The organism is Microbulbifer maximicatervae (SeqCode) (genome assembly GCF_052467615.1).
In genome coordinates this window covers 2,005,263-2,061,213 of record NZ_CP174319.1, presented here as the reverse complement: position 1 = coordinate 2,061,213, position 55,951 = coordinate 2,005,263, and the positions used below count along the sequence as shown (strand labels likewise).

General features: G+C 47.8%; 59 protein-coding genes and 1 pseudogene (1 of these 60 running past the window's edge). 27 read left to right on the top strand and 33 right to left on the bottom strand.

Features of this window, described 5'->3' with window-relative positions:
- Positions 1–339: 339 nt before the first annotated feature.
- Entirely contained in the window at positions 340–708 is a 369-nt protein-coding gene (locus tag ACJJIM_RS09330; protein WP_108733199.1) for a putative quinol monooxygenase, read from the top strand.
- A gap of 120 nt (positions 709–828) precedes the next feature.
- On the opposite strand, the gene ACJJIM_RS09325 is transcribed toward ACJJIM_RS09330, so the two are convergent.
- Positions 829–1,503 (bottom strand): hypothetical protein, encoded by a 675-nt coding sequence (locus ACJJIM_RS09325; protein WP_444913086.1) that lies wholly within the window; start codon positions 1,501–1,503, stop codon positions 829–831.
- Positions 1,504–1,847: 344 nt separating this feature from the next.
- Here ACJJIM_RS09325 and ACJJIM_RS09320 point away from each other — a divergent pair, with 344 nt between their 5' ends.
- From ACJJIM_RS09320 to ACJJIM_RS09305, 4 genes are all read left to right on the top strand, one after another.
- Positions 1,848–2,258: a thioredoxin family protein gene (locus tag ACJJIM_RS09320; RefSeq protein ID WP_444913085.1), complete on the top strand. Its 411-nt coding sequence runs from the start codon at positions 1,848–1,850 to the stop codon at positions 2,256–2,258.
- Complete coding sequence (locus tag ACJJIM_RS09315) at positions 2,251–2,952, top strand: cytochrome c biogenesis CcdA family protein (RefSeq protein ID WP_444913084.1); 702 nt, start codon at positions 2,251–2,253, stop codon at positions 2,950–2,952. The genes ACJJIM_RS09320 and ACJJIM_RS09315 overlap by 8 nt, the downstream gene beginning before the upstream one ends.
- A gap of 129 nt (positions 2,953–3,081) precedes the next feature.
- The gene (locus ACJJIM_RS09310; RefSeq protein ID WP_444913083.1) at positions 3,082–4,026 is read left to right on the top strand and encodes an SMP-30/gluconolactonase/LRE family protein; all 945 of its coding nucleotides are present in this window, start codon (positions 3,082–3,084) and stop codon (positions 4,024–4,026) included.
- Between the two features lie 112 nt (positions 4,027–4,138).
- A complete protein-coding gene (locus tag ACJJIM_RS09305) occupies positions 4,139–4,708 on the top strand; it encodes a carboxymuconolactone decarboxylase family protein (RefSeq protein WP_444913082.1) in 570 nt (189 codons plus the stop codon).
- A 251-nt stretch (positions 4,709–4,959) separates the two neighbouring features.
- On the opposite strand, the gene ACJJIM_RS09300 is transcribed toward ACJJIM_RS09305, so the two are convergent.
- The 3 genes from ACJJIM_RS09300 to ACJJIM_RS09290 are packed head-to-tail and all read right to left on the bottom strand — an operon-like array spanning position 4,960 to position 7,159.
- Complete coding sequence (locus ACJJIM_RS09300) at positions 4,960–6,543, bottom strand: PepSY-associated TM helix domain-containing protein (protein ID WP_444913081.1); 1,584 nt, start codon at positions 6,541–6,543, stop codon at positions 4,960–4,962.
- A 21-nt stretch (positions 6,544–6,564) separates the two neighbouring features.
- Positions 6,565–6,837: a hypothetical protein gene (locus tag ACJJIM_RS09295; protein ID WP_108733205.1), complete on the bottom strand. Its 273-nt coding sequence runs from the start codon at positions 6,835–6,837 to the stop codon at positions 6,565–6,567.
- A gap of 4 nt (positions 6,838–6,841) precedes the next feature.
- Positions 6,842–7,159, bottom strand: coding sequence for a hypothetical protein (locus tag ACJJIM_RS09290; protein WP_413661967.1), 318 nt, complete (start codon positions 7,157–7,159; stop codon positions 6,842–6,844).
- A gap of 196 nt (positions 7,160–7,355) precedes the next feature.
- Between ACJJIM_RS09290 and ACJJIM_RS09285 the strand changes: the two genes are divergently transcribed.
- Positions 7,356–7,931 (top strand): hypothetical protein, encoded by a 576-nt coding sequence (locus ACJJIM_RS09285; RefSeq protein WP_444913080.1) that lies wholly within the window; start codon positions 7,356–7,358, stop codon positions 7,929–7,931.
- 369 nt (positions 7,932–8,300) lie between these two features.
- Here the strand turns inward: ACJJIM_RS09285 and ACJJIM_RS09280 are convergent, their stop codons facing one another.
- The 13 genes from ACJJIM_RS09280 to ACJJIM_RS09220 all read right to left on the bottom strand — a co-directional run bounded on the left by ACJJIM_RS09280 (position 8,301) and on the right by ACJJIM_RS09220 (position 19,576).
- Positions 8,301–8,927 carry a LysE family translocator gene (locus ACJJIM_RS09280; RefSeq protein WP_444913079.1) on the bottom strand — a complete coding sequence of 209 codons (627 nt, stop codon included), beginning with the start codon at positions 8,925–8,927 and terminating at the stop codon, positions 8,301–8,303.
- An 86-nt stretch (positions 8,928–9,013) separates the two neighbouring features.
- Positions 9,014–10,051: a hydrogenase expression/formation protein HypE gene (gene hypE / locus ACJJIM_RS09275; protein WP_444913078.1), complete on the bottom strand. Its 1,038-nt coding sequence runs from the start codon at positions 10,049–10,051 to the stop codon at positions 9,014–9,016.
- Entirely contained in the window at positions 10,017–11,144 is a 1,128-nt protein-coding gene (gene hypD, locus ACJJIM_RS09270) for a hydrogenase formation protein HypD (RefSeq protein ID WP_444913077.1), read from the bottom strand. The genes hypE and hypD overlap by 35 nt, the downstream gene beginning before the upstream one ends.
- Positions 11,145–11,155: 11 nt before the next feature.
- Positions 11,156–11,380, bottom strand: coding sequence for a HypC/HybG/HupF family hydrogenase formation chaperone (locus tag ACJJIM_RS09265; protein ID WP_282932832.1), 225 nt, complete (start codon positions 11,378–11,380; stop codon positions 11,156–11,158).
- Positions 11,380–13,695 (bottom strand): carbamoyltransferase HypF, encoded by a 2,316-nt coding sequence (hypF, locus tag ACJJIM_RS09260; RefSeq protein ID WP_444913076.1) that lies wholly within the window; start codon positions 13,693–13,695, stop codon positions 11,380–11,382. Before hypF ends, ACJJIM_RS09265 begins: the two co-directional genes overlap by 1 nt.
- A complete protein-coding gene (locus ACJJIM_RS09255; protein WP_282932830.1) occupies positions 13,685–13,957 on the bottom strand; it encodes a hydrogenase/urease maturation nickel metallochaperone HypA in 273 nt (90 codons plus the stop codon). Before ACJJIM_RS09255 ends, hypF begins: the two co-directional genes overlap by 11 nt.
- Positions 13,920–14,441, bottom strand: a complete 522-nt coding sequence (locus tag ACJJIM_RS09250; RefSeq protein WP_444913075.1) for a hydrogenase maturation protease — start codon at positions 14,439–14,441, stop codon at positions 13,920–13,922. The genes ACJJIM_RS09255 and ACJJIM_RS09250 overlap by 38 nt, the downstream gene beginning before the upstream one ends.
- Positions 14,377–15,741 (bottom strand): Ni/Fe hydrogenase subunit alpha, encoded by a 1,365-nt coding sequence (locus tag ACJJIM_RS09245; RefSeq protein ID WP_444913074.1) that lies wholly within the window; start codon positions 15,739–15,741, stop codon positions 14,377–14,379. Before ACJJIM_RS09245 ends, ACJJIM_RS09250 begins: the two co-directional genes overlap by 65 nt.
- Before the next feature lie 43 nt (positions 15,742–15,784).
- Positions 15,785–16,603 carry an oxidoreductase gene (locus ACJJIM_RS09240; protein ID WP_413665813.1) on the bottom strand — a complete coding sequence of 273 codons (819 nt, stop codon included), beginning with the start codon at positions 16,601–16,603 and terminating at the stop codon, positions 15,785–15,787.
- Positions 16,579–17,388, bottom strand: a complete 810-nt coding sequence (locus ACJJIM_RS09235; protein WP_413665812.1) for an FAD/NAD(P)-binding protein — start codon at positions 17,386–17,388, stop codon at positions 16,579–16,581. Before ACJJIM_RS09235 ends, ACJJIM_RS09240 begins: the two co-directional genes overlap by 25 nt.
- The gene (locus ACJJIM_RS09230; RefSeq protein WP_444913073.1) at positions 17,378–17,866 is read right to left on the bottom strand and encodes a cyclic nucleotide-binding domain-containing protein; all 489 of its coding nucleotides are present in this window, start codon (positions 17,864–17,866) and stop codon (positions 17,378–17,380) included. Before ACJJIM_RS09230 ends, ACJJIM_RS09235 begins: the two co-directional genes overlap by 11 nt.
- Positions 17,863–18,984, bottom strand: a complete 1,122-nt coding sequence (locus tag ACJJIM_RS09225) for a 4Fe-4S dicluster domain-containing protein (protein ID WP_444913072.1) — start codon at positions 18,982–18,984, stop codon at positions 17,863–17,865. The genes ACJJIM_RS09230 and ACJJIM_RS09225 overlap by 4 nt, the downstream gene beginning before the upstream one ends.
- Before the next feature lie 160 nt (positions 18,985–19,144).
- Positions 19,145–19,576 (bottom strand): hypothetical protein, encoded by a 432-nt coding sequence (locus ACJJIM_RS09220; RefSeq protein ID WP_444913071.1) that lies wholly within the window; start codon positions 19,574–19,576, stop codon positions 19,145–19,147.
- Between the two features lie 441 nt (positions 19,577–20,017).
- Between ACJJIM_RS09220 and ACJJIM_RS09215 the strand changes: the two genes are divergently transcribed.
- Positions 20,018–20,449 carry a hypothetical protein gene (locus tag ACJJIM_RS09215; protein ID WP_444913070.1) on the top strand — a complete coding sequence of 144 codons (432 nt, stop codon included), beginning with the start codon at positions 20,018–20,020 and terminating at the stop codon, positions 20,447–20,449.
- A gap of 36 nt (positions 20,450–20,485) precedes the next feature.
- On the opposite strand, the gene ACJJIM_RS09210 is transcribed toward ACJJIM_RS09215, so the two are convergent.
- On the bottom strand, positions 20,486–21,631 hold the full coding sequence (locus ACJJIM_RS09210) for a hypothetical protein (RefSeq protein ID WP_444913069.1): 1,146 nt from the start codon (positions 21,629–21,631) through the stop codon (positions 20,486–20,488).
- Between the two features lie 268 nt (positions 21,632–21,899).
- Here ACJJIM_RS09210 and ACJJIM_RS09205 point away from each other — a divergent pair, with 268 nt between their 5' ends.
- Both ACJJIM_RS09205 and ACJJIM_RS09200 read left to right on the top strand, forming a co-directional pair.
- Positions 21,900–23,561, top strand: a complete 1,662-nt coding sequence (locus tag ACJJIM_RS09205) for a VRR-NUC domain-containing protein (RefSeq protein ID WP_444913068.1) — start codon at positions 21,900–21,902, stop codon at positions 23,559–23,561.
- Positions 23,552–25,996, top strand: coding sequence for an ATP-dependent DNA helicase (locus ACJJIM_RS09200; RefSeq protein WP_444913067.1), 2,445 nt, complete (start codon positions 23,552–23,554; stop codon positions 25,994–25,996). Before ACJJIM_RS09205 ends, ACJJIM_RS09200 begins: the two co-directional genes overlap by 10 nt.
- Positions 25,997–26,003: 7 nt before the next feature.
- Here ACJJIM_RS09200 and ACJJIM_RS09195 read toward each other — a convergent pair whose 3' ends face one another.
- The 4 genes from ACJJIM_RS09195 to ACJJIM_RS09180 form a co-directional block, all read right to left on the bottom strand.
- Positions 26,004–26,375: a VanZ family protein gene (locus tag ACJJIM_RS09195; protein ID WP_413665805.1), complete on the bottom strand. Its 372-nt coding sequence runs from the start codon at positions 26,373–26,375 to the stop codon at positions 26,004–26,006.
- A gap of 32 nt (positions 26,376–26,407) precedes the next feature.
- Positions 26,408–27,196, bottom strand: a complete 789-nt coding sequence (locus tag ACJJIM_RS09190; protein WP_444893895.1) for a YwqG family protein — start codon at positions 27,194–27,196, stop codon at positions 26,408–26,410.
- A gap of 8 nt (positions 27,197–27,204) precedes the next feature.
- The gene (locus ACJJIM_RS09185; protein WP_444893894.1) at positions 27,205–27,804 is read right to left on the bottom strand and encodes an HD domain-containing protein; all 600 of its coding nucleotides are present in this window, start codon (positions 27,802–27,804) and stop codon (positions 27,205–27,207) included.
- Between the two features lie 562 nt (positions 27,805–28,366).
- Positions 28,367–29,059, bottom strand: coding sequence for an FMN-dependent NADH-azoreductase (locus tag ACJJIM_RS09180; protein ID WP_444893893.1), 693 nt, complete (start codon positions 29,057–29,059; stop codon positions 28,367–28,369).
- Positions 29,060–29,181: 122 nt separating this feature from the next.
- Between ACJJIM_RS09180 and ACJJIM_RS09175 the strand changes: the two genes are divergently transcribed.
- From ACJJIM_RS09175 to ACJJIM_RS09165, 3 genes and pseudogenes are all read left to right on the top strand, one after another.
- Positions 29,182–30,072 carry a LysR substrate-binding domain-containing protein gene (locus tag ACJJIM_RS09175; RefSeq protein WP_444913066.1) on the top strand — a complete coding sequence of 297 codons (891 nt, stop codon included), beginning with the start codon at positions 29,182–29,184 and terminating at the stop codon, positions 30,070–30,072.
- A 188-nt stretch (positions 30,073–30,260) separates the two neighbouring features.
- Positions 30,261–32,534: pseudogene (locus tag ACJJIM_RS09170) on the top strand (ribonucleoside triphosphate reductase).
- Entirely contained in the window at positions 32,527–33,153 is a 627-nt protein-coding gene (locus ACJJIM_RS09165) for an anaerobic ribonucleoside-triphosphate reductase activating protein (RefSeq protein WP_444913065.1), read from the top strand. The pseudogene ACJJIM_RS09170 and the gene ACJJIM_RS09165 overlap by 8 nt, the downstream one beginning before the upstream one ends.
- Positions 33,154–33,163: 10 nt before the next feature.
- Here ACJJIM_RS09165 and ACJJIM_RS09160 read toward each other — a convergent pair whose 3' ends face one another.
- Complete coding sequence (locus ACJJIM_RS09160; protein ID WP_413665800.1) at positions 33,164–33,799, bottom strand: SDR family oxidoreductase; 636 nt, start codon at positions 33,797–33,799, stop codon at positions 33,164–33,166.
- 28 nt (positions 33,800–33,827) lie between these two features.
- Positions 33,828–35,198, bottom strand: a complete 1,371-nt coding sequence (locus ACJJIM_RS09155; RefSeq protein WP_444913064.1) for an NAD-dependent succinate-semialdehyde dehydrogenase — start codon at positions 35,196–35,198, stop codon at positions 33,828–33,830.
- 528 nt (positions 35,199–35,726) lie between these two features.
- On the opposite strand from ACJJIM_RS09155, the gene ACJJIM_RS09150 reads away from it, so the two are divergent.
- The 3 genes from ACJJIM_RS09150 (at position 35,727) to ACJJIM_RS09140 (ending at position 38,501) form a co-directional block, all read left to right on the top strand.
- Positions 35,727–37,040 (top strand): acetyl-CoA hydrolase/transferase family protein, encoded by a 1,314-nt coding sequence (locus ACJJIM_RS09150; protein ID WP_444913063.1) that lies wholly within the window; start codon positions 35,727–35,729, stop codon positions 37,038–37,040.
- On the top strand, positions 37,037–37,897 hold the full coding sequence (locus tag ACJJIM_RS09145) for an HpcH/HpaI aldolase/citrate lyase family protein (protein WP_444913062.1): 861 nt from the start codon (positions 37,037–37,039) through the stop codon (positions 37,895–37,897). Before ACJJIM_RS09150 ends, ACJJIM_RS09145 begins: the two co-directional genes overlap by 4 nt.
- An 82-nt stretch (positions 37,898–37,979) precedes the next feature.
- Positions 37,980–38,501, top strand: coding sequence for a MaoC/PaaZ C-terminal domain-containing protein (locus ACJJIM_RS09140; protein ID WP_444913061.1), 522 nt, complete (start codon positions 37,980–37,982; stop codon positions 38,499–38,501).
- Positions 38,502–38,640: 139 nt separating this feature from the next.
- Here the strand turns inward: ACJJIM_RS09140 and ACJJIM_RS09135 are convergent, their stop codons facing one another.
- The 3 genes from ACJJIM_RS09135 to ACJJIM_RS09125 all read right to left on the bottom strand — a co-directional run bounded on the left by ACJJIM_RS09135 (position 38,641) and on the right by ACJJIM_RS09125 (position 40,411).
- Positions 38,641–38,940: a putative quinol monooxygenase gene (locus ACJJIM_RS09135; protein WP_444897302.1), complete on the bottom strand. Its 300-nt coding sequence runs from the start codon at positions 38,938–38,940 to the stop codon at positions 38,641–38,643.
- A 283-nt stretch (positions 38,941–39,223) separates the two neighbouring features.
- A complete protein-coding gene (locus ACJJIM_RS09130) occupies positions 39,224–39,676 on the bottom strand; it encodes a DMT family transporter (RefSeq protein ID WP_413665794.1) in 453 nt (150 codons plus the stop codon).
- Positions 39,677–39,736: 60 nt separating this feature from the next.
- Entirely contained in the window at positions 39,737–40,411 is a 675-nt protein-coding gene (locus ACJJIM_RS09125; RefSeq protein WP_444897300.1) for a type 1 glutamine amidotransferase domain-containing protein, read from the bottom strand.
- Between the two features lie 122 nt (positions 40,412–40,533).
- Here ACJJIM_RS09125 and ACJJIM_RS09120 point away from each other — a divergent pair, with 122 nt between their 5' ends.
- From ACJJIM_RS09120 to ACJJIM_RS09090, 7 genes are all read left to right on the top strand, one after another.
- Positions 40,534–41,415, top strand: a complete 882-nt coding sequence (locus ACJJIM_RS09120; RefSeq protein ID WP_444897299.1) for a LysR family transcriptional regulator — start codon at positions 40,534–40,536, stop codon at positions 41,413–41,415.
- Between the two features lie 105 nt (positions 41,416–41,520).
- Entirely contained in the window at positions 41,521–42,324 is an 804-nt protein-coding gene (locus tag ACJJIM_RS09115; protein WP_444897298.1) for a CLCA_X family protein, read from the top strand.
- Entirely contained in the window at positions 42,308–42,730 is a 423-nt protein-coding gene (locus ACJJIM_RS09110) for a hypothetical protein (protein ID WP_444913060.1), read from the top strand. The genes ACJJIM_RS09115 and ACJJIM_RS09110 overlap by 17 nt, the downstream gene beginning before the upstream one ends.
- 90 nt (positions 42,731–42,820) lie before the next feature.
- Positions 42,821–43,519: a response regulator transcription factor gene (locus ACJJIM_RS09105; RefSeq protein ID WP_444913059.1), complete on the top strand. Its 699-nt coding sequence runs from the start codon at positions 42,821–42,823 to the stop codon at positions 43,517–43,519.
- Positions 43,516–44,874, top strand: coding sequence for a histidine kinase sensor domain-containing protein (locus ACJJIM_RS09100; RefSeq protein ID WP_444913058.1), 1,359 nt, complete (start codon positions 43,516–43,518; stop codon positions 44,872–44,874). The genes ACJJIM_RS09105 and ACJJIM_RS09100 overlap by 4 nt, the downstream gene beginning before the upstream one ends.
- A gap of 118 nt (positions 44,875–44,992) precedes the next feature.
- A complete protein-coding gene (locus ACJJIM_RS09095) occupies positions 44,993–47,008 on the top strand; it encodes a TonB-dependent receptor (protein WP_444913057.1) in 2,016 nt (671 codons plus the stop codon).
- A gap of 63 nt (positions 47,009–47,071) precedes the next feature.
- Entirely contained in the window at positions 47,072–47,629 is a 558-nt protein-coding gene (locus ACJJIM_RS09090) for a hypothetical protein (protein ID WP_413665787.1), read from the top strand.
- A 141-nt stretch (positions 47,630–47,770) separates the two neighbouring features.
- Here the strand turns inward: ACJJIM_RS09090 and ACJJIM_RS09085 are convergent, their stop codons facing one another.
- Positions 47,771–48,412, bottom strand: a complete 642-nt coding sequence (locus tag ACJJIM_RS09085) for a CatA-like O-acetyltransferase (protein WP_444913056.1) — start codon at positions 48,410–48,412, stop codon at positions 47,771–47,773.
- A gap of 382 nt (positions 48,413–48,794) precedes the next feature.
- On the opposite strand from ACJJIM_RS09085, the gene ACJJIM_RS09080 reads away from it, so the two are divergent.
- From ACJJIM_RS09080 to ACJJIM_RS09060, 5 genes are all read left to right on the top strand, one after another.
- Positions 48,795–49,154, top strand: a complete 360-nt coding sequence (locus tag ACJJIM_RS09080) for a carboxymuconolactone decarboxylase family protein (RefSeq protein ID WP_413665785.1) — start codon at positions 48,795–48,797, stop codon at positions 49,152–49,154.
- The gene (locus ACJJIM_RS09075; RefSeq protein WP_444908312.1) at positions 49,154–49,669 is read left to right on the top strand and encodes a VOC family protein; all 516 of its coding nucleotides are present in this window, start codon (positions 49,154–49,156) and stop codon (positions 49,667–49,669) included. The genes ACJJIM_RS09080 and ACJJIM_RS09075 overlap by 1 nt, the downstream gene beginning before the upstream one ends.
- Positions 49,666–50,109 carry a DMT family transporter gene (locus tag ACJJIM_RS09070; RefSeq protein WP_444908313.1) on the top strand — a complete coding sequence of 148 codons (444 nt, stop codon included), beginning with the start codon at positions 49,666–49,668 and terminating at the stop codon, positions 50,107–50,109. The genes ACJJIM_RS09075 and ACJJIM_RS09070 overlap by 4 nt, the downstream gene beginning before the upstream one ends.
- Entirely contained in the window at positions 50,106–50,591 is a 486-nt protein-coding gene (locus ACJJIM_RS09065; protein WP_444908314.1) for a DMT family transporter, read from the top strand. The genes ACJJIM_RS09070 and ACJJIM_RS09065 overlap by 4 nt, the downstream gene beginning before the upstream one ends.
- A gap of 78 nt (positions 50,592–50,669) precedes the next feature.
- Positions 50,670–51,593, top strand: coding sequence for a LysR family transcriptional regulator (locus ACJJIM_RS09060; protein ID WP_444913055.1), 924 nt, complete (start codon positions 50,670–50,672; stop codon positions 51,591–51,593).
- Between the two features lie 154 nt (positions 51,594–51,747).
- On the opposite strand, the gene ACJJIM_RS09055 is transcribed toward ACJJIM_RS09060, so the two are convergent.
- The 5 genes from ACJJIM_RS09055 to ACJJIM_RS09035 form a co-directional block, all read right to left on the bottom strand.
- Entirely contained in the window at positions 51,748–52,557 is an 810-nt protein-coding gene (locus tag ACJJIM_RS09055) for a MipA/OmpV family protein (protein WP_444913054.1), read from the bottom strand.
- An 86-nt stretch (positions 52,558–52,643) separates the two neighbouring features.
- Positions 52,644–53,897: a sensor histidine kinase gene (locus ACJJIM_RS09050; protein ID WP_444913053.1), complete on the bottom strand. Its 1,254-nt coding sequence runs from the start codon at positions 53,895–53,897 to the stop codon at positions 52,644–52,646.
- Entirely contained in the window at positions 53,884–54,597 is a 714-nt protein-coding gene (locus tag ACJJIM_RS09045; RefSeq protein WP_444913052.1) for a response regulator transcription factor, read from the bottom strand. The genes ACJJIM_RS09050 and ACJJIM_RS09045 overlap by 14 nt, the downstream gene beginning before the upstream one ends.
- A 452-nt stretch (positions 54,598–55,049) precedes the next feature.
- Positions 55,050–55,259: a cold-shock protein gene (locus tag ACJJIM_RS09040; protein WP_108733254.1), complete on the bottom strand. Its 210-nt coding sequence runs from the start codon at positions 55,257–55,259 to the stop codon at positions 55,050–55,052.
- A gap of 210 nt (positions 55,260–55,469) precedes the next feature.
- On the bottom strand, positions 55,470–55,951 hold the final stretch of the coding sequence (locus ACJJIM_RS09035) for an FAD-dependent oxidoreductase (protein WP_444913051.1). 583 nt of this gene lie beyond the right edge of the window; only the last 482 of its 1,065 coding nucleotides appear in the window; the start codon falls outside the window, past its right edge; the stop codon is at positions 55,470–55,472.

Sequence of the window (55,951 nt, the reverse complement as noted above, 5' to 3'; positions counted from 1 at the left end):
TATCTTTCTTAATCTGAATAAGTTGTAATTGACCCTACCCGCTCACTTGTTCACGGTCATAAATATACTATTAACTTTAGGTTATCCAGAATAAGCCATGGGCAATACACAGTTACCAGGTAAGCCCGATATATTGTAGTGCTACTTAGTTGACTGTCACGTTCTGACCAGAAGCCTGTAGTCTGCTTTAGCTTATTAAATTTTCTTCATACCTGTGATTGAATGTGCTTCCCCAAAAACCATCTACAATTCAACACACCACTTAAGCGCCGTGGGTAGTACTTTAAGCTATTCCGGTGTATATGGTTAAACGATACTTTCGGTAGTGAGGTAGCAAGCATGTTTAACAACGTAGGTTGGATTATCGAGGGAAAGATAAGAAAGGGACATGAAGCGGAGTTCAAAGCTGTTGTGAATGAGATGGTCGCAGCAACTAAGAAAGAAGGTGGAACCCTGAACTACCAGTATTACGTAACCGATGATGGAAACGTGCTTATCTATGAGCATTTCAAGGATTCCAAATCCGCTCATAAGCATATTGACTCGTGGGACAACTTTGCCGATCGTTGGATAGCGGCTGCTGAACCGACTCGCTTAGTCCACCTGGGAGATATGCCACAAGATCTTCGGGAGCGTCACTCAGGCCTGCAATCAACTCTATACCACCCTTACGCTGGATTTGAACGTTCAGGCGGAAAGGCTCACTAACCGTTTAGGGAAGAAAGTAAAGGTGTAAGACTTTCACCAGTTGAGATGATAACTACATGTTTCAAGACAACTGGTGAAGGTTGGGTACCCTTTCATTTATAAAAAGTTACTCCAGCAGCTTCATGGAATCCCATATTTCTCAGCCAATCGATCGATTTCTGCTTGTGATCTGGAATTATCTGGACACTTCGCACCAAACCATGGGTTTAGATCACTATCTGTATTTGTAGCAGGTAGCTCTTTAACATCAAAACAACGGTCTCCAACTTGAACAAAGGTTCCTGTCGAGGTCTGGTATCTATTTTCTGTAGGCTGATATCGACGGACTTTGTTGCGTTCCCTGGCTATTTTTCTCTCAAGAGCGGGATTGAATACAGTCGGTTGTCGCCCTGACCTTGGCGCAGTTGGGAAATCCCCGGAATGGGGCCTTGCCTCTAATGCTCCTTCCAATTTGGGTGGTGGCTCTTCTATTTTGACTGGTTTCACCTTATTCAAACTATCAGGTATTGGCGGGCTAGTAACGGTTACTGCATCTGTCGGAGCGGTATCCTGCTCTGATACTACGCTCGGTTCTTCAGCTGTTGGCGGAGACTTAGAAGGCAGAGGAGTAAATGGGGCCAGTAATTTGACTTCTAGCGACGTGTTGGTCCTAGGAGTTGGATCTGGAGCTATTGATACTGGAACAACTATCAGTGCTATATGGGTTCCAATAGCAATAAGTACTGAGACTGCAAAGCGCCAATTTTGGGTGGTTTTGATGTTGGAGAGTGAAGGTGTCGCCGTATTAAAATCCATCTACTTCGTAGACCATATCTCAATAGACCTGGCCAAAATCCTTTTCCGAAAAACTCTGTGATTAGTGCGATAACAGGTAGGACTCCCACAGATCTTATAAGTTCTTTGGGGGCTCCAACTTCACCTGGTTGTTACTTTATGACAGTGAGGCCATCACCCTTCTCCATCTCGATGCCTAGCCTTCTTCGCTCCTGAATACACAGAGAGTCGGCCCAGGGTTCCTAGTCGAACAAATCCTCGTAGCCTTACTGTAAGAATTTGCACTCCAGTACGACCAAGATGGGTATCTAAACAGATTGTCTTCAAATTAGGGCTTATACCCTGCCACTAAGGATATGGATTGTATGAAATTTATCCGCTTAGCTCTTCGCACCTTGATCGCCGCTACATTAGTTTTTTCTATGCCATTCGCTCTAGCATCAGAGCCATTTTCCGAAGAACGATTCAAGGAGTTACAAGCCGCCAAACGATCCATTTTGATCGATGTGAGAGCAGATTGGTGCCCAACCTGTAAAAAGCAGGGCGAGATTCTGGCGCAGTTTCAGAGGGACAATGCCCAGTGTGGCCTTACGATCCTGAATGTGGATTTCGACTCCCAGAAAAAGTGGGTTAAGCACTTCCGCGCTCCTCGGCAATCAACGCTACTACTGTTTAATGGGGAGCAACAGGTGTGGTTCAGTGTTGCCGAAACTCGTGCCGATGTAATTCAGCAGAATATCTTCGATTCAGTTAAGGCTTGCACTGACAATGCTTGAGCTTAGCGCCATCCCCCTGGCTTTGATCGCGGGTACTCTCAGTATTCTCTCTCCCTGCGTTTGGCCATTGGTGCCAATGGTTGTCGGGGCTTCTAATAGTGCCGGGCGCTGGGGGCCGTACGCGTTAGCTATTGGGCTGAGCTTGTCATTTGCATTGGCTGGTACTGTGCTGAGCTTTCTATTGGTCTCCTTAGGATTAGACCCAGAACTCTTCCGCTATATTGCCGCGATAATGTTAGTGGCGGTTGCACTTGTCTTGTTGATCAAACCACTTTCCGATTGGCTTACCTTACGCTTATCAAAAATCACCGCACGGGCGAGCATTACCGGTGATGCAGCTTGGGCTGGGCAGTTTGGTATTGGCTTCCTTACCGGAATCATCTGGCTGCCATGTGTTGGCCCTACCCTGGGTGCCGCTATAGCACTGGCTTCCATGGGCCAACAATTGGGGCAGTCATTTATGGTGATGTTTGCTTTCGGACTAGGTACCGGTACAGCGCTTTTAGTGGCTGGGGGGTTATCGAGGCAGATTTATACTCGACTGTCACCATCAGTTGGGGCTTTCGCGATTGGAGGCAAAACAGTACTAGGTCTTATACTATTACTACTCGGGGTACTGGTCTTGAGTGGGCTTGATAAAGTAATGGAAGCCTGGGCTTTGAATTGGATTCCCGAGTGGACTTTCAGTTTTTGATGGTCTTTTAGTGGTAAGCCAAGCCATATTGGTTTTTATGGGCCGGGTATTCTTATTCGGCCTTCTTAACTTGGAATCACAAAATTAGCCTTACGACTCAATAGGTACTCGCTCCCTTCATCGGCGTGAATGCGCACTTTTCATATTGGAGGATTTACGGTGGTAGAAATCGAGTGCCTATGGGAGTGCAATGATGGATTGGGCGAGACACCGATTTGGTCAGCGGAAGACAAGTCTATTTATTGGGCTGATCACGTTAACCCCGAACCTGACCCCGCTGATGCCCGGCCTCCATCCATAAGAAGTTTCAATATCGAAACAGGCGAACGCAAGACCTGGGAGATGCCTGAACAAATAGGCTCCTTTGGCTTCCGCCGTGGAGGCGGAATGATCGGAGGTGGATGCTCCGGTTTCTTTGCGATCGACTTGGAAAACAGGCGTGTCGATACAATCGTTAATCCTGAACCCGGTAGGCCCCACAGTCGTTTGAATGATGGCAAAGTGGACCGCTATGGGCGTTTCTGGTGCGGCAGTATGGATGTTCGTTTTAAAGACAAATCTTCCTATCTCTATTGTTTGGAACCCGATCTAACCTACCGAAAGGCCGATAAGGATTTTCGCTTTGTTGTAGCCAATGGCATTGCTTTTGACCCTGAAGATACGCGAATGTATTTCGGGGATACCTTTGGACATATGGTTTACGTATTCGATCTGGATATCAGTGACGGCCGGATTAGCAACCGGCGCCCTTTCTTTTCCATAGAGGACCGACAACCAGGAATAGTCGACGGTGCAACGGTAGATACGGAAGGGTTTTACTGGTTTGCGTTGAATCTTGGAGGCAAAATCTTGCGAGTAGATCCCAAAGGAAGGCTTGATAGAGAGATCGACCTGCCGATTCGCAGCCCTACCTGCATCGCTTTTGGCGGTAATAATTATGAGACACTGTTTGTCACATCTCAGCAGTCATTCCTCACTAAAGAGGAACTGGCTCGACATCCTCAACCGGGCTGTATCTTAGCCGTTCACGGGCTTGGAATTCAGGGGCTTCCTGAGCCAAAGTTCGGCAGTTAATCTGCTGTTGAATGCAACTCTTCAAACAGGCATCCCGAATCTTGCGTTCTGTCGGGCTAGAATCTTTGTGTGTGATAAATCTGAATCGCCAATTGGACAAGAGAGGTGTCAGTTGCGTATCCCTGCCATCCCACCTGAAGAACTCAGCGAGGAACAGAAACCCCTTTACGAAGATATGAGTAATGAGATGAAGGGGTATTTCACAGGTTTCATCAAGAAGCGCAAGGATGGCGCTTTACTGGGGCCCTGGGCACCAGCACTGCAATATCCCAGGTTTGGAAAGCCCTGGTGGGACAATATCAAGGCTATTGCAGACAAACCCACGCTTCCTAAGGCTGCTCGGGAAGTTGCGATTCTAATCACCGCAGCTCATTTTAAAGCGGGTTATGAGCTGTACTCCCATACGGTTATTGGTGAGAAAAGTGAGTTGGCAAGGAGCAAAATTGCCACTATCGCAGCGGGCCAGCGTCCGATAGACCTAACTTTTGAGGAAACTGCTGCTTATGATGTCGCCGCATCACTTGCAGCTGGAGGCCGCCTGCCAAAGGCTACTTGGGAGATGGCCGTGAGTGCTTTCGGTAACGAGGGCGCCGCCGAACTGGTCTTTCTCGTGGCTGGCTATCATCAGGTCTCTGCCATTTTAAATGGTTTTGATATTTCCATACCTGGTGACGGGAATTAGGGAACATCTCGGTTCGGGAGGGGCAAGAATGTTCTGGGTTTATCCAGCCCAACGACACACTCATCCCATATGTAAGTTGTGAAAAAAGTAGCGTCCTCTGAATGCTTGAAAGCAAATACCACTCTCTTCGAGAGTAATTGAATGGAAGGTAAAGTGTGTAGTTGGGATAGGTTGCAGCGCCCTATTCCAGTGCTGTACTGATTCTATAAAGTTTACGAGATGGCATTCGCCATCTCGCAGGAAATAGCCCGTTATTGGGCGGCAACAGCTTGGGGTATATCTGCAGGCTGCTTTAACTGGGATACCTGTCTATAGATATATCTGCTCGAATAGAGGCAAATGACACCCATTACCAGGGCGCCCAGGTCAGTGAAGACTACTGGCAAAGTGACGGACTTCCAGGGGACCAGCAGACCATTTCCAGTTACCAGCGCATTCAGCAGCGGGATGCCGCACAGCAGCAAGCCTGCACAAAGTGAGAGATCTGCTAATGCAGGTTTTATCTGGCGGCGCAACATCGCCCAGGCTATGGCCACTCCCCATACAGATAGATACACCATTTCAATCCAGTGAAAGCGCTGATCGCCACCACTACCGGGAGGTAACAGCTTATTGGCATAGAAAGTGGCCGCGGTGGCGACAACCAAACCGGCACAAACCCCTACCGTGAGCAAACTGAGGAACCAGCCGGAACCTCGGGTATTAATATCACCAGAGGGGAGCTTTTGCCTCTGTGCCTTGCGAACCTGCCAGATAACGGTGCCCGTTACCATCATCAAACACAATGCCAATCCCAACACAAAGTACAGGGCTTTTATCAGGAAGCCACCGTAGAGTGCGTAGTGAAGTGGAGTCAGTGAAAAATATACCCGCATAAACGGACCTGAATCCTTCACTGGGTTATTGATATTAACTACTTCGCCATCTTCACTGCGGTATTTGACATCTACAAAGCGCACCAGCGCCTCGTTTGTTTGGCCCGAGACTTGGACAACCTGATTGCGATCCCCGTAGGCCTCCACATAAATGGCTTTGGGTTTCGCATTAGGCACTTGGTCCTGGTAGCGTAGCAGTATTTGGTTATAGCTACTGGATTCCAAAGGTTCGCCAGTTATCTCAGGATGTTCCCCCACTACCGAGGCGACTGCAGCTTCCACATTACCTTCAAAAGCAGAAAATGCAGCAACCTGGATCATAATGCCATTCAGGCCAAGTATTGCGCCGGTAAAAGCAATCACTATATGGAACGGTAGCGGCCAGACCCCTAATACTTTGTGCAGGTCTGTCCATTTGAGCCGCCTGCTGCGATCCACACGGAATTTAAACATCTCTTTAAAAATTTTCTTGTGAATGATGATGCCACTTAATATGGAGAGCAGCATCACCAAGCCCATCAGTCCAACCAGGTAGCGTCCGAAAGGCCTGGGAAACAGTAGGTCAGTGTGCATATACGTCAATAGCTCAGCGAAATCAGAGCCGCTGGGCGGCAGCACTTCACCGGTATTGGGGTTTATATGGCGTACCTCGGTTTCCTCACTTTCAGCATCAGTCCAGAGCACTTCCAGCATAGGATGGTAGTAGTCTGGCATTGAGATCATAAAAAAGCTGTCCTCACCGATATTTGCCTCGGCGAGCACCGGAGCGACCAGTTGATCTACATCCACAGGCGCTTCAGCATCGAAGGCAATACGATGCTCGGGGCGTTCCCATTGGGTCAGCTCGTGGCCAAATAGTGCGACCACGCCGGAAAAGGAAATTACGAATAGCAGAATAGAAAATAACACCCCAATCCAGGAGTGAATTTCGTAAAAAAGGATATTGCTACGCTGTTGCATTTAAGTTGGCTAGACCGAAAATTATAAAAAAGAAAGAGCGCTTAGTCCGAGCATGACCAGCAACAGGGACAGTAGGTATGCCGCTGCGCGCCAAGTGGAGGCGGCGAGTAACCCCATACTCATATACCCGACCCATAAAAGTGTCGATAACATAGATCCCGCTGCCATCCGTTCTGTTGGCTCGGCGGACGGCCAGTAAATCGACAACATCACCGTGCTGGAAAACATCAAGATAATGCTCAGCACAATGGTCAGGGCGACCTGTTGCCAACTGATTTTTATTGAAGCAGCCATAGAGTTATCCGATAGTCAGAAGAGCCTGCTCTAATACCAACAAGCCCACTACTGACAGCGGAAAATGGCGAAGCAGCCAATTAGGTTTGATTGGGGCGAGCAGTGCTTGTAATAAAGCGCAGAACATCGCGACACAAAGCCAAATGGGTATCCCTACCTCCCAACCATATAGGAATCCATAAGGAATTGAACTCACCGGAAGCACCCACCAGGCAATTCTTTGTAAGCGCTTAAAACTACTGAGCTGTAGATCTTTATGTCTGGTTACAAAAATAAGTAGTACAGCCAAATAAGTAAGTAGGAAAGCCACCAGGTTAGACATTGAAGTTTTCCAGCCTTCTTTGCTTAGAGGTCGCGGATTTTTTGAACATTGCGCTTATTCTTTACAGAAATGGAGTTTCGTAGTTGCAAATATTGCCTTCAATACTGGGAAGCTTTGTATTTAGCGATCTACCGGGTTTAAATTTAAGTCACAAATAATAATCATTATCAGTTGTAGTCTATCTTAAGATACATGTTTGTTCAATTGGCTTGAAAATGCAGGCAGACTGGAAGGTAGCAAGGAAGAGGTGCTAAGTTCTTTTACCTTTCTTCCATATCTTATCGTTCTTATCATGTGGGTTATTGACTTCGAAGCCAGTGGCTTATCCAAGCAGAGTTACCCTATAGAAGTTGGCCTCTGCTCTGAAACAGTGGAATACCAGGAGCTAATAAAACCAATGCCACACTGGTCTTATTGGTCCGATGATGCTGAATCGATACATAACATTTCCCAATCAAAGCTGGAATCCGAGGGTATTGATCCAACTACAGTGGCTTATAGCCTAAACAGGATTCTTTCAGCGCAGATTGTCTATTGTGATGCCCTGCACTGGGACAGTTTTTGGTGCAATGCCCTTTTTTCTGATACTGGCATTCATCAGGAGTTTGAACTCAGGGATATTCAGGAGCTAATTGGTGGCTCTGAAAATCACCTAAGAGCATTCATTAAAGAGCGCGAAAAGCTGGAGGACTCTGACAAATTCACAGTTCATCGAGCGCTGGATGATGCAAAAATAATCAGGAAGGCACTAAAAGTAGCATTAGCAGGCTGATATGAGTGAGTAGCTTTGGAGTTAAGTAAAACGGTCGTCCTCCTTTGACTAACTAACAGAGAGCAGTAATTAGGGAGCCTCTGAGTAACTCCGTGATACCTCTGGCATGCAGAGCGGTTCACAATCAAGGCGCGGCTTCGCAGGAATGTCTAGACCTTTCAAGAAGTCGCAACGCGGAGTGTGAATCGCTCTGCAAGCCCCGAAGGGCGGGCCTTGAAGGCCACAGCTGCTGCGTTGCAGCTCTTGCAAAGGGCTACGGCCATTCGCGGCGAGCTGCGCCTAACATCTGCAGCCTTCAAGACCCGCAGAGGCATTACGGAGTTACTCAGAGGCTCCTTAGGTCTATTACTTCTGCACCTTGTGAAGGCACTAACTTTTTGCCGCAATAAAAACACCACTTCCTATAAGTAAAGCCCCAGAGCCGTATTTTAGAGCCGGGGTCTTTCCTGATTGACTGATTGTTGACCGTGCCTTGCAGGCAAGGTACGCATAACCGGCCATCACACTGCCTACGGCTAGCGTTGCAATTGCAAATATAATTGCAATGTCCAAAGAAGCAACACGAGTTAGATCGAGGAATGCTGGAAAGAAGCTTACGTAGAAAAGAATAGCTTTCGGGTTACCCAGCGTGGTGACTAAGCCCAGTAGAAAACTTGAAAAGCTGCTATGGGAGTGGCTTGTTGCTATTTGGTTTTGGTCGACTTGTCTTTTCTTTGCTGAGAGAAAGAGATTCACTCCCAGCCAGATAAGATAGGCAGCTCCAGCATATTTAATAACGATGAATAAGCTCCCCAAGGTTTCCGCTAGCGTTGCTAAGCCAAGCAGAGCTAACAAAACAAAGAAATAATCGCCTACAACAATTCCCACTACTGTAATTAACCCCTGGCGCAAGCCGAGTGTCACTGACCGGGAAACAACAGCTAATACTCCCGGCCCAGGTATCAGTGCTAGAACTAGCATTGAAATGAACAGAGCTAAGGATGTAGAGATTGTCATGAGGTACTCAGTGATTGTTAGAGCTTTTATGCAGTGATTCTATATGTTCAAAAACTGTACGTAAATTGTGCTTTTGAGGCTTCTGGCTAGCAAATCCTTGGCAACTGCTCCCCAGGTAAACGCTGCAATAACCGATCACATCCCAAGTTGTTTTTCAAAATAACCTGGGAGCTATTCCCTCCTCCAACAGTACCAATAACCGCAAAGCTGCTATATGCGGTTGCTTTTCGAAGAATGGAAAGTGCCAACTTAACACCTGCTTTGGGGACAAAAGCCACAAAACGCCCCTCATTCGCTACATAGAGTGGGTCTAGCCCCAGTAGCTCACAAGCGCCCTGCACGGCATCACACACAGGTATCTTGCTCTCCTCCAAGACAAAGGTCAGCCCGCAGTTTTCCGCTAGCTCCACCAATGCGGTGGCTAGCCCACCTCGTGTGAGATCTCGCAGACAATGAACTTCGATTCCGGCATTGATCATTTGTGCAACTACACCATTCAGTGGCGCACAATCGCTGAGGAGATCACTTTCAAACTCGAGTCCCTCTCGGATGGCCATCACTGCTATGCCATGGCGGCCGAGATCGCCGGACAGGATAATAGAGTCACCTTGGCAAATGCGGTTGGGATCAATGGGTTGTTCTCTTATCAGGGTACCGATGCCACTGGTATTGATATAGAGCCCATCCCCCTTCCCTTTCTCTACCACTTTGGTATCGCCGGTGACTAAGGTAATTCCTGAGTTCCGGGCAGCCTCAGCCATCGAGATCAGAACCCGTTGGAGAGTTTCCAGGGGCAACCCCTCTTCGAGAATCAAGCCGCAGCTTAGAAACTTGGGTTCCGCGCCTGCCATGGCCAAATCGTTGACGGTGCCATAAACGGCGAGCTCACCGATGTTTCCTCCGGGAAAGAAAAGCGGTGAGATTACAAAGGAGTCGGTGGTAAATACGAGCTGATCCGGTTTCCATGGAAGTGTTGCACTGTCATGGGCCTGGGATAGCCAGGGGTTAGAGAAGACAGGTTGAATATATTGATCGATCAAGTGTTGGGTCATCTCCCCACCGCTGCCATGGCCGAGGCGTACGACCTCATTAGCGGTTGGTGGAATTGGACACTGCAGATTCATTCGATTCCACCTGGTTCTGGTAGCGATAGTAGGCCGCGCAAGCGCCTTCAGTGGAAACCATTGGTGCCCCCAGCGGTTGTTGGGGTTGGCAGGTCTTAGCGAAGTGAGGGCAGTCCCCGGGCTTCTTTAGCCCCAGCATAATATTCCCACTGATACAGCCCCTGTTTTCAGAAATGCTCAATGCTGGCAGATTGAATGTTTGTTCGGCATTGAATCTTGAGTAATCGTCGCTCAATACCAGACCGCTAGCGGGAATTTCACCTATACCGCGCCACTGTTGTGTTGCTACTTTAAAAACCTCTTTAATCAAGCCCTGGGCAACGGTATTACCTGTTTTAGTAACCGCGCGCTGATATTGGTTTTCTACTTCACAGCGACCACTTTCTAATTGACGGACACACCGGAGTACGCCTTCAAGAATATCAAGGGGTTCAAAGCCTGTAATCACTATTGGAATCTGGTGCTTTTTCACCAAGCTGCGGTACTGACGATATCCGGTTATTGCACAGACGTGACCTGCAGCTAGGAAACCTTGAATCCGGCAGTCTTCACGGGCACATATAGATTGAATCGCCGGTGTAACCAAAAACTGGGATATCAATGCGTAAAAGTTGTCGATTTGCTTTTGCTTGGCGAGGGACAGCGCCAGGGCATTGGCGGTAGCAGTCGTTTCAAAACCCACCGCAAAGAATACGACCTGCTTGGTGGGGTTCTGCTCTGCCACATTGAGCGCTTGCAGCGGCGAGTAAACAATACGGACATCGCCTCCGGCAGCTTTGACCTCTAGTAAATCTCGATCTGAACCGGGGACTCGCAACATGTCGCCAAAGGAGCAGAAGATAACATTCGGTATCGCAGCAATCGCAATAGCTCTATCGATGATTTCCTGAGGTGTGACACAAACCGGGCAACCGGGTCCGTGTACTAATTGAATCTCCTCGGGCAGTAATTGCTGCAAGTTGTATTTTGCGATGGCATGGGTTTGCCCTCCACAGATCTCCATTAGAGTCCATGGGCGAGTAGTGACTTTCTGAATCTCTGCCGCAATTAGCTTGATGTTCTCGCCGTTGCGGTATTCCTTGAGGTATTTCATTACAGGCTGACTCAACCCAATGTTTTGAGGTACTCGAAAACCTTATTTGCTTCTTCTTCTCTCAACTTGCTGATCGCGACTCCAGCATGAACGATCACGTAGTCTCCTACTTCAGCCTCGGGTACCAGTGATAAATTTACAGCTTTACTGATACCGCCGAAGGAGATTTTTCCAGTGCGCTCCATGGCTGATTGTTGCTCTATTAATTCGATTCTTCCGGGAACTCCCAGGCACACTAGGAACTCTCCTCTCCCAATGATTGCCCAGCAGCATCCATACACTGTGCGTAGTGGATCTGGCCCAGCGATATTCCGCCATCATTTGGGGGGACCTCACTGTGGCTGTGAACGGAAAAGCCCTGGCTTTCCAGGAGCGCAGTGACGGTTTCGGTAAGCCGCTTATTCTGGAAAACACCGCCAGATAGAAAGATATTCTTTTCACCTTGTTGCGTTGCTACTGCCAGCGCCATCTGCGCGAGTGTGTTGTGAAATGCAGCGGCCCTTTGTGGCAGTGATCGGTTTTCATCGTAGATTAAAGCACTAATACAGGGTGTCCAGTCCAATTCCAGCAGGTCCCCTTTTTGAACAAGGCTAAAGGGGTAGCTATCTTTAGAGCTGACGCCACGGGCACACTGTTCTAGAGCCATGGCTGCCTGCCCTTCAAAGCTGGTATGCGTAGTCAGTCCCAGGAGTGCGGATACCGCATCGAAAAGGCGGCCGACAGAGCTACACGGTGGACTGTTAATCTCACCTTTTAGCATGGTGACCAGGTTTTGACGCTCGCCGCGGGTGAAGCAGCGCTTTAATTGTCGATTCTCCAGGGCGACAAACCCAGAGATTTCATACAGAAGTCCGGCCGCAGAGCGCCTGGGCTCCCGTACGGCCTTTTCACCGCCTGGCAGCGGGAATGTACGAAAGCTGGCGATGTGTTTGACAGGAGACTGTCCATTCCAGTGAAAGAATTCTCCACCGCGAACAATGCCACTGCGGTCGTAACCAGTTCCATCCCAGCAGATTCCCAGTGCAGGTCCCGAGTGAGCGTGTTCTGCCATGCAGGAGAATAGATGGGCAATATGGTGCTGAACGCCAATACGCACAGCTCTTTGCTTCATAGCCCAGCGGTGAGAGGTATAGCCTGGATGGAGGTCGTGGATTAATTTTTTCGGGCGGCACTGCTGTAGTTTGGTGAGATCGCCAATAGTTTGGTTGAAGTGCTTCAGGGTGTTGGCACTACCTAAGTCGCCAATATGTTGACTGGGATAAGCCCACCCGGCGTGAGACAGTGCAACTGTGTTTTTCAGGTCCGCCCCCAGGGCCAGGAAGCTCTCTCGTTCACTTTCGCCCTTTTGGCTTGGGCTAGGCAAGGTAATGGGAAGTGGCGCGTAGCCCCGGGCTCGACGCAACATCAGCGGACGGTTATTGACCACCCTGAGTACAGAGTCATCCAGTGGGCGCAAAATTCGGCGATTGTGAACCAGGAAGTAGTCAGCGATTTTACCCAAGCGCTCAAACGCCTCATCATTTTCTGTACAAATAGGCTCTTCTGCGAGATTACCGCTAGTAGCGACAAGAGGGGCTCGATACTTTTGCGCGAGCAAGTAATGTAAAGGTGATGCAGGCAGCATCACCCCCAAGTCGGCAAGATTTGGAGCGACCAGCGGATGTATCCTGGAGTGACTGTCATCCTTCGCTTCCAATAGAACAATCGGTCTTTCTCGGGTTGATAGTAGCTGCGCCTCTTGCTCCGAGACGCAGCAATCCTGGCAGACACTTTTCAGCTCGTCATATAGAAGCGCGAACGGCTTATGCGGACGTTGTTTGCGCTGGCGCAAGTTGGCGAGCGCCTTACCATTGGAGGCGTCGGCTAACAGTTGAAAGCCGCCTACCCCTTTAAGGGCAATAATTTTCCCCTGAGCAAGGGCATCAAGAGCTTTGGATAGTGCCCGACTCTTTTTCGCAATTGTAACGCCGGCAGTATTACAGAAAAGTAATTGAGGGCCGCACTGGGGGCAGGCATTGGGCTCCGCATGAAAGCGCCGATTGAGGGGGTCCCGGTACTCCCCCGAGCACTTTCCGCACAGGGGGAAGTGGTGCATGGAGGTGTTGACACGATCGTAGGGCAGTTTGTAAATGATGCTGTAGCGGGGCCCGCAGAGAGTACAGCTGATAAACGGGTAGTCGTAGCGGCGATTGTTAGGGTCTGACAATTCCCTGAGGCAATCATCACAGGGAGCCAGGTCTGGTAAAACGATGGTTGAACTACTGGCATCACGGACACTGGGTAAGATTCGGAAACCGTATTCTGCTTGAAGAGCCACCGGATAGGATTCAATGTGAGTGATGCGACTGTAGGGTGGCTTCTCTGAAGATAACTTATCGATAAACTTCTCGATTTCCCGGCTTTTGCCTTGGACTTCAATTCTCAAGCCGCCGCTGTAGTTGGCCACCCAGCCTTTTAATTGAAAGCTATCGGCCAGGCGATAGACAAAGGGCCGGAATCCTACTCCCTGCACCAATCCGGCGATTTCAATCCGGCGGCGTTCAGTGGCCATCAGTCTCCTCAAACTTTAAGCTCTCCAGGATTACATCCTGGGCTTCCTTGTGATTAATATCCTTAAGCTCATCAATTTCCAGCTTAATCCCCTCGAGAGAAGTCCCGAGTATCTCCCTGTCAAAATGCTCCCTCAGATGCGCTGCAGACATATGCGCCAGGGCACCCAAGCGTAAGCGAACGCCGATCGGCCTGCCGGGTTCATCAGAGGCCAGTTCCTGGATTTTATCGATCAGGTTTTTGATGAGATTCTGTTCGTGCATAGTGGTCTCCGCTGTATAGCGTTAGGTGCGCGATAATCATTTGCTCTGCTCGATGGGCTGCACTGGCCACTTTGGGCGATAACCCCTGTCCTTTTGCCAGACTTTCTGAGTTGATCGCAAAAACATCCAGATGTGCCGGCAGCGAATCAATATGCTTTCCCATGGCCAGCGCTTCGGTCAGCCCAAACCCATGGCTTGATGTATTGCACATCGATGGAGCAAGAGCACTCTCAAGTCCATCAATGGCGACGACCTCCCCGATAGGGTGCTGATCGCTTACCATGGCGTCTACAAGGCAAACCCATCGACCTTTCCATTGCGCGAGCAAATGTAAAATATCGCCACCGCTTTCGAGGAATTCCACCGCCCCTCCAAGTTTCTGGCGAAGTCGAGCGATGATATGTGGCCCTACTCCATCATCACCTCGCAGGGGGTTGCCCAGGCTTATCAGTAACCATGGATTGCTTACTTTGCGCTTGCCCATAATTCAAATGTAGCTGTAGGAAGTGAGTGGAGCAGGAAATGCAGGGGTCGTAATTCCTTATCGCCCGTTCACATAGCCCCCGTAATTTATCCTCAGGAAAGTGTATAAAGCTCGGCAACATCAAGCGGAGGTCATCTTCGATGGTCTTCTGGTTTTGTGAGGTGGGAGCGACAATTTTTGCCGTCGTAATCTTGCCTTTCTCATCAATATCATAGCGATGATACAGAAGCCCACGGGGTGCTTCGGTGGCTGCACAGCCGCTTGCGGTTCTCGGCTCTGTCTTTAAGTGAGGCTCGGCTGGGGGTTGGTATCTATCAATAATATGCAGGGCTTCTTCAAAGGCATGTAGTACCTCCAGGCTCCTAACGAGGATGCTTTGGAAGGGATTTAAACAGGGGGCGGTAAAGTTGATCTCCTCAGCTAATTGCAATGCTCGAGGCGACAGCTTGTCACGATTAAGGTTGTATCGTGCGATGGGGCCCACCAGATAGGCACCCCGCTCCCGTAAAGTACAGTGCAGCGCGGTGCTGTGAGCGACGTGCTCTTCTTCAAAGTGGTTCTCATAGTCTTGGGCGCTAATATTGAGTCCCGCACTGGAGGTGATCCTGCCCTCGTTCATTGGGTATTCTGACGGGTGCGTTAGAGCGACAAATTCGTAGTGATTATCCCTTCGCCATTCGTAGCTGGGGAAAGGCAAAGCTGCGGACCAGCGCACCAGTTGCTCGGTGAGATCCCGGGCCATTTCCAGCTGCGCTACCAAGGCTGTGAGTTCTCGAGTTTCCGGAACCTTGTAGAACCCCCCTACCCTCACATTAATCGGGTGTACTTCCCTGCCACCAATAAGGCGAACCAGGGCATTGCCCGCCTTTTTAATCTCCAGCGCGTTCTTAACAACCTCAGGGTGATCCTTAGCCATAGCGACTGCATTGGGATAGCCGAGGAAATCCGGTGCATGGAGCATACTGATATGCAGCATATGGCTCTCGATCCATTCACCGCAGTAGAGCAATCGACGAAGCATGCGCAAAGCGCCGCCGGGCTTTAGGTCCAGGGCATCCTCCATGGCATGCACAGCACTCATCTGGTAGGCCACCGGGCAGATCCCACATATGCGCGCGGTGATATCTGGGGCTTCCAAGTAATCGCGCCCTCTTAGAAGGGCTTCGAAGAACCTTGGGGGCTCAAAAATCTTGAGCTGTACATTTTGTACGCCGCTGTCGTCGTAGTCGATATAAAGGGCTCCTTCCCCTTCGACCCGAGCGAGATAATCCACCTTAATCGTTTTGCTGCGATCCGCCATAAAGCTCACCTGGAGGCAGATTAATCACCAATGTTTCGGGGGGTTACCGCTCCCCATCTTCTTGCCTATCCTCACTTTGTACTTTAAAAGAAGGTGCTAGTGGATTGAAATTCCTAAGGTTTTCAACAATTAAAGTATTTTCTACATTTAGTTTTTCATCCCACCAATGGCAAAGTGATTCGGTGTTGGGATTTTCCTTGGGACCGTAGCAAGCGTAGCAACCACGGTTGTAACTGGGGCAAATAGCGCCACATCCCGCGTGTGTAACAGGCCCCATACAGGGGGTGCCGTGGGCAACCCAGATACAAACATTGCCGCGCAATTTACAGTCAATACACACCGAGTGATTGGCAATCTGGGGGGCTCGCCGGTGTAGGAATGCACTGATTACTTCAAGCAATTGATGCTTGTTGATAGGACACCCCTGTAATTCAAAGTCCACTGGTACCCTCCCTGATATTGGTGTGGATTCCTTGAGAGTGGCGATATATTCCGGGTGGGCATAGACCACATCGGTGAACTCCTGCACATCGGCAAAGTTGCGAAGTGCCTGAATCCCTCCAGCTGTTGCACAGGCGCCAATACTGATTAGAAAGCGGGACTGACGTCTGACCTCTAGGATTCTCTCTTCATCTGCTGGCGTGGTAATGGAGCCCTCGACGAGAGAGATATCAAAAGGGCCCTCTTTCACCTCACTGGAAGCTTCCAGGAAATAGGCGATATCTACCTGGGCTGCCAAAGAAAGAAGCTCATCCTCACAATCCAATAGGCTCAGTTGGCAACCATCACAGGAAGTGAACTTCCAGACTGCAAGTTTGGGGGGAGGATTACTACTCGCTATAGGCTGTTGATTTGAAACCATGAGCGAATATTCCGGTAGCAAAAGACAGGGCCATCTTTACAAACAAAGTTAGGTCCCCACTGGCAGTGGCCGCAGATTCCAATGGCACACTTCATGTTGCGCTCCATGGATAGATAGATATTGGATTCATCCACACCTTTATGGAGAAGAACCTGTATGCAAAAGCGCATCATGATCTCCGGTCCACACACAAACACTAAAGCATCATTGCACTCCAAATGAGTGACACGCAGAGGGTCGGTAATCACACCAATATGCCCGTTCCAGTCTGTGCTGGCGTGGTCCACAGATGTCACCAGTTCAAATGATCTGCGCCAGTGACCAAGCTCTGGCTGGTAAAGCAATTCTTCGGGCCGACGCGCCCCATAGAAAACTTGTAGGCTCTTGGCCGGCAAGTGTCCGTTAAGAAAGCTGTAGATCAGGGGCCGTAAAGGCGCTAGCCCGAGTCCGCCGGCGATGATCACTAAGGGGCGATTTTCCGCCAAGTGAGTTGGCCACCCCTGCCCGAATGGTCCCCGGATACCCAGTTGCGCACCAACTTCCAGTTTGCAAAGCGCTTGGGTTGCCAGTCCCTGGCCTTTAATCGTATGGGTAAGTGGCTCAGCGGATGACGCACTGGGGCCACTCAAGGAGATAGCAGCCTCACCGGCACCAAAGGCATAAAGCATATTGAATTGCCCGGGCTGAATGGGTGATGGGCCCCTAGCCTCTCGTGTCAGGGATAGAGTGACAGTGCCAGGAAATTCTTCGCGCCGATGGGTAACACGCCATAATTCAGGGATCACAGCGAGGGATTCCCTGTGACGGATGTGGCCCGTAAAGGTCCAACAACTGTATTCGTGCTGCCTGCAGTCGCTCTGTAGCAACTTTGGTAAACCGTTTCATCAGCTCGAAACCGAGTCTCGGTTCTTTTTCGCACTTATCTCGGAGGCACTGCCCGCCAAGTTTAAGGCTGCGAACTGAGGTCAGGGCCCGGGCATCGAAGGCACTCAAGTAGGGAGGATACAGCCAGGACCAGCCGAATATATCTCCACCATGCAGTGTCATCAGGCAAAGGGGCCCATAGTTGGGGACAAAAGTTTCTACGGCGACACGTCCAGATCGAATTAAGAAGAAATGGTTAGCTGGAGTGTTTTCCCTGGCAAGGTATTCGCCTTCTTTATAGTGACTATTGCTTGTACACCCGGAGAGGAATGCCAGGTCCTTGTCTGCCAACCCGATAAAGAAAGGGTGCTCCTTGAGTAAGGTGGTGACAACTTTCATTTTTGTTCCTGGACGCGAATATTCTGTATCTCTTCCGTGATATCGATGCCTACCGGGCACCAGGTAATACAACGTCCACAACCGACACAGCCAGAGCTATCAAATTGGTCATACCAAGTGGCCAGTTTGTGAGTCATCCACTGTCGATAGCGGCTGCGGGTATCCGCCCTTACCGGGCCGCCAGACAAATAGCTCAACTCAGCCGTAAAGCAGGAATCCCAACGCTCCCAGCGCTGTGCTTCATTTCCGGTTAAATCTGTTGTGTCCTCAACGGTCGAGCAGAAGCACGTGGGGCAAGCCATAGTGCAATTGGCGCAGGAGAGGCAGCGCTCCGCGACTTTATCCCAGTTTGGGTTGTCATAATTGCGATAAAGCAGTGTCTTTAGGTCAGAGCTGTCAAAGCTGCGGCGACCGTTACTCACTTGATTTTCGGCTTGCTGAACGGCAGCTTGCCCCTCTTGTTTCTCCGCTTCTGATGCGTCAACAGTGGGTAATTGCTTTAACACTCTGTCGCCTTGAGGGCTTCCGCTGCGTATGAGGAAGAAGTGGGCATCGGAGGTCAGAACTTCGGTGATTACCAGATCACTGGGCAGTTGCACCTGCGGGCCTGTGTTCATTGAGGTACAGAAGCAGGTCTTTGCTGCTGTTGTGCACTCCACAGCGATAGTGAACAGCTGTGCTCGACGTGCCTTATAGCTACTGTTGGCGTAATCCCCCTGTGCGAGGACACTGTCCTGGATAGCAATGGCGTGTAGCTCGCAACTGCGAACACCGAGAAACGCTAACTTGACCGGAGGCTCTTCAATTTCCAGAATCTGAACATCTTCTCCAGAGCGGCTAGCGCTCCAGAGCTGGCGCTGGGGCAGCTGAAGAAACTGCTTCCAGGAGTGGGGGCCAACGGCGTAGCCAAAATAAGCTTTGTCATTGCGGTGCTCCACCCGGTATTGCCCCGCCTCTTGCTGATCCGTCCATCCTTGGGGAAGATCTGTGGGAGTTTCAATCTCACCATAGGTAATAGCCCCGTTATGCAGTATCGGGCCAAAGAGCTGGTATCCTTCACTGCGAATTGCCTGAATCAAACAATCCAGGTCATTCGCTGCCAGTTTAAGTATTTCCACGAATAGCCGAGAGCCGGCTCCGAAAGAGCAGTAGTTGGTGACCTACTGATTTTTAGGTCTGTACTGGCTAATTGCACTAAGACAAAAGTGCCAAAATGCTAAGAATAAAGTTTAGAGAAAAGCTATAGCTCTGAGTCCTTATTGAGGAGGGGTGCATCCTTTAGGCAAAGTATTTCATAACCTTCTGATACTTATATACGACATACCATCTAAGCAAGATGATTGGCGCTGTGCTTGCCATCACAAGGGCTACACCTGCCCCGAGCTTGTTTAAGTTGATGGCGAGTAAAGAAAATTCAAAAATATCGATAAGCACTATAACTGGAATAAAAAAGATCCAAAGTTGTTCGAATCCTATTCTCTTGGCAAACGCTAATCCAAACAATACGACGTAGAAAAGGGAGGAAACAACCAAGCTGATTACCAACCACCAAAAGGGGATGCCTGTGGAGCCATCGGTCAAGACCGTATATTGGGAGTACAGCTCCAGTGGTAGAAGGATAAAAAAGACAATTTTCCAGCCTACACTAGGCCTATAGACGGCGGGGCGATTATCGAGTTCGCTCTCAGGTGCTTGATAAGGATTTTGCACGCTCTGCCCTTTTATTGGCCTTTGAAATTAAAAACTGTCGGCGACTTCAATCCTATGGATAAGTGCATTTATAAGCAATTCTTGCCGGCTATTAATTACTGCAGCCCAAATGTAGAAGTAGTTTGCCGATTATCGTTTAGTCTTTGGCATTCAGAGCTTAAAGATTGACATCATTGCTTTACCTTGCTAACACTACGAAAAAGCAGGCTATGTTGTCACATTTATGCGATGAGCTGCCTCACATTATCGATAAACTATATGTACCAACTATTGACTTTGAAACTGCAGACAATATCCTCGCTGTTCAAATTTTGATAGTCAGAGAGCCTAACTGGTAAGTAATGATCATCTCAATTTAGCTCAGGGAATGGCGAGAAGTAACTTTCGGATTGGTAATTGGTGCCTATCTGGAATAGTGGTAAATAATAAGGACGTTTCGAGATGCAGGATATGTATCAGACACCAGATAGCCCCCTTACAGACTCTATTCCACACTACAAACCCAGTGCGGGTTGGAAGGTGCTCCTTTTTATTCTCGCTCCGCTGGAAGTCTATTCCCAATATCTTGGTTTCGCCGCCGATGAGTGGGACCTCCCTATTTGGTGGATGATTTTTAGTCTGGTAGTTTATATTGTATTTTTTGTTGCTTTGTTTGGATTGGCCTTCTCGAAAAGGATTGCCTTCTCAAATGCTTGGCGTATCTATTTGCCTATTTTAATCTGCACTGACGTATTTGAATTTTTCTCCGTCATCCATGAGTTCAATATGTCGGTACTGGAAATCCAAATCATTACTATGATTTGGATTTCAGTGATATTTTTTACTTGGTACGTTGTATACCGATATCAAAAGGTGATGAGATATTTTAAATAATATCTAAGCTAGCCTTAACCTCTTTCAGTTAGTGGTTTATTGGAAGGTATTGCCTACATTACCTGTGCCAGTTTGCGTGGTTAATGCGATTTCACCACTGCCAACCTGAGAGATTGTTTGAGTATTGGAAGTGCCGTTTTGTGTCGCAAGAATGCTGCTGCTAATACCGCTATGTTGATTAATCTGGGAAGAATTAGAATCGCCAAACTGATTTAGTATCAATGAACTGGTGAGCAAAGACCCGTCCTGCCCCTGATCTATTTGTGCTGTATTGTTTGAACCATCTTGGATTACTAGAGTGGTGCAGGAAATAAGTTCAATAGCGGCAATATTTTCGTTCCCTTGATCAAGATTTACCGTATTAGAAGAGCCGGTTTGCATTACCTCACCGCTGCTTGAGGTAATATTCTCCTGATCCACATTTGCAATATTATTGTCACCAATCTGGGTGACTATCCCAGTAGCAGCTGAAACATCAGTTTCTTGTTCTATTCTTCCAGTATTCGAATCACCTATCTGCGTTATTATTGCAGTGCTCGTCGTCGTGACTTCATCCTGCTCGATATCCAAAAGATTGGAAGAGCCCGTTTGGCTAGCCATAGCAAAGGTAAAGGTTACATCCCTATCCTGATCCATAATGGCGAGGTTGGAGTCGCCAACTTGGTTGAACATGGCGCTAGTACTATCCACCCTTATACGCTGATCCAGAATCATCGTGTTAGACATTCCCTGTTGAGATGCAACAAGTGTGGTGGAAGTAACATCTTCCTGTTGCCGGACTTGGATGTCGTTCAAGTCTCCCGCCTGAGTGCCGGTGAAGGCGCTGAATTGAGCATCGTCCTGCAGCAAGGTCGCTGTATTATCACTGCCATTCTGGGTCAGGGAGGACGTAGTAAGCTGCGTTGCATTCTGTTGCACTGCTGAGGCCTGATTCAAATTTCCCGTCTGCACCAGTTCAATAGTGCTTTCAGAAGTGCCTGTAAATTGGGATGCATCCGAGTCATTGAAATCGCCGATTTGGGTCTGAACAATCAAGTTGTTATGCACAGTACCATCGGACTGATCAGAAGTTGCACTATTGCCAGTACCTTCCTGGAATACCAGGGTGACATTATTATCAGCTAGAGCAGATACGCTGGCGGCAAATAGCGCGCCTGCAGTCACAGAATTTGTCACTTTCATAGAGGTAATCCCTTATTGCTTAAATCTTATGGGGCGACTGCTTATAAGCCTCGACTGCAAGCCTGGATGGGCATCAAGGGAGTTGCCATAGGAAAAAATGACTGAATAACTAAGAAGAAAGCTTGGGATTGTTGTTTGTTCACCGGGCCAACTTGCTGTATAACCATACAGCCCAAAGTAACCTCTGCCTCATTGTTTGCATATCACGTCATAAGGAACTGGTGTGCGGTATCGACGATAGATAGATCGAAAAACTAGCGCTTGTGCCATGACCCAACCGATAGAATTGCCAACTGGCTACTACCTGGACAACTTCAAAGCGTTGATTGAATTTGTTAGCCAACATTATTCCTGGCTTATCACCACATCTGAGCAAAATTTTTTTAAAACCTTCCAAGAGTTGGATATTTATAGCCAGCGGCTCTATGTGCGTTTGTTGTCCCGTAAAGGAGTACCTTCCTCTAGAGGATCGCTTTTCCGCCTGGAGAAGCTTAGCTATGGTGAGATAGAAAGCATTGAAAGTGCTGCAGCTGTTTTGGATCGCGTTGGACTACTTTGTTTTAATCCGGTGCTAACGGCACAAGAATATCTACCACTATTTACCAAAGCTGAATTGCTTGCGGCAGGACCCTCGGGTATATCCAAGTCTCTCAGCCGGCCTTCCCTCGAGCAACTATTGCTTGAAGACTCCAATTCGAGTGACTGGTTTGTGAAGTTGCTTTCTCAGGACAGGGTACTAGCCGTCCAGGGTGCCGAACATTTCCAGACTTTTAAACTGTGTTACTTTGGCAACTTGAATCAGGACCTTACTGATCATGTATTACGGGATCTTGGGCTTTATCGCTATGAATCCTATCCACTGGATAAGCAAAATCTCCCCTTTCAAAGCCGGGCACAAATTGATCAGTATCTGCTTTACTATCAATGCCTGGAGCTGTTAGAAGAGCCATTACTGGAAGATGCAGAAGCCATAATAGCCTTATCTGCTCAACTGCCAGAAGGTATTGATGGTGACTCAACCCTGGCTCGTCGGCTGGACAGAATACGTCTTAAGTTGGCACGGCAGCTTGAGCGGCTCAATGCTCTTGAGCAGGCCGATGCACTATATCAACTTTGTAAAACCTCTCCCGCCCGTGAGCGCCGCGCACGAATTGCCGTAAAGCAAGGGTACGACACTCTAGCATTGGAAATATGCGAGGAAATAATAGCTTCCCCTATGGACCAGGCAGAAAGAGAGTTTGCTCTTAGCTTTGGTTACCGCACAGCCAAACGAAGTGGAGGCCTCAACAATTGGCAGGCACCTCATAAAATCCAAGCCCCCACTGAAGTGATAAGTTTGGCGCAGGGGGAAAGCTGTGTTGAGCTACTGGTGGCAGAGCACCTTGAAGGTTCTAGCGGTGGTGAGTGTTTTTATGTAGAGAACACCCTATTCACCGGTGTGTTGGGCCTCTATATTTGGGACATACTATTTGCACCTGTGCCTGGTGCTTTTTTCAATCCCTTCCAGGTAGCCCCAGCTGATTTTCGCACCGCGGATTTTTACTATTCCCGTCAAGCGCTATTCACCCAGCGATTGGCTGAAATAGAGCATGAGTCTTTGAAGTCCCGTGTCCTCGCTACCTTTGCTGAGAAACAAGGTATTGCCAACCCTTTGGTTACTTGGGAGGCTTTGTCTACAGAACTACTTGAGGAGGCGCTGGATAGAATCCCACCAAGTCATTGGCGTTCAATTTTTACTCGCATGCTCAGTGACATCACACAGAATAGAAATGGGCTGCCAGACCTTATTTGCTTTACTCCCTCCGGTCACTATGAACTCGTGGAGGTTAAAGGTCCTGGGGATCGCTTACAGAAAAACCAAGAACGCTGGCTGGCGTTTTTTGCTGAAGAGGCGATCCCTCATCGGGTAATTCATGTGGAATGGCACTAGCTTTGGATAGCTTAGAGCCGGCTGAGACTTTGAATCTTTCTGTGGGAGAGCTAGTCGCTTTCTCCTGCCGCAGCGGGGATTTGATTCGGGAGCCAACTTCTGGGCCCTCTGCCCAGGAAGGGATTCGGGCTCATCAGAAGCTACAAAATCAGCGGCCCAAAGGCGCTGAGGCAGAATACAAGCTCAAGACCCAAATAGATTGGATGGAACAGCAGGTTACTTTGAGCGGCCGGGTTGACATTTTTCACCCGAAAAGTGATTTGCATAAACCGGCTCAGCTGGATGAAATTAAGACCACTTATTTACCCCCATCGAAGTTGCCCGAAGCCGCCAAGAAATTGCATTGGGCCCAGCTAAAAATTTACGGCTATTGCCACTTGGTCAATGAAGGCGCCACAGATGGTACAGATACAGTTGCCCTGCAAGTTGTCTGGTATAACCTCAAGGAGCGCAAGGCCTATACAGAGTGCATAGAGTACCCCTTTAGTGAGTTAGAGACCTTCACTCTTGAGGCTCTCACAAAATATTTGTGTTGGCACAGGGCTTGGCAGGAACATCGGCAACAGCTTATTGATACTGCGAAACAGCTCGCTTTCCCTTTTCCGCAATACCGCCCCGGCCAGCGCCAACTGGCAGTGGAAGCCTACCGGTGTTTCCGGGACGGTGGCGAGCTGGTGGCCGAAGCTCCAACGGGAACCGGTAAGACAATCAGCACCCTATTCCCAGCCATAAAGGCAATTGGCGAGGAAAAACTGGATCAGCTGGTTTACCTGACCGCAAAGAATTCCGGTCGGCAAATGGTGCGGGAAACCATTGAGGCACTTCAGGCGAGTGGTTTGCAGTTATCTTTACTTGAAATTCAAGCAAGAGAAAAAACCTGTGCCTGTAACCTGGGGCTTTGTACCCGTGATGATGACGGCATCTGTCCGAGAACAAGAGGGTTTTATGATCGACTTCCAGTTGCAATGGATGCCCTGCTCGGCCGGCCCCAGTTAACTCCCAAAGAAATTGCTGATGTGGCGGATCAGCAGCAAATCTGCCCCTTTGAACTCTCCCTTCAAATATTGCCTTGGGTAGACTTGGTGGTATGTGATTTCAACTATGTATTTGACCCTTTGGTACGCCTGACCAGTTTTCAGGACCAGCGCAATCGCCGCGCATTGTTAGTCGATGAAGCTCATAATTTGATCGACCGCGCCCAGGAAATGTACAGTGCAAAGTTATCCCGCCGTGATAGTCGCCGCGCAGCTAATGCTTGCAAAGGGCACTCTCCTACATTGCGGAGAAGTATCCAGTCTCTGGTTCGGGCAATTGAAAATTGGATCAAGCGATTGCAAGAAGTTGGTGTAGCTCAAAGCCGCAGTACTTTTGAAGGGGGTGAAGTTTGGGTCACTGCAGCAACAGGTGAAGCAGAGAATCCAGAATCGGTTTCCCGAGCAGTGCAAAAAGTGCTCTCCACGGTCAGCCAACTTATAGAAAGCTCTCAGTCGCCCCCGGAAGAAATAGCGGAGTGGTTAAGGTCTGTCTATCGTTACGCTGTTATTGAGCAGGAGCTTTGCGGTCAGCATAAAGTCGTCACACGGGTGATTGACCGGGATACTCCCTGGCAGGAGCAGGAAATTAAGCTACTTTGTTTAAATGCTGCACAGTTTTTACAGCGATCCTATCAGCAAAACCAGGCCGCTATACTCTTCTCTGCGACTTTGCGCCCAGCTAGCTATATATATAGTCAACTGGGTGTAGAGCATGAGTCGCCCTACTTAAGACTGCCCTCGCCTTTTCAGCCGCAGCAACAGGGTGTCTTCCTGTGTCCATATATAGATACGCGCTACCAAGCCCGCGACCGCTCAATAGAGAACCTCGTCGACATTATTTCCCGTACCTTTTACAGCCGAGCAGGAAATTACCTGGTATTTTTTCCCTCTTATCGTTACCTGGAGCAAGTTGCTGAGAGTTTTAAGGCGAGATTCCCGGAAGTGTCCTTGTTACAACAGCTGCCGGGACAGGGAGAGACAGAGCGCGCTGAGTTTTTGTCTGGATTCAACGAAGGTAACAAGAGCCTTGGGTTTGCCATTATGGGGGGCATCTTTGGTGAAGGCATTGACTATGTTGGGGAGAAGCTGGTTGGCACTATTATCGTCGGTACTGGGCTCCCGCAAGTTAATGTTGAGCGGGAGCTACAGCGCGATGCTGCAGAAACCACTGGCATCCATGGATTTGACATCGCCTACCGCTATCCAGGGATGACTCGCGTACTGCAAACTGCCGGTCGGGTTATACGTTCCGAATCTGATAGAGGTGTGATCATTCTGGTAGATAGCCGCTTTTCAGAACCTTTTTATTGGCAGCTTTTCCCCAAGCACTGGCAACCGGCGGTTTGTCGTAACACCGATCAATTAACCGGTAACTTGGAGCAGTTCTGGAGTTTAAGCTAAATCAGGTTTAGGAATTTCTCTCCCTTAACCCGAACTTTCCCAACACCCAAGCGATAAGCGTGCCGCTCAATATCCCCGCCGTATTGGCCGCGAAATCCAACCACTCACCTGTACGATTCACGTAAGGTTGGAGCAACTCTATGCCACCGCTCCACAGTACAAAAAATAACCCTATTAGCCACCAGTAACTAGGCCTGCGCAGGGCGACGGGGAACATCAGTGCACTATAGGCAATTAAGTGATTGGTTTTGTCGGTGCCGGGTATATTGGGTACTTCGGGAAGCGGAAACAGGGATAGGCTCGTAATAATGCACAAAAACACCACTGTTAGCAGAATCCAATAGTTGTAGACGAGCCTTAAGGGAAGTTGAATTATCATTAGTACTTACTAATTAGGGTTACATTGTTAGCCTAGTGGCACTGCATCTGCATCCAAACATCTGAGAACTTCAATTGCGCAAGGTCTTCATTGTGTATAGAGAAATACAATCTTCCTGCATCTCCCCACATAAAGCCACCAAGACTATTGAGTTCCAATAGCAACTGCCAATCTTCAGCTTTGCCTTTACCCATAACCCTTGCCGCATCTTCAGTAATACCATCGTACTGTACTGGATTGGGGTAACCAGAAATTTGGAGTAATTTTGATCCTGTAAGGTTTTCCTTCAGGGTGCAATATGCATCAAGTAAATAATCATCTTCTTCAAATATCTTTAACTCCTCATAAGGATACTCGCCTAAATCTGGAAGGGAAAAAGAGCGCTTGAACGATATTTTACTTTCAGGATAAATCGAAGGTAGTCTCTTTGGCTTTAACAGTCCCCCAAAGCGCTTTTTATGGATACAGGGGGCCTGGTGATTCGAGAGTGTTACATCAGCTGGGATATAGATTATCCGTATAAAGTCTTCCTTACCTCGCACATCCGCCCAAACTCCATCACAGTAAAAAAAGAGCAAGTAGCCTGCCGATGGCAGGATAGGTGAATTGACTTCTGCGCAATTGAGCTGAAGGAGAAACTCCAAAGGCAAACCTCGATAGAATGGCCACTCAAAGTCAGCAGGGACATCAGGGTGCCCCCCAATCTTAGATGAGCCCTGCTCAATAATATCAGAAGACAATTCAGCGGTAGTACATTCAACACACAGCGATTCTATTTCATTCAAAAAAGCTTCAAGACCGACCGCTTTAAGTTCTTTCAATAACAACGCTATATACTTCCTTCAATATTCGCCCTGGCACGCTTTTCATATCTGTCATAGAAGTAATCAGTGTGATAAAGCCTCTCTTGAGACAAAAATTCCTTTAATAGTTCCCTGCGTTTCTTTTTGTAAATCATAATCGGTACCAGTCGATATTCTTTACGGACTTGTTTTTCATAAGCTTCGAAAACGCTTGTGCTAGCACCCAGGATCGTTAGGTCAATGTCGATAATTAGCTTTTCATCAATACTAACTGGCGTGTAATTGTGGCAGGTTGCCATAATCAATTGGTACACCCTATCCACTCCTGCGGGACAATACCCGGAATCGATCAGGAACTTTTTTGCCCATAGAGCACTGTTTTCTTCATTCTTAGAGGAAAATGGCTTGTAAATCGCATCGTGAAACCAGATAGCCAACTCGACCTCATGGGGGTGCTCGGCAAGCTCTGCAACTTTATCAAAGTGCTTCAGCATCGCATCAATGTGATGCCCTGTATGATAATGCCTGTGATTCTCTGCATACGAAGAAACTAACTTTTCGAAGCACTGAAGTGATTCAGGAAGATTGAGTGCCCCCATTAGGTTGAGCCATCTATTTTGGTTCATTGGCTAACCCTCGGAGCGTCATCTTTCCGAAAACCCGTAGCTTGTAAAATGTTTTTCCCTGCCAATACCAAATAAAGCCATGCCTTTCTCCATCGATTCCCCAATAATACGATATGAATATGCCAGCCTTTTTCCCGTCGAGCACTATAACCACTGTAAAGGAGAGTATAGGCTTCTGGGTCACCGACTATTGATTCGGCAATGCTTCTTGCATGCTCAATGCCAAGTGAAACCATCTCACTAACCTCCTCCTTACTTGGTTCTCCCTGGGATTTTGGAAAAACCAAGAGGTGGTAATTCGGTATTAAGTCTCTGCGAACCCTGATCAACCGGCAATTGTTCCCAGAGGCTAAAGTAATATTCCCGTTGTCGTCCGATGAATTGCCAAATACCCGCTGCTTCATGAATCCTCAGATTCTTATTTACTTTTGTACCAGGATGCAAATTGAGAACTGGTAAAGACTCTATTTGCGCCTATTCCCCATAGTAAGTATCGGGAGGCCACTCTGACAAGCCGTTGGCCACTTCATTGGGGAGGCAAGCCAGCTTTGGTAGGCAAACTTTAAAGGCAGTTAGCCAACGTTGCGGTTAACTCCTGGGTTTTGAGGAAAGCTCGTTTAATCGAATCCCGGTGCCTTTCATCAGCAAATTCTTGGTACTCCGCATTGATTTCATGGAACTCCTCAACCCCCAAATAGTGGCTTAAGGTTCGGATATGTGGCCCCAGATGATTCATTTGTTCACGGATTCCTCCTTGTCCAAAGCCAAACTCTCCGGCAGAGGTGATTAGCACCAGCTTTTTGCCAGACATAATAGGCTCTAAGGGGAAGTCACCACGGTCTAAATCAAAGGTGAACGTCTTGTTGATACGAACAACTTGATCGAACCAGGCCTTGAGTGCGGCAGGCATGCCGTAGTTATACATCGAAGTGGATATGACAATGATATCCGCCTGGGATAGCTCATCAATCAAGGTGTCAGAAAGCGCGACCAAGGACTGCTGCTCCTTGGTGCGATCCGCTTCAGGCGTAAAAACAGAGGCAATCCAATCTTGATTAATAAAGCCTGGTGGGTTTAAACCGACATCTCTATGGATAACTTTATCTTTAGGCCTCTTTTCTAGCCAGCTGCTTACAAAACTCGCGGCAACTGCTTTGGAGATTGAGGTATGCCTGGGGATATTCGCACTGTCTTGTGGTGCTGCTAAGCCGCCCCACTTCTGGGCACTAGCGTCAATATGTAATAGTGTTTTCATAGTCTGGAACCTTTACTAAACCGTCTGAAGGTTCATCTATGGTGATGCTGGGGAGTATCCTTGACAAACGAGTTATTCCTTCTTATAGATGAGGAAAACTCATCTATAAGAGATTCTGATCGGTGTACCCAAACCTACCCTCCCTCCACGCCCTCAAAGTATTCGATGCCGCCGCCAGACTGGGCAGTTTCAAGAGAGCTGCGGAAGAACTCTTTATAACGCCGACAGCCGTATCACATCAGATAAAGGGTTTGGAAGAATCCCTGGGCACAACATTATTCGAGCGCAAAACCCGTGCCGTGCAGTTGACCAGTGAGGGGCGGATGCTCGCTCAAACTACCTCTCAAATTTTTCAGCAGCTCGCTGAAGCTGTGAATGAAATAACGAGTTCAAAGAAAACACTGACCGTCAGTGCTACATCAAGCTTTGCTGCTATGTGGCTTGTGCCCCATCTGGAGAATTTTTATCAGAAATTTCCAGATATCGTTGTTTCAGTAGTGACCGGGGAAGAAGTGAGTGATATCGAGCGAGATAGACGCATCGACATCGCTATTCGGTACGGGAAATATGATGAAAGTACAAAAAATGCTCTCCACTTGGTCACCGAAACAATCGGCGTCTACGCTGCACCAAGCTACCTGACTCAGATTAGGGATATTTCTGAAGCTCAACTTCTGGAAACAAAATGGGTCAATCCATCACTTCCACCGCTGTACTGGCAAACTCTCCTCAATAGAAATTTCGATGGCATTCGCGTGCGGCAGTTTGACCAGGAGCATCATGTAATCCAGGCCGCCTTAGCTGGCCAGGGTATTGCGTTAGTTAGCTCGCTTCTTGTTCAAAATGCTTTACGTAACCAATGGTTGGTTCCCTATAGAGGAGGCTCCAAGCTTTCAGGGATTGAGGGATTTACCTATTCCGCATTAATACCTAGCCGCCATTCAAGAAATGGAAATGTGTTGGCTTTCGTAACCTGGCTGAAGGAAGCACTTCGCGATTCTCCCTATAGTTAGGTACATCCGACTGGCACTGAACTCGCCTTCGGACTTGCCGAGAGTAGGTATGTACCTAATCTAAGTCCACACCAAGAGCACAACATATTGTGTTCATCTATTAATCAATGCGCCATATATAGTGATCTGGATCAATTGGTGTTCCTGTCTCTTCGATATGCTCTTCCCACAAATTGTGAGGAAGTCCGATGACCAGTACCGCTATACCCGACAGCGAAGCCGCACCAGCTTCAGAACAGATTTCGCAGGTAAGTTCAGATCAACTGTTGGTGCGTAAGCGAGATGGCAGGACACTGGCTTTTGATGCTCGCAGGATCACTTTGGCTCTTCTCAGTGCTGGCCAGGCAACGGAATCTTTTGATCAACAGGAAGCGGAACAACTTACCGAATCTGTCCTAAAAGTGATCAAGCACCGCTTTGATAGTGGTGAGCCCATTGATATTGAAGAGATTCAGAATATTGCTGAGCAGGTATTGATCAATAACGATTACATTGATACTGCCCGCGCCTATATCGCTTATCGGGGGCGGCATGCGCAAATGCGCACTGATCGGCAAACACTGGTGGATGTCGGTGCTTCTATTGAAGAGTATTTAGAGCAAGCGGATTGGCGAGTTGCAGCCAATGCGAACCAGGGGTATTCCCTTGGGGGATTGATCCTGAACAGCGCAGGTAAGATGATTGCCAACTATTGGTTAAATCATGTTTATTCCCCTGAGATCGGCGCAGCACATCGGGATGGCGATTTACACATCCACGACCTGGATATGTTGGCTGGGTATTGTGCAGGTTGGTCGCTGCGCACGCTATTACATGAAGGCTTGAATGGTGTTCCGGGAAAAGTCGAATCGGCACCGCCGGCCCACTTGACCAGCGCGGTCGGACAGATTGTTAACTTTCTTGGAACACTTCAAAACGAATGGGCGGGCGCGCAGGCATTTAGCTCTTTCGATACCTATCTTGCGCCTTTTGTGCGCAAGGACCAGCTGGACTACGCGACCGTACGCCAGTGCATTCAGGAGCTGATCTTCAACCTGAATGTGCCATCTCGCTGGGGCACCCAGACCCCCTTTACTAATCTCACTTTCGATTGGGTTTGCCCCCAGGATTTGCGCGAGCAGGTGCCTGTGATTGCCGGTCAGGAAATGCCCTTCACCTATGGCGACCTGCAAGAAGAAATGGATCTAATCAACCGCGCCTATATCGAAGTCATGAGCGAGGGGGATGCACGCGGTAGGGTATTCACCTTCCCTATTCCCACATACAACATCAGTGAGGATTTTCCTTGGGAGAGCGAAAATGCTGAGCGGCTGTTTGCCATGACCGCTCGCTACGGTCTGCCCTATTTTCAAAACTTTATAAATTCAGACCTGAGCCCAAACATGGTTCGCTCCATGTGCTGCCGCTTACAGCTTGATCTACGCGAATTGTTAAAGCGTGGTAACGGCCTCTTTGGCTCCGCCGAACAGACAGGTTCGCTCGGCGTAGTAACTATCAACTGTGCCCGCCTTGGATATCTCTATAAAGGAAACTGGCAGCTTCTGCTCACCCAACTGGACAAACTGCTGATACTTGCCCGTGATTCCCTTGAAGTGAAACGGAAAGTCATCCAACGGCATATGGATGCAGGTTTATTTCCCTACACTCGCCGCTACCTGGGGACTCTGCGCAACCACTTCTCCACGATCGGGGTGAACGGCATCAATGAGATGCTGAGAAACTTTAGTGGGGATAACGAAAGTGTAGTTACGGAAGATGGGAAAGAACTGGCCGAGCAATTACTCGATCATATCCGTATGCGCATGACTGAATTCCAGGAACAAACCGGACATCTCTACAACCTGGAGGCAACTCCGGCAGAGGGCACTACTTATCGGTTTGCCCGCGAAGATCGCAAACGTTACCCAGGTATTATGCAGGCAGGTAGTAGTGAAGCGCCCTACTACACCAATTCATCCCAGCTGCCGGTGGGCTTTACCGATGATCCCTTCGAGGCCCTGGCTCGACAGGAATCCCTCCAATCCCGTTACACCGGTGGCACTGTGCTTCATCTTTATTTGGGCGAGCAGTTGCCTGATGCCGATAGTTGCCGCCGCTTGCTACGGCGTGCTCTGGAAAACTACCGCCTGCCCTATATCACTGTGACGCCGAGCTTTTCTATTTGCCCGGTCCATGGATATCTGAGTGGCGAACACGAATTCTGCCCACGCTGCGACGAAGCTCTCCTGGCCCGTGAGCATTCCTGTTGTAGCGACTAAACCATACTTTCAAGGAGAAAGACCATGAGCCAACAAGATACTTTTTTGAGAGAAGAAGATCGCACCCGCTGCGAGGTATGGAGCCGGGTAATGGGGTACCACCGCCCAGTTTCATTTTGGAATCCGGGAAAACAATCAGAGCACCGGGAGCGCCAATTCTTTGTGGCGGACAACAGCAGGAATGCACTAAAAACTTATGAGTAATAAGTTACGTGTCGGTGGATTCACGTCGTTTACGGCAATCGACTTCCCCGGCGAGTTGGCAGCGGTGGTTTTTTGCCAGGGATGTCCCTGGCGCTGCCGCTACTGCCATAACGGCGATCTACTGCCTGCGCGAGCACCCAGTGCCTATGACTGGGATCAGATCCGCACATTTTTAGACAGTCGCCGGGGCTTGCTGGATGCCGTTGTATTTTCCGGTGGGGAACCCACCGCCCAGAGTGCCCTGGAACCGGCGATTGCCCAAGTCAGGGATCTGGGATTCAAGGTCGGGCTTCATACTGCGGGAATCTACCCCCGCAGGCTGGAACGCCTGATCCAAAGTCTTGATTGGGTGGGGTTGGATGTCAAAGCAATGCCGGAAAACTACCCTTCCATTACGGGTGTCGATGGCAGTGGCGTGGCCCCCTGGCAGTGTGCGGAGCTTCTCGCTCAATCCAGTGTACCTTTGCAAGTGCGCCTTACCAGGCATCCGAGTCTTACAACTGATGCTGAACTGAACCAAATACGGGAGAAACTTAGCGGTATTGGTATTGAAAAGTTGGAGGTCCAGCGCTGCAATAGTGAGCAAGCTATAGATCAGACGTTGAGGTTCTTAACTTGAATGATAAAACCTAGTTTAGCTGTGCTAATGCGTCAGGAATCGGGGTTTCGCCCCCAATGAATTCAAAAACCGCACCGACCGTTTTAGGCTCATCTAGCGCAGTGGTAATTACCTCTGCAACATCGGCTCGGCTGATTTCTATGTCTGGTCCAGCAAATAAATCGCTTATGCTGATTAACCCCGTTCCCAAGGTGTCAGTTAGGGCACCAGGTCTCAATATCGTGTAATCAAGGCCACTTTCTTTTACATATTCATCCGCTATATGTTTGGCTTTTAGATAGGGTTGGAGCTTTTCAGGCCCCTGCTCTGGTCGCCCGGCAAAAATGGAACTCAATAGAATAAAGCGCGAGATACCCGCGCTTTTCGTTGCATCACAAAGATGGATAGCACCATCCCGATCGACAGACTCCAATGCTTTCCCCTTGGAGCCCGCAACAAATATGACTGCATCTTGCCCCTTTACCGCATTGTTCAGGGACTCCTTCTTTGTCAGATCTCCAAGAATGGGGCGCGCACCTGTACTAAGCAAATTATCTTGTTGGGACTCTTTGCGGACCATAGCGGTTACCTCGTGCCCTTTGTCGACAAGTTTACCCACAAGGATTTGACCGATTGCACCGTTAGCACCCGCCACAAGTACTTTCATTGCTATGCCCACGTCTATATTGCGCTACTTAGAAGTACCGTATCAGTTTTTGATTGACAAACTCTTTAATACCTAGCTCTCCCAGCTCCCGGCCATAGCCGGATTTCTTCACTCCTCCCATAGGCATACTGGCGTAGCTTGAAGCGGCATGGTTCACGAAGGCAGTACCACATTCCAACTGTTCCGCGACACGGCGCCCCCTTTCATGATCCTGGGTATAGACAGAACCACCCAGGCCAAAGGGGCTGTCATTAGCCAGCTTAACTGCTGCCTCCTCATCGGGAACCACCCAAACACAAGCGATGGGGCCGAATAACTCCTCTACTGCTGCCGGGGAACCAGCAGGTATTTCAGTTAATATACCCGGCTCAATAAATGCGCCATTGCGCTTACCTCCCACTAGCAATTGAGCGCCAGCCTTAACGGACTTGCTGACTTGATCCTCCAGTTGCTCAGCAGCCTTTTCAGTACATAGCGGACCGTAATCTGTGCTTTCTACAAGAGGGTCACCGGGTTTCAGCGCTTGGAACAGCTTGGTAGCGCGGTCTAGGAATTCTTCAGCAATGGGCTCCGTTAGAATGATTCTCTTCGCAGCCAAACATATCTGCCCGCAATTGCCCAGCTTTCCCTCCGCAAATCGCTGTATCGTTAAATCCATATCCGCATCTTCGAGCACGATAAATGGATCAACGCCACCCAGCTCCATAACAGTTTTCTTTACATTGCGGCCAGCTTGCTCTGCGACCATTGCCCCGGCGGAATTGCTACCAGTAAAGGAGATTCCTTTGACCCTATCGTCATCAATAATGGGGGCAGCCCCACCGGAAGTGATCGGTAGATTGGTATAGACCCCTTCCGGTACCCCTGCGTCAAACAACAGCTGTGCGAAGGCTTCGGCACACTGGGGAACATTAGAGGCATGTTTAGTAAGTACAACATTGCCGGCGATCAAGTTGGCGGCGGTAAAGCGAGCCGGTTGGTAGAAGGGAAAGTTCCATGGCTGAATGCCGTAGACCACTCCTAAGGGCTGGAAGACTAAAGTACCCTCCCCTTCGCGGGTGGAAAGTTGCTGTGGAGCTAGGATTTTTTCGCCCTCTTCGGCGTAGTAGTCAAAAATTTCAGCACAAAGTGCCAATTCACCTTGACCATCACTGAGCTTCTTACCCATCTCTAACGCCATCAGGCGGGCAAGTTCTTCAGATCGCTCCTCAAATAGGTTGCTTGCCCGCTTTAGTATCACTGCTCGATCACTAAAACTTCGGTTTCTCCAGCTTACAAAGGCTTTGTCTGCGCGACCGATCGCCTTGTCGAGATCCTCTTGTGACATTTCGTGATAAGTCTTCAGAGTTTTACCGTTCAAGGGGTTGACGGAAATCAGTGGACGTTTTGACTTTGTCATGAATAGACTTCCAACGGTTGCTTTAGGAACCGCTAAAGAACTATTTGGAATAGTACCAGTGCGGCATCTACGAGTGTTTGCAAAAGTGTAGTTGCTGAGGTTTGGCATACCACTGCTTGATAGATCAGCTAAAGTCACATCATTCTTTCTTATAGACAGCTGACAGGCTGTAATCTTTGGTGAATAGCACTTAAAGCTAATGGAACACCATTAAGAGATTTAGGTACTTTACGAATACCACCGTGGCATAAAGGTCAACTGCGGAGCTTTTAGAACATACCGACTGCATAGAATTGAATCTGCTCAAACAAGCTGCATGATATTCATCGTTAAGTCACTAGCCCTTTTGAAACAAGCTTTAATTCACAAACTATAATCGCAGGGCTTAGTAGCTCTTACTTCCTTATTAGTGCTTGATTGCAGGTCTATGAACGTTTTCTACTTATTAGCGTCTTTGTAACAGGACCGTAAGAGCGACAGCAGCCTCTTCAAGGATCACAGTGTGGCCAAATAATCGGTTAATCTACTATGGATAACAACGCCCTGTATAAAAAGAAACAGCTAACACCTGAAGAAGCAGTTAATTTAATCCCAGACGATAGCGTTATTTCTATCGGCATGCGCACCGCTAGCCCACCAGCCCTACTTTCAGCACTAGAGAAGCATATTCGAAATGGATTTATCACACATTTAAAAGTCTATTATATGCGCTGTGGGAAGGTTGCGACGGAAACAATTTTTCAAGAAGATCTAATGGACCGGGTTAGGCCTTACTCTTCAATGCTAACTAAAGACGAAGTTAAATTAGCAAATGCTGGATTTTCAAAAGGGGAAAAATATATTAACTATGTCCCTATATCTTTTAGTCGATATCCTCAAATAATCAGAGAGCAAGTTAAAATAGATGCTTTTCTTGTAACTGTTGCGCCGATGGATAAGCATGGTTATTTCAACTTTGGCACTAATGGTGATTATGCTATTGAGTTGTCGCGCCACGCAAATCGATTAATTGTGGAAGTAAATGAAAATATGCCACGTACAGCGGGGGCCACCTTGTTGCACATTAGTGAAGTGGATGCCATTGTTGAAAATAATATGGAGTTAGCGGAGGAATCTCCAAAAGAGATTACCGATTTAGATAGAAAAATTGGTGACTACATTGTTCCGTTAATACCTGATGGCGCAACTATCCAAATGGGTATTGGTGCTATTCCGAATGCAGTGTGTGAACAACTAACTAAAAAGAAAGATTTGGGCATTCATACTGAGGTAATAACACCAGGTATGATTAAGCTTATTAAGTCTGGAGCAGTAACTAATGCCCGAAAGACAGTTAACCCTCATGTGAGCGTATTCACTTTTGCAGCTGGAGACAAAGAACTATTTGACTTTATAGATGGCAATCCATCTATGTTCTGCCTGCCCGTGTCATATGTGAATGAACCCCAAATAATAGCCCAGATCGATAATATGATTTCAGTTAACTCATTTATTGAGATTGATTTCAGTGGACAGGTCAATGCGGAATTCATTGGACATCAATTCTCGGGTGTTGGGGGGCAACTGGATTTCGTGAGGGGAGTTTACTACTCAAAAAATGGGAAGACTATTCTGGCCAGTAGCTCAACGGCACAGCGTGGTAAAACCTCCAGGATAGTTCCACGTTTGAAATCTATAACCACAGACTCTCGGTTAGACATCGATTACGTGGTAACCGAGTACGGATCTTGCAGACTGATGGGGAAATCAACTACAGAGCGGACCCTTGCCTTGATTGAAATCGCACACCCTAAATTCCGTAAGAGCTTATTGGAGCAGGCCAAAGAGCAGAACTTTATTTGAGCGATAAAATGATCAGTTTAAAGCTTTTCCCCGCATTGTTATTCACCCCAGGAAACCAACCGGAACGCTTTGCTAAGGCGTCTGAAGTTGGGGCAAATGGAATAATTGTTGATCTTGAAGATAGCGTACCAGTGGAGGACAAAGATAGAGCCAGGGATATCGCGATCGATTTTTATTCAAGGCCAAGGTCGAATGGTGTTATAAGTGCAATTCGGATAAATAGTTTGTCAACGATCAATGGAATAAAAGATTTGGCCGAAATTATTGATAAAAAGCCATTTATAGATGTGGTGCTTTATCCGAAAACAGAATCTCAACATGATATCAACCTTCTCAATGAACTCTTGAGCGAAGCCTATAAGGATATTTCGATTATAGCTTTAATTGAAACCGCTCAAGGAACATCCAATTTATATGATATCGTTAACTGCAGTTCTGAAAAGTTGCAAGGTTTGATGTTTGGGGCCGCTGATTATGCAGCCGATCTGAATTGTGAATGCACCCCACAAGCACTCATATGGGCGCGTATGAAAATGGTCGAAGCTGCCGCGCTCAAACAGATAGCTTGCTATGACTCCCCCTATTTTAACTTTAAGGATGAAGGTGGACTAGTTAATGAACTCAATGAGGCTCAATCGCTTGGCTTTAGTGGCAAGGCAGCTATTCACCCTAAACAGGTAAAAACTATCAAGTTATCTTTTAGGCCCACACTAGACCAGTATAAAGAAGCAAAGGAAATCGTTCGTATCTACAATGAATCCTCAGGTAAAGCCTGCCAATATGAAGGCCGAATGATAGATATCCCGATCTACTCTAAGGCTCAGCAAATAATCTCAAAATTTAATAGTCTTAGCTAAAGGCTACTCCAGCGCAAATCTGCCAGTGCTCCGGGTATATCCAAGCGAACTTACAATCACTCAATCAAGGAGGCAATCTTAAATGGAATTTAACCCCTATAAACAGATTGACAACAATCGATATCGCGAAGATTTTGGCTTCTACTTCGAGGACTTTGTAGAAGGTATCATTATCGAGCACCGCCCAGGTAGGACATTGACGCGAACAGACAATACCTGGATGACCCTGTTAACTATGAATACGGCGCAACTCCATTTTGATGCCCATTACGCAGAGAGCACTGAATGGAACCTTCCATTAGTAGATAGTACTCTGACATTGGCTATTGTCACGGGTATGACTGTAAATACTATTAGCAAGAAAGTTGTTGCCAATCTTGAGTGGGACAAAGTTAAACTGCTCAAACCTGTTTTTGAAGGTGACACGGTTTATGCAGAAAGTGAGGTCATTTCTAAGCGTGAGTCCAAGTCTAGACCAACACAGGGTATTGTTAGCGTAGAAACCCGTGGTATTAATCAGCGAGGAGATACTTTTATGAGCTTTCAGCGAACAGTACTGGTTTATAAGAAAGGCCACGCTCCTAATTATGAGATCAAAAAATAACCTAACAGAAGGGCTATCTCATTGGTATATATGCACTTCTTTAAGATGATGTCCGATTAGACTCACTTCAATGAAAATGAAGGTATTGATGTTGTAAAAGTAAGATTACAAAAAGTTGCAATATAAAATAACGGTTGTGCTAGATAGTTTTTACCTCCGTATATTTTTCGATTCTTGCCTCCGCAGCAAGAAGTGGATTCAACTTTGCAATGATGGTTTTTAAGTGATCTGTATTCCAATGCTTCATTTCAGCTTCAGAAGACTCCCAAACTTCTAGTGTAGTGAAAACATTGCCTTCATCCAGTGAGGGTAAAATTTTATAGGATAAACAGCCAGACTCTTGTTCTGACTTACACGCCAGCTCGATTAAAAGTGCTGATGCCTGAGAAGTATATTGTGGGCGGACTGTGACTTTTGCCATAACGATTGAATTAGTCATATGATCTCAGTACATAACGATTTTTATTGTGAAATTAAGGAGCCTCTGAATAACTCTGCGGTCTTGAAGGCTGCAGATGTTAGGCGCAGCTCGCCGTGAATGGCCGTAGCCCTTTGCAAGAGCTGCAACGCAGCAGCTGTGGCCTTCAAGGCCCGCCCTTCGGGGCTTGCAGAGCGATGCACACTCCGCGTTGCGACTTCTTGAAAGGTCTAGACATTCCTGCGAAGCCGTGCCTTGATTGTGAGCCAGAGGTAGAGGTATCACGGAGTTATTCAGAGGCTCCTTAAGACGTGCGCTTTACTACCAACAGTACGCCAACAACCATCATGGCGAGACCGATAAGGCGCTTGGTATCCAAACTGGTTTGCTGCGCACCCAGTAACCCAAAATGGTCGATAACGCTAATGGCGAGCAGTTGCCCCAGAAGAACGAAAGATACTGCATTACCCACGCCATACCTTGGCGACACCCAAGTCACACTCAATATATAGAAAGCTACTAGAATCCCACCCAAGTAAAAGTACCAGGCAATATCTTTGCTAAAAACAGCACTGGGTAACCCCTCCGTTTTCAAGAGATAGGCCGCGGAGATTACAAGTCCAACGAGAAATAGCAGTGTAGTTGCCAGGGCTGAACTACCAAGCTTAATACCGAGACCACTATTTAGCGTTGCCATTACCGGTATACCAATGCCTGCAATAAGCATTAGAGACGGGTAGATAACTGCATTTTGCACTACGGGACACCTCTACTTAGAATCACGAGCCGACCCCAGAGGGGCCGGCCAGGCCATGTATTAGCTGGCAAGCTGTTTGGCGATAGCAACACCAACACCGTGCGCACTTGCCGGGTTTTGGCCACTAATCACTCGCCCATCTTCAATAACAAACTCCTGCCAAGGTTGTACTTTGTTGTAGCGGGCAGCGCCCCTCGCCAAAGATTCTTCCAGTAAAAATGGGATGTCATTAATGGTGCCGAAGTCAATTTCCTCCTCACGAGTGAAGCCGGTGACAGACTTGCTAGCCAAAAGCTTTTCGCCATTGCTCAGGGTGATAGGCAGGAAACCAGCGGGGCCGTGGCACACTGCGGCCAATGTGCCACCCTCTTCGTAGATCTCGGCACTTAGCTTTGCGAAGTCATCGTTAGTTGCCAGGTCAGAAAGCAGACCAAATCCGCCGGGGTAGAATACTGCATCATAGTCTGCAGTATTCAGCTGGCTCATAGGGATGGTGTTATTGATACGGTTTTGGAAATCTGAATCATTGAGCACTTTCTGGTTGATGTCGTCACCCTCGATGTCTGTGCCATAGAGTGGTGCTTTTCCCCCTTTAATTGAGGCGATGTCATAGTCGAGCCCACTCTCCATAAATACGTGAATCGCGTGAGTCAACTCAGGTGAGTAGGTGCCATTTGCCTGGTCAGTTTCACCAAGAGTGGCGTGGTTGGTCACTGGAATAAGTACTTTCTTCATGTTTCTTTCCTCTGTTGGTCAGCATTCAGTGGGGAGGGATTGTAGATTGTCCCTCTTCTGCTGATAATGCGTAAAATCTGTTAAATACCTTTGCAGAATGGCAATAATCGAGATTGAGAAACATGGAAAATTTTGACGGCATAGTCGAGTTTGTAGCGGTGGCAGAAAGCCAAGGTTTCTCAGCGGCTGCCAAGCAACTTGGCTGCAGTACTAGCCATGTGAGTAGGCAGGTCTCCCGCCTGGAGGAGCGCTTGGGCTCATCCCTTTTGGCCCGCTCAACACGTCAGGTAAGTCTGACCCAGGCCGGGACCGCCTATTACCAGCGCTGTAAAGAGTTAGTGATTGGCCTTCAACAGGCGAATGAGCAGGTTAGCCAGCAACAGTTTCAGCTCAATGGAACACTAAGAGTTAGCGGTGCTGGTATCTTTGCTGAGCAATATGTTGCCCCTGCCCTGATGGAGTTTGGCTTGAAACACCCGGGGTTGAAAATCGACATGGACTTCAATAGCAGGATGGTCAATTTTGTCGAGGATGGGATTGATTTTGCCATACGCTATGGTCGCCTTGAGGATTCCGGCTTAGTTGCTCGTAAACTGGCCGACCGCCAAATGATGGCCGTCGCAAGCCCGAGTTACCTGAAAGAGAATGGTATTCCCAATCACCCCGATCAACTAAAAACGCAGAGTTGCTTGGTGGCTAACAATGATGAATGGGTTTTTGACCTGAATGGAGAACCTGTAAGCGTAAAGGTTAGTGGGCGCTGGAGAACAAATAATGCCCATGCGATCGTGAAAGCTTGCGAGCAAGGCCTGGGTATTGCTTATATGCCCAAAAGCAGTTTCAGTGGTTCAATTCAAGAGGGCTTACTGGAGCCTATCTTGGAATCTTTTTGTGGGAGCGGAGCCAGTAGCTGGATCGTGTATCAGAATCGTCGCTTTTTACCCATGCGAGCGCGAATGGCGATTGACTACTTGGTTGATTACTTTTCTGACTGGGTGGAATAGAAAGCGGTTGGATTCATTGACAGGAATAGAAGCACTCCCCATTTCTTGCAAGCCTTCAATCTGGAAGATTAATATCCACCCTCCTCCAATCGACTGGCATTGATTATGGTCCTGACCAGGGCATTTTATCGCAGTGGTCACACTGCAACCCAGCAACGACAACCCGTTTCGTTTGTGGATGTCAGGAAGCGATTCGGCTTTCGTTCGATTGCTGTTGGCCGATGGGTCACTCGCGAGGAGCGCGATCGGGCCGCAGGGCTTTTTTATGATGCTCTTGTTGATCTAATGACCATTCTTCAAGGACCGGAAGCGTTGGTATCCCTCCGAGGTACATTGTCTTTTCAATATGGAATCGGCGGGCGCCCGGGGATGGCTGCCTTTTATGACCCTACTGCCCGGAGCTTTTCTCTCGCCAAGAACGCAGGGCCTGGCTCTATTGCCCATGAATGGTTTCATGCATTTGATCATTACTTGGCCCAAAAAGCGTTCAGTGATACGTCCTGTACCATGTATGCCTCAGAGGCCTGGTTGCGGAATGCAACTCCAGTACCCCACCCGCTCAATGACTTACTTTTTGCGTGCTTTAAAACTGTGATGCTGGATGAGAGTGGTAATAACCCCAGTGACTTGGTGACTGCTTCCGTCAGTGCCGATAAAGCTAATGGTTCTGTCTACTACAGTGAGCCTGTAGAGATGAGTGCTCGGGCTTTCGAAGCATTTATTCAGGATGCCAGTATCAACAATAATTTTTTGGTTGCTGGCTCAAAGGCTAGTCAAGAGGCAAAGTTGGGACTGTATCCACAGGGGCAGCAACGCAAAAGAATTAACCAGGCTTTCACAGCCTATTTTTCCTATTTAGGACGAAACCTTCAGGCTTCCACGGGTGGAGACAATGACGTCAACCCTTAGAAATACCTTTCTTCTGGGCACAGCCCTTCTCGCTGGTGTAGTCGCTTGGGTATGGGCTGAGCTTTCAAAAAGCTATGAATTGATTGCAATAGCCAGCGATCCCGTGCTGTCAGCGGAGCGTGGATTCATTGATGCGGAAGATGATTTCATTCATAAACGGGCTAAGTTCGTGGATGTTTATTCTCCAGGGGTTGGCCATGTAACGCCCGGGATACTAGAAGAAGACTTGCAAGGTAAGTATGCTGAGTTCAGACCTCAGGAAACATTTTTCTTATGTGGAACCGGCTTCCATATTGAAGATTACGCTCTGGATAGCGAGCAGCACGAACACAATAAATTTTACGCTCAAGCATACAATGCCAAGTTATTGGAACTCATCAGCAGTTCAGCCCAGCGTTATGACTGAACGAATACACATCTCTTCAACTAACTATATTAGGCATTGCTCATTGTGGTAATTTGCTCCACAACCAGTTTGCATACAGCTAATGTCTTCATGAGCCAAAAACCTTCCACACAATCCAACATCCTGATCGTTGAAGACGATCGCGGTCTCAACGACCAACTATGCGAGATGATCCAAAGCGCAGGATACCAGGTCAACGCCTGCTTTGATGGCAATACCGCATTGCTGGAAGCTGCCAGGCAACAACCTCAATTAATTTTGCTCGATTTGATGCTGCCGGAAATGGACGGTATTTCTCTACTCAAAATTTTACGCAAAACCAGTCAGGTTCCGGTCATCATCCTAACTGCCAAGGGCGCTGAAGAGGAGAGGATCGCAGGCTTTCGCCATGGAGCAGATGATTATGTGGCCAAGCCATTTAACAAGACCGAGCTGTTACTGAGGATTGAGGCGCTATTGCGCCGCAGTCAACCAGTGATGATGGAGGCCGTCCACCATACAGAAATCGACAACCTGCAACTCGATTTGAATGCTCAGCAAGCATTCACCGGCGATCTGGCAATTGATTTTACCGCGACCCAGTTTAAATTGTTGTGGGAGTTAGCGGTTCACCGGGGAGAGGTATTGAGCAAAGCCTATCTCTCACAGCAGGTTCTCAACCGTACTCTGGGTGCCTATGACCGCAGTTTGGACATGCACTTGAGTCGAATCAGGCGCAAGCTGACTGGAGCAGGATGGCGTGGAGACCGATTACAAACAGTGCATGGCAGAGGGTACTGTTTGAAATGAACCGCAAACTTTTTTGGAAACTATGCCTTCTGATTACTGCGGGCATTGTCTCTCTCTTTTACCTGATCAACTCCCTGACTATTCGCACCGAGGAGCAGATGAGTATGCTGGAGGCATCTCATCGAGAGGAATTGAAAGAGTGGGGAAAGGAGGCGGAAGCGCGGTTTCTCTCCGGCAACGAGGGGGAATTGGAACAGTGGTTAAAAGAATTACAGGAGAAGGAAAACACCTGGGCCACAGTTACCCAGTATGAGTTAATCCATGTAGCTGGTGCGACGGGAAATGAACATCGTTACATCGGCTATAACCTCGGCCGGGATGTGGATTGGAAGGTCCACCTGTATTTTGAAGAAAACCCGGTGATGGAAATTCCTTTTGCAACCGAGCAAACCAGCCTCTTAGTACTTCTTCCCGATAGGATGCGCCCTGGCAGCTACTGGAAAACAACGCGACTCTTGCTGCAAATACTCCTACCAATGGGAATCTTAGCTTTAGTTTCCGTGATGCTCTATCGCCATATTATGCACCCGCTGCGCAAACTAGAGCAGGCAACACGTGAGTTTAGTCGGGGAAACTTTGATGTTCGAGTGCACCGCCAATTGGGAAATCGTGACGATGAGATTTCTGAATTAGCCAAAACTTTTGATCAAATGGCAACTCGAATAGGCGAGCAAATCGTCAACCAGCGCCAGCTAATCGCGGATCTATCTCACGAACTCAGAACTCCACTCACCCGACTGGATATTGCCATAGAGGGAGCTGGAGCAAGTCACGCTGATGATAAAAATATCCAGAGAATTCAGCGGGAGTCTGCTCATATCAGGCGCCTGGTAGATGATACGCTCACCCTTGCCTGGCTGGATAACGAACAGCCTTCTATAGGTATCGAAGACTTGGATCTGGTCGACCTTATCGATGTGATTGTCGAGGATGCCCGTTTCGAATTTCCCGATCGCACTATCTGCACTCATTTGCCAGACTCGGCTGAAATAAGACAGTCTAATCACAAGGCAGTGGGACAAGCCTTGGAAAATATCTTGCGTAACGCCATGCGCTATACTCCGAAGGGACAAGCCGTTCATGTCCTTCTGGAGGGAAATACGAAAAATAAATTTGTTATTGATATTGAAGACTCTGGCCCCGGAGTTCCTGAAGCACTACTGGACAGTATCTTTAAGCCTTTCTTCCGAGCAGATCAGTCTCGCACATCAAAATCGAAAAATTTTGGGCTGGGCCTGGCGTTGGCGCGACGCCAGCTACATAGCGTGGGCGGAACCATAGAAGCCTCCAACCGCTCTGTAGGAGGATTGTGTATGAGAGTAACTCTCCCCACTCAATCTTTGGAGCCTGCATAAGGTAACTCTCCAACACACTGATGCAACTAAATGTAACAAATGCAACACTGCTGTACTTCACAGTTGCCAATAGGAATAATTCGCATTAGCAAATAGGTAACTCTGTGAAGGACAGCCAATGGCCCGCAATATTTCCCACAATAAATACGCGTTACTCCCCTTGATGGTATCCAGTGCCCTGGCCTCTGGCATCAGCCAGGCACAGGAAGTACAAAAGCAAGAAGATAACGCTGAAGCCGCGATGGAAACTGTAGTAGTTGTCGGCGTGGCGACTGATACCGAGATCACCCCAGAAGAGCTCGATAAGCAGCAGGCAAATGATCTCAGTGATGTCTTCCGCCAGATTCCGTCCGTATCTGTTGGTGGATCGGTGGGTATTGCGCAGAAAGTCTATATCCGTGGCATGGAAGACACCCTTCTCAACGTTACCGTTGATGGTGCTCCTCAAACCAGTACCCTCTTCCACCATATTGGCCGGGTATCCATAGAGCCGGAGTTGCTGCAGAAAGTTGAAGTGCAAGCTGGCGCAGGCGAAGCTACCAGCGGTGCTGGCGCTATTGGCGGTGCTATCCGCTTTGAGACCAAAGATGCGGACGACCTACTCGATGAAGGCGAGCAGTTTGGCGCAATAGTGAAAGGCTCGTTCTTTAGCAATGATGGCGAAAAAGCCAGTGCTTCAGTGTATGGAAAAATCACTGACAACTGGGGACTGCTCGGATCATTTGTGACCGTTGATCGCGATGAGATGGAGGATGGCGACGGTGACACTATCTATGGTACTGCTGCCGAGCAGGATTTCGCCTTTATAAAATTAAGTGGCGATTTATCTGAAAATCAAAAGTTGAGCCTCAGCTTCGAACAACGGGATGAATCTGGAGAGTACGGCCAACGCCCCAACTGGCCTGCCCTTGAGGGAGATACTCTCTACCCAATGGATGCTGACCGCCAGACTTTTGTCGTGAATCACCAATTTGCTCCCAGCGCGTTGATCAATCTTGAGACTACCGTATATCACACAAAGTCAGAAGTGGAGCAGAATGTATTCGATAGATGGGGTAAGTACGGTGCCTCAGTAGAAACCCTTGGCTTTGATTTGCGTAATACCAGCAATATCGGCCAGCACACCCTCACCTACGGCATCGAAGCCCGTGAGGATGAAGTGGAAAGCCGCTACCTCTCGGAGCCTTATACCGGTATCTCTTTCCGCGAAGAAGGCCAGGTTCGCAGTGCCTACATTCAGGACCATTGGCAGGCAACAGACGAACTATTACTGAGTTTTGGTCTCCGCTACGACGAATACGAGCTGGAGCAAGTAACCCATGGCGATGAGACTGATAGCCAAGGTTTCAGCCCCAATATCGGTATGAGTTACTCTTTGACCGATGCGATCACCCTCACCCTGGGCCACGCAACAGCGATGCGCGGCAAGGAAGTTGGAGATGGGTTTACGCTGGAATCGGCAGAACTTGCACCTGACCTAGATGCAGAAACCGTCGACAATACTGAGCTGGGATTGGAATACAGCCAGGATGGACTTGAGTTAAAAGCCGCTGTCTACCGCAGTACGATCGATGACGTTATTCTCGATCAGCTCGGAGGTGGTACATACTACGAAAATGTTGGTGAGCTAGAAACCGACGGCTTTGAACTCAGTGCTTCTTACGCATGGGATAATTTAACGCTGAGCGCGGCTTTCAGTCACAATGATTCAGAGCTTAATGGGAATACCGTAGAAGCCTATGAACACAATGGCTTGGCGAATGCCCGTGGCGACACCTATAACCTGAACGCTAACTATGCAATTACACCTAAGTTAGAACTGGGCTGGAACTACACTCGTGTTGATGAGCTGAGTAATATTGAGGTTTTACACCGTGCAGTAGAACTTGGTTGGATCGATAGCACCCAAACCGTAGATAAGTCTGGTTACGATGTGCACGATCTATACTTGCACTGGGAGCCTTTGGCAGATGATCGCCTGAATGTGAATTTAGCCGTTCAAAACCTGTTTAATGAGCAGTACCGGGATCACTCCAGCGTGGCCGATTATACCAATATTCCTGGCTGGGATATTGTATCTGGAGTTTATGAGGCGGGCCGGGACGTTCGACTGTCAGTAGACTACCGCTTCTAATCTCCTTTATTTGTTTATTTACTATCAGGGCGCAATGCACTTGCATTGCGCCCTTTGTTGCCTATGAAATCCAGATACCGTTTACTGTGGATCAAGCTCCACACCTATTTTTCCTGCTTTTTTCTACCCATTGCCATTTTGTATATCGCCACGGGCGTGCTCTACCTATTTGATATAGAGGGGGGCGTCGACGAACAATTTGAGTACACAGTTTCTCTACCCAAGGGCTTACCCAGCAATGAGCAAGAGACCCTAGATACTATATCTCCGTTTGTTCAGCCCACAGAAGTATCATTGCCGGCAGATTTCTATTTGGAGGATGAGTGGATTGGCTGGTATGGCTACAAACGCCAAGTCTATTTGGAGCCTAGCCAGGATAAGCAATCAGCGATACTTCATGTAAAAGAACATGATCTATGGCATCAATTTCTGCTGATTCATAAAGGTCATGCTGGCCCCCTCTTCTGGTTCTCATCCATTATGCTTGGTGCGAGCCTGCTATTTAGCTTGATTAGTGGATTAGTGGTTGCTTTTGCGGTGCCAAAATTCAGGAAGACTTCTATACAATTTACTTCTCTCGGGCTTATTGCACTGGTAATTGCCTTTTTTATTGGGGGCTGAAGTTTCACCATTTGAGGGAGTTCTAGCTAGGGAGCCTCTGAGCAGCTATATGCATCTCTATAGCTCTTCAAGGTACACATTATGCGACTTTAAGAGCGGGTTCACGAAATTACCCAGAGCCCCTAGCTCCAGCTTAAAACTTTAAGCCAGTTGACAAATCTTATCCTCCAACTGCTGTTTAAATTGATAAAGATGGATGCCATCCAGAAAGCAGTGATTAACTTCAATATACATCGAAGTGACAAGGCGGCCCTCCTGGCGATGGTATTTACCCCAGAAAATAAAAGGTATTCCTGGATCACAACCTTCTTTCTGTACAGGCTTTACCTGTAGACCAGAGAAGTCACCCCAGGGGTAGCAGCTGATATTCAAGATATCATGGCGGCTGATGAAATTTTCTACGGGGAGGTACTCAGATTGTGCCTGTGAAAGTTCCCTTGCCTTGTGGACGAACTCTGTCAGATTCGTTTCCATTCTTGCCATAACGAGTTTGAATAACTCATTATCCCCTAAATCAGAAAATAAGGGGTGCAGCATGTCATGCTCAATGGGCTGGCCATTGACGATACGATGCCTGAAACCCGCTATTTCATTTCCCACCTGCGTGACAAGAAAAATAAGGCTGTAATAAAAAGGGAGTGTATTCTTTTTACAGAAAGATACCAGATTTGTCACATCGACCGGCTGGGTTAAGCCTATCCGAGTTGACCCTGCACTGCTCATAAAAAATTCAAAGTGGGCCTTTCTATTCCAGCGTTCGATATCAATAGGAGTCATGGACATATGAATATCGAGCCTTCAATGGATATTCATAGTTTAGGGTAGATTATAAGCAGCATCGGTGTTGCTAGTAGCTTTTATCTAGTTAGGACACCTGGAATATATTTAGAGGCATTAGCTACCATGCTGTAATCGCCATATCAAAACGCTCTTCCCTTCCGACTAATACCATTTTAGTAACGCTACTATTTCTCTCTTTCGCTCCTGTTTGAGGCACTAAAATAAGTCCCAACAACAGACTGTGCCACCTCATAAAAAGCGTTCATCTGTGCATAATTTGCAAAAGTGATGTTCCTGCTTATAAGTTTTAAGAAGGATAGAGCTCCCTATAATAACTTCCAGCTGTTAAAGCGAAATATCATCTAGATAACCAGGACTATTAACTATGACTACCAAGTACGAAAATGCCGTTTTGGATGATCAAGCATTGATCGAGGGACTTAAGTCTATTAACCCGGTATGGGGAGATCTAGCTGTACGAGTCGCAGGCGAGGTATGGGGAAAGCCGCTTCTGGATCAAAAAACCAAAGCACTAATCACTATCGCTATTGACCAAATGGCGCTCAATGTAAATGGTGAAGGTAACCCGTTTGGAGCCCATGTTGATATGGCACTCAAACAAGGGGCAACGTATGAAGAGATTGAGGAATTGATTGTTTTTGCCTCAATGTATACGGGCTTCAATAAAGGGGCTACCACCATGGGCGCACTGAATAAGCTTCGCCATGATCGAGGAGACATCTAATGGCTATCCCCGGACTTAAAAAAGCAGATCATATAGGATTCACCGTCCCCGATGTTGATTTGGCCGTTGAGTTCTTTAGTACACACTTTGGTTTTGAATTGGCTTATACGTTTGGGCCATTTGCCTCAGACGATACCTGGATGACGGATCACCTTAATGTAAATCCTCGTGCAGAGATCAAGAAAATTGCTGTTATGAATGCTAACAGCATCAACCTGGAAATATTCGAGTATGCCGACAACATAGATCGAAATAAGGTGGCACCAAACAATGCTGATGTTGGGGGGCATCATTTAGCATTCTATGTTGAAGACATTGATGCTGCGGTTGAATACCTCAAGAAACAGAATATAGAGGTGCTCGGCGCCCCTACGGTAATGACTGAAGGGCCAACTGAAGGAGAGACCTGGGTATATTTCATGGCTCCATGGGGCATGCAACTTGAACTCGTTTCATACCCTAATGGAAAGGCCTATGAGCATTTGACTAACGTACGCTTATTTGACCCTCGATGAATATTCTCGCCACTATTTTGGTTGTTATTGCAGGTATGGGGCTCTCCGTCGAGGCGGGATTGTTAGGGCCCTTAGGTATGCAGGTTGGTCACTTGTGGGCCACCTTAAGCATATTTGGTGTTGGGGCAGCCCTACTTTGGCTCATCAGTCTATTTGTCCCCAGTGCAAAATATATAAGCTGGCGAGAGGTTCCAAAGTGGCAGCTTTCAGGTGGCTTATTGGGACCTGTTTACGTTGTTGTTCTAACTTTAGCCACTCCTATACTTGGAGTAGCTATGACCATGATCGGGATTCTTGTGGGGCAAACAGCCAAAAGCTTCCTAATTGACTCACTGGGGTGGTTTGGGGTGCGTAAACAGCCCATTAATCTCCTGAGAGTATGTGGGGCAACATTTTTATGCCTTGCATTATATTTTACCTACTTGGGAGCCAAATTATGATTGGGCTTATGTTACTCGCAGTACTATCCGGCGTAGCGTTGAGCTCCCAGGCGGCAATTAACGGAAAATTTGGAGAAAGTGTAGGAGTTGTCCAAAGCGCCCTATTTACCTTTGGTATCGGAGCTGTAGTGATGGGCTTACTGGTGTTTTTCTTTGGAAAACACAGCGGCCCATCAATTCTTTCCGTACCTAAGTGGCAACTAACAGGTGCACTTTTTGGTATCTTCTACATGATAGTCGTAGTTGCTGTTGTTCCTAGAATTGGTGTGGCATCAACAACAATTGCAACGATTTTTGGGCAGATGAGCATGAGTTTGATTATTGATACCCAGGGATGGTTTACGAATCCGTCTATCCCGTTAAGTTCCTGGCGAATTGCCGCAATGGTTTGCGTAGTTCTAGCGTTGATCTGTAATTACCTTGCTAATCGGAGAGCGCCAGTTCGTAGTAATGAGGCACTGCAGCCCGCTATCCAAAGTTAGCTGAATATACAGGAGTAAAGCACTACTCAGAGGGGCCATAACATCACTCAACAGTTACCCACTATCGACCGCTAGCTAATGAATTACGATATATCAATATTAGAGTTAAAACTGTTCTTAATGACGGCCCAATTGGGTAACTACTCTGAGGTTTCCAGGCAGCAGGGAATGACACCGTCCTCTGTATCGCGAAAAATGGCCCAGCTAGAGGGCAAAGTGGGAACCAAACTACTGCACCGTCATACCAGGGCAATATCACTGACGGATGAAGGTACGGCCTTCGCAAAGTATTGTAGCGATATTGTTCGTCAGTATGAGCTAGTTTGCGGGCAAATTGAGCAAAGAGCCAACACACCACGGGGGGTTGTTAAAATCAGCGCCCCCGTTGCTTTTGGGCGGCTTCATATTGCTCCTTATATTCCAGATTTGTTAGAGCTTTATCCGCTGCTTAGGATCGAAATGCAGCAGACAGATAGCTTTATTGACCCTGCTAAAGAGGGTATTGACTTACTTATCAGAATTGGAGCGCTCCAAGATTCAGGCTTGAAAATGAATCGCTTTGGCAATCATAACTTTGTATTGGCAGCCAGCCCGGAATATCTGAGAGCAAATGGGGTTCCGGAAACCCCAGAGCAGTTAATTGCTCACAACTGTTTGGTATTTAAGGGAACCAATGGGCTACAGCGCTGGTTTATCGGTAAAGATGGTTTGACACCCTATGAAGTTAAGGGATCACTTTACAGCAATAATGCAGAAACGCTGGTTTCCAGTGCTATAGGGGGAGCTGGGGTTGTTATGTTCCCAACTTGGTTAATCAATGAAGAGATTCGGTTGGGCAAGCTGGTTCCTATTTTGACTGACTACCGCGCATCTTCATCGGCAGAAAACCAAACTATCAATGCACTCTATTTACCTACGGATAACCTAGCTCCCAAAGTACGTGTTGTTATTGATTTCCTTAAGGAGAAATACGGTAGTCCCTGCTATTGGGATGCTAAATAGAGAAGCCTTCTCGCTATGACTCGGTGGGTATCGTGTACATTGTACTGCAAACAGGTTTTGGTTACAGGCAGGGGCTCCTGCCTGTAACTTCTGCTTGGTATTGATAAGCCGGCTAGTCTAAATAATCTACACTCATCAAATATCGTAAGAAGAGTTAAAATTTATAACTCACCATTAATGACGTACGTCTAGAGCTATCAGTGCCCACGATTGGGCTATTACTAATCTCATTGCCATACCAGGTTTGATATACGCCCCCCATAAGAATAAGGTTTGGGCTAATGTTGTATCCCACTTGTACACCTAACCGGGTAATGATATCTGCATCTGCCTCATATGCTGCCCTATCTTGAGTTACTTCATTTAGGTCCACGCCATAGTAGTAATCCAACGCACTATCACTTTGCCAGCTAATAGTGAAGTCGGGTTTGATGATCCACTTTTGGTGCTTGTAAGGCAGACTATATCCAGCCGATAGACTGTATCCGTCGTGGGTATTACTGATATCTTGTGAGATGCCAACCTTCCAAAGGCCTACCGGGCTTTTATAGTTCATAGATAAGTTGGCAAGAATCGCCAGATCCAGCTCTTCCATATCGCTGAGTTTATCACTGTCCCCTCTGTCTCTATCGCCAGCGAAGTCGCCGCCAATACCAAACTTCACTCGAAGTTTATCATCGTGGTACACATCAGCTCCCAACTCAAAACCCTGAAAGTAAAAACGCTTGTAGCGGGCTGAGATCAATGGAAATATGTTGTTTTGGTCCTCTCCATCAACGTAGATTGACTCAACGCTAAAGGTCCCAATACCTACAGAAAGTGCCGTCTCATCCTGCTTTGGCGGCTTCTGGGTAACTTCATCTGCAAAAGCTAGGCTGGATAATGCCGAACTCACCAGCGCGGTGCATATACTCAAAGTTAATGGCAGAGAACTCTTATGGTTTTGATCTCGCAAACTAGACATATTGAATCCCAATTTGAACTGGTTGAAGTTCCGTTATTTCTGGAGTGGATTCTATGCCGCTAAAGGTAAACGCCAGGTAAATAAACTCATGCCCAGGCCAGGTTAACGGTTAAGTATTGTTCATTTTTGTTGTAAGAAAAGACCCATTGCTGCTGATCGGCCACTTGCTTCAGGATATGAAGGCCTAAACCAAAACCCTGCCCTTCCCCCCTGTCAAAATGCACCTGCTGTTCCGGCAGTATGGGGTTCTGAACCCGGATTCCATTTGCATCAAAATCAATATCGATAATTCCCTCAAGGGTATGCTCAAAGGCATTTCTGAGCAGATTGGTTATGGCGATATCCAATAGCACTTGTACTTGCTTCAAGTTGACCAAACTATCCGAATTGAGATGAACCTGTACATCTCGCTGACCCAAGAGGTATTTGAGCTGCTCAACTCGAGTTTGAATCATATTACTGAAATCAAATTCTGTTGATTCCAGATTTACCTTGCTTTGAGATAGCAGTAGAAGTGCCTGTGTTAGCTGGGTCATCTGCTCATAGGAGCGCTCAATCTGCTCCAGTTGAGTATCGATTGGCTTACCTTTTTTTTGCCTTACCTTCACCACATGCAAGGCACTGCCAATCGTTGCCAAGGGGGTTCTCAATTCATGGCTCGCATTCTGTAGAAATTGCCTTTCCTGCTCTTGATGATTCCATACCTGCTGTAGCGACTCTTGCAGTACTCGTCCTACACGACCAAATTCATCCTTCCTTTGCTTTAAAGATTCCGGGATCGGAGTCAACTTATGCCGGCTCTTTTGCGCAAATTTCTCCAGGTCTTTTAATGGCGATATCACTTGTCTTGCAAGAATAAGAGGCACACTTAATGCTAAAGTAAGGGCTAGTAAGATACCGATAAGAACTTCAATTTCTACCTTTTTGTACTTGCTGGGTATTGCAGCTTCTTCTATTTCTAGCACGTAGTAAGTTGTCTTAAGTGCGCTTTCAGCATAAGGCATAATTGCTAAATAGTAGCGATCATCAATTAAGTCTTTGCTAAAGTGCACCCTTTTTTCTTCGCCGTCAGCTTCCTCTAACACGCGCTTTGCCGTATTTGGCAGTGAACTGTACTCATCATATGTTTGTAACTGGGCAAAAAAAGGGTCATCAATAACCCCTCCGGCCTCAATGATACGTTTTTCAGCTACAGATATCAGTGTCGCACCTAAAGCGTGCTTAACCATTTTCACTTTGGATCTCTCGACGACAACTGCACTGCACGCCACAATTGCGGCAAGAATCCAAATATAGTGAAAGAAAAATTTTCTGCGAATGGAGCGATCAAAGGCTTTCATCACGCTTCCCCAGGATAACGCCCTTCCCTCTGATCGTGTGCAGTAGTGGAAAACTGAACCCCTTATCAATTCCCTGCCGCAACCGATACAGATGTACTTTGATTACGTCGGATTCGGGGGAAAGAAACTGCCATAAATGCTGTTCAATTTTTTCTTTAGTAACCAGCTTTGGACTCTGTTGCATCAAAAACACGAGCAATTCCCAACAGATTGGGGGCAGATTTATAGATTTCCCCTGCCTGGTGACTTCATGGGTCTCTAAATTAACTTCCAGGTCCTCAACTTTATACCGGGTTTGGGTAACGCGTCGTTTTATTGATAGAGACCGAATCCGTGCGACCAGCTCAAGCATTTCGAAGGGTTTAACCAGGTAGTCATCCCCTCCAGATTGGAAACCGGCAAGTTTATCGTCCAATTGGTCCAGCGCGGTCAGCATCAATATTGGTGTCGAGCTTCCTGCATTGCGCAACTTAGAGCTCACTTCGAAACCACTTCTACCCGGCATCATGACATCAAGTACGATCACATCGAAGTCATGCTTTAAGGCCAGCTCAGTGGCCATTATCCCATTATCGGCGTAGTCACATCGAATATTGTACTCTTCGAGGCTCTCGATAATATTGGCCGCCAGTGCGTGATTGTCTTCAGCTAAGAGTACCAATAATGGCGTTTTGCAGTCAGGCCCCATTGATCTAGTCACTTAAAAGTTCTCGATAGACCTAGAATAATAAAAGTTATTGGGTAAACGGAAAGTAAATAAGCATAAGATTGCCTACTTACTGATCACCTACGCGAATCCTGCCTGCGAATTAACCAGAAAGCTACTGCAACACCCAAAAATATCGGAGTCACCACGCTTGACAGGAAGTGGGCCTATCAAACCTTCAGAAGCTCTTCCAAAAAATTACTCTATAGTGCCCTCTGTCGGTACTACGCCCTTCATTTGGATTGGGGTTCACTGAGTTGATCCAGGTAACCTGTCGTCGAGTTAAGAGAGCTGGAGGGAGAAATCGACAGTGGGTGATAGACCTAAAGAGTTGGCTGTCGCTACAGAAAAGAGAGGGGGCATATAACAGGAGAGGTACCTCCCCAGCACTTGTGTGGCTGGGGAAGTGAACGGTCTCGCCCCTTATTGGGGGCGAAGCCTAAAGTTTACAGGCAGACAATGTTTTCTGCTTGTGGGCCTTTAGCGCCCTGAGTCACGGTAAACTCTACCTTCTGGCCTTCGGCCAAGGTTTTAAAACCGCCACCGGAAATTGCGCTGAAGTGAGCAAAAACGTCGGGACCGGATTCCTGGGCGATGAAGCCAAAACCTTTCCCTTCGTCAAACCACTTAACGGTACCAGTAACTGTATTAGACATAATAGATATCCTTGATTGAACAATTGCGCTCCAATTGAATGGAGTTGTGCGGGCAAAAAGTATTATTTTAAACGAGACCGAACGAAGGATTATGACTAAAACTACGAGGTAAACTGCAATAAAAAATGGCTTTTAAACCGGCGGACGAATAGTAGCACTAGCCTGTCACCTATGTCCACTTTTGCCTAAACCTACCCTCGACATTGGTACTCAGACCGCCGTCCACTGCCGCATGAAGGCGCGATGAACCGGAGGCACTGAGGCGATGCAGTGGGCCGATAGCCACAATGCCGATTTTGCCAAAGGATTGCTCGAGGAGATCAGCTTTCTCGCCAGCTCTGTTTTCTTAACCACGGACTCCCCTGCCTCATGCCGGGGGGTAGAGTAGCTATCGACCGCACCGTTAGCGATAGCAGATGCTGCGGCTATGGCATCAGCCATACCCAGATTCATCCCCTTCCCTCCCACTGGAGAGTGGCAATGGGCTGCGTCACCAGCCAATAACACCCGGTGCTTTCGGTAAGTTTCTGCCTGTCGGATGGAGATTTTAAAGGCCGCTGTCCTTCGGATGTTGGCGATTTCTATCGGCAGCCTGAGGGTTGCCAGGGCATCTTCGGTTGATGATGCGATGCGAGCGCGTCGCTGCTCGATAGGGAGTACCAAGGTGAACTCACCTTCCCCGCCGTACAAGT

What these genes read in the sequence shown, in the direction of transcription:
- ACJJIM_RS09240 (WP_413665813.1), bottom strand. Translation starts at nt 16,603, where the DNA reads ATGGTTTCAAATCAACAGCCTATAGCGAGTAGTAATCCTCCCCCCAAA.
- ACJJIM_RS09300 (WP_444913081.1), bottom strand. Translation starts at nt 6,543, where the DNA reads ATGCAACAGCGTAGCAATATCCTTTTTTACGAAATTCACTCCTGGATT.
- ACJJIM_RS09205 (WP_444913068.1), top strand. Translation starts at nt 21,900, where the DNA reads ATGACCCAACCGATAGAATTGCCAACTGGCTACTACCTGGACAACTTC.
- ACJJIM_RS09055 (WP_444913054.1), bottom strand. Translation starts at nt 52,557, where the DNA reads ATGTCTAGTTTGCGAGATCAAAACCATAAGAGTTCTCTGCCATTAACT.
- hypD (WP_444913077.1), bottom strand. Translation starts at nt 11,144, where the DNA reads ATGAAATACCTCAAGGAATACCGCAACGGCGAGAACATCAAGCTAATT.
- ACJJIM_RS09195 (WP_413665805.1), bottom strand. Translation starts at nt 26,375, where the DNA reads ATGATAATTCAACTTCCCTTAAGGCTCGTCTACAACTATTGGATTCTG.
- ACJJIM_RS09200 (WP_444913067.1), top strand. Translation starts at nt 23,552, where the DNA reads ATGGCACTAGCTTTGGATAGCTTAGAGCCGGCTGAGACTTTGAATCTT.
- ACJJIM_RS09315 (WP_444913084.1), top strand. Translation starts at nt 2,251, where the DNA reads ATGCTTGAGCTTAGCGCCATCCCCCTGGCTTTGATCGCGGGTACTCTC.
- ACJJIM_RS09095 (WP_444913057.1), top strand. Translation starts at nt 44,993, where the DNA reads ATGGCCCGCAATATTTCCCACAATAAATACGCGTTACTCCCCTTGATG.
- ACJJIM_RS09325 (WP_444913086.1), bottom strand. Translation starts at nt 1,503, where the DNA reads ATGGATTTTAATACGGCGACACCTTCACTCTCCAACATCAAAACCACC.
- ACJJIM_RS09075 (WP_444908312.1), top strand. Translation starts at nt 49,154, where the DNA reads ATGGCTATCCCCGGACTTAAAAAAGCAGATCATATAGGATTCACCGTC.
- ACJJIM_RS09245 (WP_444913074.1), bottom strand. Translation starts at nt 15,741, where the DNA reads ATGGCGGATCGCAGCAAAACGATTAAGGTGGATTATCTCGCTCGGGTC.
- ACJJIM_RS09100 (WP_444913058.1), top strand. Translation starts at nt 43,516, where the DNA reads ATGAACCGCAAACTTTTTTGGAAACTATGCCTTCTGATTACTGCGGGC.
- ACJJIM_RS09040 (WP_108733254.1), bottom strand. Translation starts at nt 55,259, where the DNA reads ATGTCTAATACAGTTACTGGTACCGTTAAGTGGTTTGACGAAGGGAAA.
- ACJJIM_RS09060 (WP_444913055.1), top strand. Translation starts at nt 50,670, where the DNA reads ATGAATTACGATATATCAATATTAGAGTTAAAACTGTTCTTAATGACG.
- ACJJIM_RS09150 (WP_444913063.1), top strand. Translation starts at nt 35,727, where the DNA reads ATGGATAACAACGCCCTGTATAAAAAGAAACAGCTAACACCTGAAGAA.
- ACJJIM_RS09280 (WP_444913079.1), bottom strand. Translation starts at nt 8,927, where the DNA reads ATGACAATCTCTACATCCTTAGCTCTGTTCATTTCAATGCTAGTTCTA.
- ACJJIM_RS09210 (WP_444913069.1), bottom strand. Translation starts at nt 21,631, where the DNA reads ATGAAAGTGACAAATTCTGTGACTGCAGGCGCGCTATTTGCCGCCAGC.
- ACJJIM_RS09070 (WP_444908313.1), top strand. Translation starts at nt 49,666, where the DNA reads ATGAATATTCTCGCCACTATTTTGGTTGTTATTGCAGGTATGGGGCTC.
- ACJJIM_RS09250 (WP_444913075.1), bottom strand. Translation starts at nt 14,441, where the DNA reads ATGGGCAAGCGCAAAGTAAGCAATCCATGGTTACTGATAAGCCTGGGC.
- ACJJIM_RS09320 (WP_444913085.1), top strand. Translation starts at nt 1,848, where the DNA reads ATGAAATTTATCCGCTTAGCTCTTCGCACCTTGATCGCCGCTACATTA.
- hypF (WP_444913076.1), bottom strand. Translation starts at nt 13,695, where the DNA reads ATGGCCACTGAACGCCGCCGGATTGAAATCGCCGGATTGGTGCAGGGA.
- ACJJIM_RS09155 (WP_444913064.1), bottom strand. Translation starts at nt 35,198, where the DNA reads ATGACAAAGTCAAAACGTCCACTGATTTCCGTCAACCCCTTGAACGGT.
- hypE (WP_444913078.1), bottom strand. Translation starts at nt 10,051, where the DNA reads ATGAATCTGCAGTGTCCAATTCCACCAACCGCTAATGAGGTCGTACGC.
- ACJJIM_RS09185 (WP_444893894.1), bottom strand. Translation starts at nt 27,804, where the DNA reads ATGAACCAAAATAGATGGCTCAACCTAATGGGGGCACTCAATCTTCCT.
- ACJJIM_RS09255 (WP_282932830.1), bottom strand. Translation starts at nt 13,957, where the DNA reads ATGCACGAACAGAATCTCATCAAAAACCTGATCGATAAAATCCAGGAA.
- ACJJIM_RS09120 (WP_444897299.1), top strand. Translation starts at nt 40,534, where the DNA reads ATGGAAAATTTTGACGGCATAGTCGAGTTTGTAGCGGTGGCAGAAAGC.
- ACJJIM_RS09090 (WP_413665787.1), top strand. Translation starts at nt 47,072, where the DNA reads ATGAAATCCAGATACCGTTTACTGTGGATCAAGCTCCACACCTATTTT.
- ACJJIM_RS09140 (WP_444913061.1), top strand. Translation starts at nt 37,980, where the DNA reads ATGGAATTTAACCCCTATAAACAGATTGACAACAATCGATATCGCGAA.
- ACJJIM_RS09290 (WP_413661967.1), bottom strand. Translation starts at nt 7,159, where the DNA reads ATGTCTAACCTGGTGGCTTTCCTACTTACTTATTTGGCTGTACTACTT.
- ACJJIM_RS09125 (WP_444897300.1), bottom strand. Translation starts at nt 40,411, where the DNA reads ATGAAGAAAGTACTTATTCCAGTGACCAACCACGCCACTCTTGGTGAA.
- ACJJIM_RS09330 (WP_108733199.1), top strand. Translation starts at nt 340, where the DNA reads ATGTTTAACAACGTAGGTTGGATTATCGAGGGAAAGATAAGAAAGGGA.
- ACJJIM_RS09110 (WP_444913060.1), top strand. Translation starts at nt 42,308, where the DNA reads ATGACGTCAACCCTTAGAAATACCTTTCTTCTGGGCACAGCCCTTCTC.
- ACJJIM_RS09215 (WP_444913070.1), top strand. Translation starts at nt 20,018, where the DNA reads ATGCAGGATATGTATCAGACACCAGATAGCCCCCTTACAGACTCTATT.
- ACJJIM_RS09310 (WP_444913083.1), top strand. Translation starts at nt 3,082, where the DNA reads ATGCGCACTTTTCATATTGGAGGATTTACGGTGGTAGAAATCGAGTGC.
- ACJJIM_RS09295 (WP_108733205.1), bottom strand. Translation starts at nt 6,837, where the DNA reads ATGGCTGCTTCAATAAAAATCAGTTGGCAACAGGTCGCCCTGACCATT.
- ACJJIM_RS09135 (WP_444897302.1), bottom strand. Translation starts at nt 38,940, where the DNA reads ATGACTAATTCAATCGTTATGGCAAAAGTCACAGTCCGCCCACAATAT.
- ACJJIM_RS09115 (WP_444897298.1), top strand. Translation starts at nt 41,521, where the DNA reads ATGGTCCTGACCAGGGCATTTTATCGCAGTGGTCACACTGCAACCCAG.
- ACJJIM_RS09160 (WP_413665800.1), bottom strand. Translation starts at nt 33,799, where the DNA reads ATGAAAGTACTTGTGGCGGGTGCTAACGGTGCAATCGGTCAAATCCTT.
- ACJJIM_RS09165 (WP_444913065.1), top strand. Translation starts at nt 32,527, where the DNA reads ATGAGTAATAAGTTACGTGTCGGTGGATTCACGTCGTTTACGGCAATC.
- ACJJIM_RS09065 (WP_444908314.1), top strand. Translation starts at nt 50,106, where the DNA reads ATGATTGGGCTTATGTTACTCGCAGTACTATCCGGCGTAGCGTTGAGC.
- ACJJIM_RS09105 (WP_444913059.1), top strand. Translation starts at nt 42,821, where the DNA reads ATGAGCCAAAAACCTTCCACACAATCCAACATCCTGATCGTTGAAGAC.
- ACJJIM_RS09080 (WP_413665785.1), top strand. Translation starts at nt 48,795, where the DNA reads ATGACTACCAAGTACGAAAATGCCGTTTTGGATGATCAAGCATTGATC.
- ACJJIM_RS09180 (WP_444893893.1), bottom strand. Translation starts at nt 29,059, where the DNA reads ATGAAAACACTATTACATATTGACGCTAGTGCCCAGAAGTGGGGCGGC.
- ACJJIM_RS09050 (WP_444913053.1), bottom strand. Translation starts at nt 53,897, where the DNA reads ATGAAAGCCTTTGATCGCTCCATTCGCAGAAAATTTTTCTTTCACTAT.
- ACJJIM_RS09230 (WP_444913073.1), bottom strand. Translation starts at nt 17,866, where the DNA reads ATGAAAGTTGTCACCACCTTACTCAAGGAGCACCCTTTCTTTATCGGG.
- ACJJIM_RS09085 (WP_444913056.1), bottom strand. Translation starts at nt 48,412, where the DNA reads ATGTCCATGACTCCTATTGATATCGAACGCTGGAATAGAAAGGCCCAC.